The sequence below is a fragment of the Streptomyces sp. NPDC057428 genome (assembly GCF_042803195.1).
Taxonomy (GTDB): domain Bacteria; phylum Actinomycetota; class Actinomycetes; order Streptomycetales; family Streptomycetaceae; genus Streptomyces.
In genome coordinates this window covers 1-56371 of the sequence record NZ_JBHVCT010000014.1, presented here as the reverse complement: position 1 = coordinate 56371, position 56371 = coordinate 1, and the positions used below count along the sequence as shown (strand labels likewise).

The following is a 56371-nucleotide window of genomic DNA, read 5'->3' as shown; positions in this document are numbered from 1 at the left end:
CCTGCGCGTCGAGCCAGTCGACGAACTGCCGGAAGGAGACGAGGCGCACGTCCGGCTTGCCCGCGATGTGCTTGAGCGCCGCCTCGACGGCGTCCATATAGATGCCGCCGTTCCACTCCTCGAAGTGGTTGCCGATGTAGAAGGGCGCGCGATTCGTCTCGTAGGCGCGGTCGAACCCGGCGATGTACGCCTCGGTGGCCTGGGTACGCCAGCCCGGATAGCGCGAGGGCATGCCGTTGGTCGAATTCACCGACTGGTTGGCGAGGATGTTGTAGTCCATGGACAGGACTTCGAAGGTGTGGCCGGGGAAAGGGATGCCCTGCAGCGGGAGGTCCCAGACTCCCTGGCGCTTCTCGGGCCACTTCTGGGTTCCGCCGGGCGAGCTCGCGTCGTAACGCCAGCCCAGCTGTTTCGCGGCGGGGAGCAGATTGTCCTGGCCGAGAAGGCAGGGCGTACGGCTGCCGACGAGTTCCTTGCGGTAGTCGAAAGGCAGCGGATCGAGGTCCGTCCACCCGGTGTTCGTACGCCATTCGGTGACGAACGAGACGGCCTGGTCGACCTCGCTCCGCCATTGCTCGGGGGTCCAGTTCCCGACGGATCCCGAGCCGCCGCAGAAATGCCCGTTGAAGTGGGTGCCGATCTCGTGCCCTTCGAGCCAGGCCTGGCGGACGTACTTCAGTGTCTGCTTCACGTGGTCGTCGGTGAGATAGCCGATGTCCGAGGCGCCCCTGGGATTGTTCGGCGGGCGGTAGAGGGACTTCTTCGACTCGGGCAGCGCATAGAGTCCGGAGAGGAAGAAGGTCATCGCCGCGTCGTGTTCCTCGGCGAGTTCGAGAAAGCGCGGGAAGAGCCCGTTGCCGACCTCGCCCGCTCCGTCCCAGGAAAAGATCACGAACTGCGGAGGCGTCTGTCCCGGTTCGAGGCGTACCGGGGCGGCGGGCTGCTTCGGCTGCTTTCCGGTGTCCGCCGTGGAACCGTCACCGATCAGCCTGATGCTCTTCTCGGGAGTGCCTCCGCCGTTACCGTGCGCCCCCTTGCCGCCCTTACCGCTCTTCTCGGGCTCCGGCCTGCCACTGTCCGACGACCCGAGGGCGCCGCAACCGGCCATCGAGAGTGCGGCTGCGGCTCCGAGTCCTGCGCCGAGCAGGCCCCTTCGGTTCATGTCACGCATAGCGTCCCCATCTACGGTCGTATTACCTCAAGGCCATACAAACTGGCAATAGCTTAGATGAGGAGACCAACACGGCGGTTCCGCTGATAATCACAAAAGTTATTTCGTGAACAAACCTGCACATGTGCTGCACACGATCACCGGATCGGGCCGCGCACCACCCCGGTGCGCGGCCCGTCGGAGCACTACGCCCCGAATGCCTTGGACTTGCCCTTGACCGGCTTCGCACCCGCGAGCAGGTGCGCCGGAACCAGGTCCCGGGCCGGCTCGGTGTACCCGACCGACACGATCTTGTCGCCCTGGTACGTGAAGCTCGTCAGCGAGGCCAGCGTGCACTGCCGCTTGCGCGGGTCGTGCCACAGCCGTCGGCCCTCCACGAAGCTCCGGACGATCCAGATGGGCAGCTGGTGGCTGACGCAGACCGCCTCGTGCCCCCGCGCGGCGTCGCGCGCGGCGTCGAGCGCGCCCATCATCCGTACGACCTGCTCGATGTACGGCTCACCCCAGGACGGCTTGAAGGGGTTGGTGAGGTGCTTCCAGTTCTCGGGCTTGCGCAGCGCGCCGTCGCCGACCCCGAAGGTCTTGCCCTCGAAGACGTTGGCGGCCTCGATGAGGCGCCCGTCCGTGGCGAGGTCCACGCTGTGCGACTTGGCGATCGGCGTGGCCGTCTCCTGGGCACGCTCCAGCGGGGAGGCCACGACGTACGTGATGTCGCGCTTCTCCAGGTGCTCGGCGACCCGGTCGGCCATCCGGCGGCCGAGGTCGGACAGGCTGTAGCCGGGACGGCGGCCGTAGAGCACCCCGTCCGGGTTGTGCACCTCACCGTGGCGCATCAGGTGGACGACGGTGATGTCCTGGTCCGGGTACTCGCTCATGCCGTGGCCTCCGATGCTGCGCGTGCGGCGGCCGGCAGGGCGGCGGCGACCCGCTCCAGGGCGCGCTCGTCGTGTGCGGTCGAGACGAACCAGGACTCGAAGGCCGACGGCGGCAGGTAGACGCCCTGTTCCAGCATCGAGTGGAAGAAGGCCGTGAAGCGGAAGGCCTCCTGCTTCTTCGCGCCTTCGTAGTCGCGGACGGGCTCGTCGGTGAAGAACACGGAGAACATGTTGCTCGCCGCCGACACCGTGTGCGCGACGCCCTCCTTCGTGAACGCCTCACCGACCAGGGAGCGCAGCTGCGCGGAGACCGCGTCGACCTTGGCGTACGCCGCGTCGTCGAGCAGCCGGAGCTGGGCGAGACCCGCCGCCGTGGCGACCGGGTTCCCGGAGAGCGTTCCGGCCTGGTAGACGGGACCGACGGGTGCCAGGTGCGCCATCACGTCGGCACGGCCGCCGAAGGCCGCGGCCGGGAAGCCGCCGCCCATGACCTTGCCGAAGGTCATCAGGTCCGGCCGCACCCCGTCGATGCCGTACCAGCCGGCCTTCGAGGTACGGAACCCCGTCATCACCTCGTCCGAGATGTACAGCGCGCCCTCGGCGGCACAGATCTCCTTCAGGCCGGCGTTGAAGCCGTCCAGGGGCGGCACCACGCCCATGTTGCCCGGCGACGCCTCGGTGATCACACAGGCGATCTCACCCGGCTGCGCGGCGAACGCGGCGCGCACGGCCTCCAGGTCGTTGTACGGCAGCACGATCGTGTCGCCGGCCTGCGCCCCGGTCACCCCGGGTGTGTCCGGGAGCCCGAAGGTGGCGACCCCGGAGCCGGCGGCGGCCAGCAGCGCGTCGACGTGACCGTGGTAGCACCCGGCGAACTTCACGACCTTGGCCCGGCCGGTGAAACCGCGGGCGAGCCGGATCGCCGACATGGTCGCCTCGGTGCCGGACGACACCAGCCGCACCTGCTCGACCGGCTCGACACGGGCGACGATCTCCTCGGCGAGCGCGACCTCGCCCTCGCCGGGCGTACCGAACGAGGTACCCCGGGCGACCGCCTCCTGGACGGCCGCGATGACCTCGGGGTGCGCGTGACCGAGGATCATCGGCCCCCACGAACACACGAGGTCGACGTACTCGCGGCCGTCGGCGTCGGTGAGGTACGGACCCGTGCCGGACACCATGAACCGGGGCGTACCGCCCACCGCGCGGAACGCGCGCACCGGAGAGTTCACGCCGCCGGGCGTCACGAGAGACGCACGGTCGAAAAGCGTCTGTGAAACTGGGGCTTCGTATGAATACGCCACTTTGGTCCTGATCTGCGATTCGGGGGATTCGGGGCCCGGCCGGATTTTCCCGGCCGCCGGTGAGCAGGGAGCACGCCCTCCCCGTATGAGGCTCGTACAACGAAAGGGCGTCAGTCTCCTCGCGTCTGCGAAACTGGGGCGTCATAGGGAAAGCTCACCCATGCCATGGTGTCAGAGGCGTGCACGGTCTTGCGGACAGGTGTTTCACCGCACGTCCGCGGGGGAGGTCACTGACGATGATCGGGTGCGCGGCGGGGCTGTGTCTCCTAAGAAGTAGTCGGGTGGATGAGATATGCATCGCGGTGGCGGAGTGGGCGAAGGGACCGACGGCCTGGGGCCCGAGCCTGCCCGGCGAGGGCGGCACCGACGCGAGGCCGAGCGGGTACGAGACGCTCAGACCGAGGGCGTACGGGACGCCCGGGCGGGTGGTACCGATGGTTCCGGGAGCAGGAGCAGTGGACGGGTGGGGGTGACCTACAAGTACTTCGGTGCCCCGGACGGGGCCACCGCGGCACGCGTGCCGATCTCGATGCGCCCCGAGGAACTGGGCGGCGACGAGCTGGGCATGGGCGGCATGTTCAGCAAGATCAAGCCGGAGACGGTGGCGGCCATGGTCCTCACCGGCATACAGGGCATACCCCTGCACAAGGTCCCACCGCTGGAGCTGGTGGTGCTCCACCCCGACTACGCGGTGGTCAAGCTGCCGATGACGGTGGTCGACCCGCTGCGCGACGTCGGCGAGGAATCCGTCGGCGCGGCGGCCTTCATCTGGTCCACCGTCCCGGACCGCGGCGGCCCGCGCGACGCGTTCAACGTCTACCAGCTGCTCCACGAGTGGCAGGACTTCTCGCACCGGCTGCACGACGCGGGGCACCAGGCCTACTGCCTGGTGTGGCCCTGATCCGAGGCTCCCTGGTGGCCGGCCCCCGCGGAGGCCGGCCACGGGTCTGTCGTGAACGGGTCCCTTCGCGTCAGTGGTAGCTGAAGTCGCCCACCGTCCAGGCGTCCACGTCCTCGATCGCGACGCGGTACATACCGCCGGTCTCCGGGATACCCACCGTGCCCTGGAGGATGCGGGCGACGTGGAAGTGGAGATGGGTCGGCGGCCCGTCCCCCCCGGCGCGTTCGGTGAAGATGGCCGAGAACTCGCCCAGGTGGGCCGAGTCCGTCAGGACCTCGGAGACACGGCGGCTCCACACCGCCTCGGGGGCCAGCCGGCCGGTGATGACGGCACCGTTGGTGACCACGGTGAGGGACATCTGATTACTGCGCCCGGACTCCACCAGTGCGGCGATGTCAACGAGCAGCTCGTCAGGCTTCGACATGGGAGCGGATTCTATGCACCCTCGCGGCGGCGCTCCCCTCCGGGACGCCCACTGCGCCCCCTTCCCGGTGGGAGGCGCGGGTGCCCGCCGGACGATATAGGAGGATGAGACCCATGACGGGAGACGAGAAGCGGGTGGTCGTCGAGACCGCACCCGGCGGGGCCGTACTGATCCGGGTCCGCGGCAGTCTGGACGGATGGTCGGGTTCCACGGAGCTGGCCGACGCGCTGACGGGCGCGGCCGACGGCGGCGGAAGCCGCACGGTGGTGGACCTCTCCGGGGTCGAGTTCGCCGACTCGGCGTGGCTGCATGCCCTTCTGGACGGCCGCCGGCAGCACGGCGCGGCGGGCATACCCCTGGTGCTGGCGGGGCCGATGACCGCGACCGTGCACCGGCTCCTGGAGGTCACGGGCACGCTCGGGGCCTTCCAGGTCGCCGACACGGTGGATTCGGCGTTCACGTGGTGACCGGTCGCGCTTACCGCGGCCGTATCGCGGGCGGCTGGTGTGACCGGAGGCCAGCCGGGCAGGCGGAGAGTGCACGGACGGGGAACAGGAAGAGCCAGTGGACGGCATGAACCCGGGGAACGGCCCGGATGACGCCGCCGGAAGCGCTGGGCCGCCCGAGGCGGTCGGGCGCGAGACGGTTCTCGTGCCCCGGAACGCCGCGTCCGCCCGCGACACCGTCACGCGTCTCCTCGCGTCCCGGCCCGCCGGGCACCGCCTGGCGGAGGTCGTCGTGGCCGACGCGCTCCTGGTGACCTCCGAACTGGTCACCAACGCGTTCCGGCACGGGGGCGGACTCACCGGTTTCACGGCCGAACTCACCGACGAGGGGCTGCTGCTGGCCGTGGCGGACGCCAGCCCCCACGCGCCGGTCACGTCCGCCCACTCGCCCAGGACGGCCCATGTCGGCGGCTACGGCTGGCCCCTGGTGTGCCGGCTGGCCGAGCGGGTGTCCATCACCTTCCACCCCGGTGGCAAACGCATCGTCGCTCTGATCGCCCTGTCCTGACGACCGGAGGGAGGTCACCGTCCCGGGTCTTCGTCCGGGACCGGCGGTCACCCACCGCCCTGTCGATCGGGCCGGGCACTGTTGGCATACTCGGTGGCATGTCCAGCGTGCCCTCTCCCCGTCCCGGATCCGTGCCGCCGCACACCCCCGTGACAGCCGCGTTCGAGCACGACGGGTGCTGGGTCGTCCAGGCACGCGGCGACCTCGACAGCGACACCGTCGACCCGCTGTTCATCGCCATGTGGGAGGCCGCGGCCGGCTACGACGTGGTCGTCCTCGACGCCACCGCCGTCACGTTCGCGGACTCCTCGTTCCTGAGCCTGCTCATCCAGGCGCACCAGCAGACGAGGCTGCGCATAGCCGCGCCGGGACCCGCACTGCGGCGACTGCTCAGCACAGCCGGCGTCGACCACCTCCTGGAGCGCTACGTCACCCTTGAGGAAGCTCTGGCCGCTCCCCACTGAACGGCCGGGCCGGCCGGGCCGTTCAGCGCGAGGGTGTCTGGGGCGGAGCCGGCCTGGCCGCTTCGTCCGCAGCCTGTTCGGGCTGCTCGCCCGTCTCGCGTGTCTCGAAGATGGCCCTGATGCCGGTGACGGTCAGGATCCGTTCGAGGAACGGCGGCGGGCCGTCCAGGTGGAGACGCACGCCCCGTGCGCTGGTGCTCCGGTGGATCTGGAGCAGGGTGGACACGCCCATCGAATCGCACATCAGCAGCTTCGAGCAGTCCAGATGAAGGGCGTCCGGACCATGGGTGTCCAGGCAGGCCTCCGCCTGCGCGGCGAGTTCGCCACTGGTGTCGTAGTCCAGGTCGCCGCCGATGCGCAGACGTACGGTGCCCGGTCCGGTCTCGGCGGTCACCGTGAAGAGTGGATGGGGCAGGGCCGTCATGCGGTGACTCCGGAGGTGTGACCGGCCGCCAGGGTGGCGTCCAGCGGGAGACGGGCGTGGTCGAGCAGCCGTACGCAGCGGGGGAAGTCCTGGAGTTCGGCCGCGAGGACGTCCAGGGCGGGCCTCAGGGACCTGGCCGGGACGTCGCGGGCGGTGAGGATGCCCGCCGTCCAGGTCAGGAAGGTCGTGAGCAGGTCGTCGTCGTCCGTGTAGAGGCCGATCGCGAGATGGTCCACGATGTGGGCGATGTCCTCCGCCGTGTGCTCCCGCTGCCGGTCCGTGTAGGACTTCATCGCCGGGAAGCGGCTCTCCATCTGGGCCATGACCTCGCGGACGAGCAGTCCCTGGTTGCGGGCGACGTAGGTGTACTCCTGGTCGGCCAGGTGGGGCAGGTCGTCCACCTGCGTACGACCGACGGCCATGTCCGGGGCGGGGATGCCGTCCGCGAGCCGCAGGGCGGCGGTGCGCGCGTCAGGGGCCCAGGCGTTGGCGCCCAGCAGGCGTGCGTAGCGCCCGTCCCGCCCGAAGGCCGCTCCGCCGGCGAGGACGGGGACCCCGACCGCCTGGCAGGCGGTGATCGCCGCGTGCGCGGTGGGCAGCCGGGTGGGCAGGGACGAGGAGAGCGCGACGATCGCCGCGCCGCTGGTGTGCAGATGGGCGATCAGGTGCGTGGTGGGGACCTGGGCCCCGAGGAAGTCGACCCGCCAGCCGCGCAGCGAGAGGACCTCCGCGAGCAGCCGGGCCGGGAGTACGTGCCATTCCCTGTCGACGCAGGCCACCGTGATCCTGCCGAGCCGGGGGACGGGGCGGGTGGACGGATGGTGGGCGAGTGCCGCGATGACCCGTTCGGCTATCGCGCTCGCGGCATGCTCCTCCGCGACGGTGAGCCGGTTCGCCGCCCACTCGGTGCCCACCTTCCTCTGGATCGGGGCGATCACGTCCAGCAAGGCGGACTCGGCGTCCAGACCGCCGTCCAGTGCGGTGAGGACGATGCCCGCGGCGGCGTGCTCGTCGCGTTCGGTCACGGCGGTCCACAGCTGGTCCCGCAGCCCCTGGAAGTCGTCCGTACCGGTGGTCACACACGTGTTCATCCGGTGTACCTGCCCCGCGTGTGGCCGTTCACCGCGCTCAGGTGCGTCGTGCGCGGCGCGGTGATCGCCACGAGGGCCATGTCGTCGTGCCTGCCGTCGCGCAGCCACTGGGACGCGAGCATCTGGATGCGCTCCACCACGGCTTCGCCGGGCAGGCCGGCGCACCCCGACAGGGCCCGCGCCAGGCGCTCCTCGCCGAAGAGCTCGTCGCCCATCGGACCGCCACGGGCCTCGGTGACCCCGTCGGTGTAGAGCAGGCAGGTCTCGCCCGGCTGCAGTTGGACCTCCACGCTGCCGGCCTCGATATGCGGCAGGGCCCCGACCAGGGTGCCGTGCGTGGTGACCTCCTCGACCGTGCCGTCGTTGCGCACCACCAGAGGGGCCGGGTGGCCCGCCGAGGTGAGGCGCAGCCGCACCTGGTTCTCCGTGCGCATGACGGAGGCGAGCACCAGGGTGGCGAAGCGGGTGTGGTGCGAGTTCAGCAGCGCTCCGTTGAGGAGCTGGAGCATCTTCACGTGGTCGTCGGCCATCGGTGTCAGCGCCTGCAGCGTGTTACGGATCTTGCCCGTGAGTACGGCGGCGTCCAGCCCCTTGCCGCAGACGTCACCCAGGACCACGAGCGACGGCTCGGCGCCCGTGCCGCCAGGGTGTACGTCGTAGAAGTCTCCGCCCACCCGCTCCCTCGCCCCGGCAGGCTGGTAGCCGCCCGCGAACTCGACGCCGTTCACCCGGTGGAGGCGGGGCGGCAGCAGATCCCGCATCAGGGTCCGGGTGATGTCGCTCTGCTCGGCGTAGAGACGGGCCGCGGAGAGCGCGGCGCCGGCACGGGCCGCGAACTGCCGGGCGAAGAGCTCCTCGCTCTCGCTGAACTCCGCCCGCCCGTCGCTGCGCAGCAGGATCAGGGCGCCCGCGGGCACCCCGTGACCGGGCAGCGGGGTGATGGCCACCGATCCGATCGTCCCGGTGAAGCCTTCGGGAAGCATCCACGCGGGCAGGGCGGCAGGGTCGATCCAGCGCGAAGGCACGGGCGGGAAGCCCTGGAGCGCCTCGCCCAGCCCGGGCACGAGGGCCGGATCGTCCGCGACCAGGACCCGGGAGGCGTCCCCGCCCGCGACGGCGTGCGCGACGGGCATCGTCCGCCCGGAGGCGGGTGTGACGACGACCGCCGCGTCGGCGAGGTACTGGGCGGCGAGGCGTGCGGTGGCCAGCATGCACCGCTCGCTGTTCAGGGAGGCCATCAGCACGTTGGACGCCTCGGCGAGGAACGTGGCCCGCTCGCGCTCCGTGGTGAGGGCCGCCTCCGCCAGCCGCTGGTCGGTGTCATCGACCAGCCACCACACGACACGTCCGTCGACACCCCACGAGGGATGGGCCTCGAAGCTCTGGCTCCCGATGCGGCCGCGGACGAAGGTGGCGGCGGCGCCCTCCCCGTCCTTCCCTCCCGGAACAGCCCCGGCCGCGGCGAAGTCGGCGTGTGCCTGTGCCAGCCAGGAAGGTGCCTTCTCCGCCATACCGGATCCGGGCGCCAGGGCATCCATCAGTGACGCGGCGGACGCGTTCACCTCGATGACGGTGCCACGCCGGTCGGCCACGACGACGGGGTAGGGGGCATTGGCCCACACACCCCTCGCGGGCTGCTCTTGAGTGATCGTGGCGGATTCCTTCGGAGGAGCCATGAGGGGGGGCCCGCCGAGGGCGAGCCGCACCACCTTCCAACTGGACGAATATTACTTTCCCTTCGGCAACCATTGCCCAGACGGGCGCCGAATGGCAACCCGCCCTCGGCTCCAGTCCCCCTCCTGGGGGGTCCCACCGGCACCTTGTCCACGGCGTGGATCCGAAACCTTCACGGCGCGCACACGAATCCGGCCCCGGGGCGCTCCGGGGCCGGACGGCGATCAGGTGACCGGTGGCGTGCGCCACAGGCGGCGTCCGGGGTGACCGGTGGTCCGGGTCCCCTCAGGCGGAGGCCTGGCGCCCGTGCCAGTCCAGGCACAGCACCAGCGCGTCGTCCACGGTCGGCCCCGAGCCGCGGTGGCCCAGCACCTTCTCAAGCAGCACCCTCGGCACCTGCGTCGCGGGCAGCAGGCGGGTTTCGCCCATCACCCTGGCCAGCGCGTGCAGGCTGTACTTCTCGCCCGCGGGTGACAAGGCGTCATACACACCGTCACTGACGAAGAACAGCCGGTCGCCGGGCTCCACGGTGAAGTGCTGGGGCGCGTAGACCGTGTCCTCGAACATCCCGAGCGGCATCTGGGCGTCCAGTTCGACCGCCTCCACCGCCCCCTTGCGCATGCGCCAGATGCGCGGCGACCCAGCGTCGATGATCTCCACGTTCCCGGTCGGGAGATGGAACCGGAGCAGCAGCGTGGCCAGGAACTGGCTCCCCTGGTACTGGCCGTAGATGGCCTGATCGGCCAGGTACGCCTGGTCCGCCAGGCTCAGGCCCGCGCGGCGGGCGTTACGCAGTGCGTTGACCGCGAGGTTGGTGAGCAGCGCGGCCTCGATGCCCTCGCCCATTCCGTTGTTGACGGTCAGGGTGAGCTCGTCGGCGGACGCCGACCAGTCGAAGTTGTCACCGTGGATGGCGTAGGCCGGCTCCAGCTGGGCGCCGATGCTGTACTCGGGACGGGTGCACGACCTGCCCGGCAGCAGCTGCCACTGCATCTCGGCAGCGAGGGTCAGTCGCTCGGCCCGCCGGGCCTGGAGGAACAGGTCGGTGTCCCGCTCCGCGACGACGATCTCGTGCGCCAGCGCGTCGGCGCATGCCTGGAGGTCCTCCACCACTGCCGCGTCGGGGCCCGTTCCGTCATCGGGCAGTGTGACGCTCAGCACGCCCTGCCTGTCGCCCCGGACACTGACCGGTACATGCACGGCTACAGTGGACGTATCGGAGTCGTGCACACAGTGCGGCTCCTGTGCACCGAAGGCTCTGCCGGGGTCACTGCTGTGGACCGGCACCGGCTTGCGGGTGTGAGGCAGTACACCGACCGGCTGGAGCTTCGTCATCGCGTAGTCGGCGACGAGCAGTTCCACCTGCGAGGCGCCGTGACGGCTCCGGATCGAGACTTGGAGCGCGTCGAAGATCTGGTGCGGGGCGGCCTCGCGGAGTACACGTTCGATGCCGCTGGGTCTGTCCACCTGTACCAGCCCTTCATTCGTTGACATATTTTCATCACGCGACTGTTCACATCGACCAGCCGGAACGGGCATATGCCCCACACGGGAGTGTCACATGCGCGAGGAGCCCTTCCAGCAGCTCGACCGGTACGCCCCGGACGAGGCGCCGGAGGTAAGACAGGTCCTCGAACTTCTCGAGGTCGCCTGGGAGCGAGGCCGCCACACGCTCACGACCGCGCCGGTCTCCGCGGCGCAGATCCGTGTGATGTACATCATCGAGCGCGAGCCCGGCATCAACCTGCGGACGCTCGGCCGGCACCTGGACGCGGCCGCCCCCTCCGTCAGCCGGTTGTGCGACCGGCTGCAGGCGGCGGGGTTCGTCCGCAGGACCCCGCGCCCCGACGACCGCCGCGAAATGCTGCTGGAGCTCACCGACGCGGGCACGGCACACCTGCGCGAAGTACGACGCCGTCGCGAACAGGGCCTGCACCAGGCGATGAAGCGCATGACCCCTGCCGCCCGTGAGGCACTCACCACCGGACTGGCGGCGTTCTGCGAGGCCGCCGCGGAGCCCTTCCTGCCGGCTGCCTGATCGCCGCAGCGCCGGCAGGCGGTCTGAGACTTCCGCCTGGACCGGAGCAGCTCCACGGGGCCGATACGCCGGATTGATCACGTTTCAGCGGGTATGGAGATCATTCTTCGGCCATTCATTGGCCGAAGAATGATCTCCAGCCGCACGGTCGGGGCTGCCGATGCAAGGAGCAGCGACTCCCGAGGAGGCACCCCGGCATGGATGACCTGCTGTTGACCCTGGCCGTCCCGGCCGTGGTCCTCGCCAGTGGGGTGTACGCGGTGTGCGACTGCCGACGGAAGCGCCGCAACCCGCCTCCGCCGTACTCCCGCCGGGCCGCCCTCACTTCCGCGCGTGAGGTGCTGAGCAGGGCCGAGGCAGTCGTCGGCGCCGCGTACGACGTCCTCGGCGAGCTCTACACCGACCCGGCCACCCCGTACCCGGCGGAGGACGCCCCGGTCGTCACCGGCCGGCGGGCCGCCGGCCGGGATCGCGGCCCGCCACGGCCGGCACCCGCTCGAAGGCGGTAGCACCAGGGCCGACCGGGAACGGCTCCCCGAACACCTTCATCTCGCGGGCCTTCGGCGCCAGCACGTTCAGGGCGGGTACCACCGGCACTCTGGGCCGCAACGCCCTGAAATCCGTCGCCGCCCCAGCCGCGCGATGACATCCTGAGCAGGTGAACGGACCAGAGATCACCCTCGAAGTAGCCACGGAACTCCGGCTCTTCGTCGCCCACGACCGCCGCCACGGACGCACGTCCGTCACCACCGACGGCTCGTCGACCCTGGGACACGTCGTGGAGTCGCTCGGCGTGCCGCTCACCGAGGCCGGACAGCTCCTCGTCGACGGCCGTCCCGTGCCCACGTCACACATCCCGGGCGCCGGCGAGCTGGTCGAAGTACGTGCGGTCCAGCGCCCCCAACAGGTCCCGGGCGCACCCCTGCGCTTCCTGCTCGACGTACATCTGGGCACGCTCGCACGCCGGATGCGACTGCTGGGCGTGGATGCCGCATACGAGAACGAGGACATCGGCGACCCCGCTCTGGCCGCCCTCTCCGCTGCCGAACAGCGGGTTCTCCTCTCCCGCGACCGGGGACTGCTCCGGCGCAGGGAGATCTGGGCGGGGGCGTACGTCTACAGCGACAGGCCCGAGGAACAACTGCGTGACGTCCTGGGCCGCTTCGCCCCGTCACTCGCGCCCTGGACCCGCTGCACCGCCTGCAACGGGGAACTCGTGCGGGCCGACAAGGACTCGGTGAGCTCCCTGCTGGAGCGGGGCACCCAGGCGTCCTACGACGTGTTCGCGCAGTGCAAGGCCTGCGACCGGGTCTACTGGCGCGGTGCCCACCACTCGCGCCTGGAGGCCGTCGTGGCGGATGCGGTACGCGAGTTCGGCGGCGCGGATAGCCAGGCCCCGACCGGCTGAGCCGGGCAGCGGCCTGTCGGGCCGGTCCCTGCTCAGAAGACGTACGCGTCGCCGGTCGACGGAGCCAGTACCTCATGGGTGCTGTTCTGCGGATTGCGGTCGCTCGCACCGCCGTTCCACACCGTGTCCACCCGCACCACGACCTCCGCCGGCTGCCCGGCGAGACCCAGCACCACCGTGGTGCGCCGCGCCTTGCCGGCCACGGGCAGCGCCCCCGTCCCGCACAGCACGGTCCGGCTGCCGCTGCGGAGGCAACCCTGGGGAAGCCGCTGACCCGCGGCCAGGGGCTCGGAGAAGCGCAGTCGCACAGTCACGTCCTCCAGGGCCGACGGCCCTCGGTTACCGGTCCGCAGCAGGACCCCGAGCCGCCGGCCCTCAAGAGACACGTGACCGTGGTGGGACACGTCCGCCTCCGGTGCGATCCCCTTCGGCGCGATCCCCTCCGGTGCGGATGCGACCTCCCTCGGCGCGGGCTCGGCCACGGCGGACAGCCCCGGGCCCAGCACGACAGCCACGGTCATCGCCGCCGCGGCGGACTTCGTCAGCACAGCACTGCGCGTCACTCGCATGGGAGGAAGATACCGATTTACCACATTCGCCCGTATTGAAGGACCGTTTAGACGCTCCTGCCCACCCGCACGGCCCACGGCTGCACCCGCACTTCCGCCGTACCGGGCACCGTGCGCCCGGGGGCCAGGCGCCGCTACCCCCGCATGACACGCTGGCCGCATGCTCATCGCTCGTTCCGTCGCTCTCTTCGTAGTGGCCGCGCTCTTCGAGATCGGAGGCGCCTGGCTCGTGTGGCAGGGCGTGCGTGAGCACCGCGGCTGGATCTGGATCGGTGCGGGCGTCATCGCCCTCGGCACATACGGCTTCGTGGCGACACTCCAGCCGGACGGCGAGTTCGGCCGCATCCTGGCCGCGTACGGAGGGGTGTTCGTCGCGGGATCGATCGCCTGGGGCGTGGTGGCCGACGGCTACCGCCCGGACCGCTGGGACGTGACCGGCGCGCTGGTCTGCCTGGCCGGCATGGCGTTGATCATCTACGCCCCGCGTGACCACTGACCTGCGCGACCGCCGCCGGCGGGCCGCCACGCGGCCCCCGCAGAAGCTCGCCCGCCTATCCTTTCCCCCGTACCGACAGCTTCCGAGGAGTTCGCATGGCCGCCACCCCCATCGCCGTCATCACCGGCGCGAGCAGCGGCATCGGCGCCGCGACCGCCAGGCAGCTGGCCGCCGCCGGATACCGCGTGGTGCTCACCGCCCGCCGCAAGGACCGCATCGAGGCGCTCGCCGCCGAGCTCACCGAAGCGGGCCACCAGGCGACCGCCTACTCCCTCGACGTCACGGACCGCGCCGCGGTGGACGAGTTCGCCACCGCGTTCCGCTCCCTGGCGGTCCTGGTCAACAACGCGGGCGGCGCGCTCGGCGCCGACCCCGTGGCGACCGGCGACCCGGCCGACTGGCGGCAGATGTACGAGACGAACGTCATCGGCACCCTCAACGTCACCCAGGCCCTGCTGCCCGCCCTCACCGCGAGCGGCGACGGCACGGTCGTGATCCTCTCCTCGACCGCCGGGCTCTCGACGTACGAGGGCGGTGGCGGTTACGTCGCCGCCAAGCACGGCGAACACGTCCTGGCCGAGACCCTCCGTCTGGAGATCGTGGGAACCCCGGTCCGCGTGATCGAGGTGGCACCTGGCATGGTCAAGACCGAGGAGTTCGCGACCACCCGCTTCCGCGGTGACGCCGAGAAGGCCGCCAAGGTCTACGCGGGCGTCGACGCGCCCCTCTCCGCCGACGACGTGGCCGACACGATCACCTGGGCCATCACACGCCCCAGCCACGTCAACATCGACCTCCTGGTGGTGCGCCCCCGGGCGCAGGCCTCCAACTCCAAGGTCCACCGGACGCTCTGACGCTCCGCCTCCTGCACCTCTGCCCCCATGCCCCTCTGCTGCAAGGGTCCGCAGGCACCGGCGGACGACCGATCGGCGAAGGCTCGCAGGCCCCTGACCGGTGCGCCGGAACGGAAGAGCCCCGGACCACGCATGTCGCGGGTTCCGGGGCTTAACGCCGGTGCCGGTCCGGGCCTCAGCCCTTCACACACACGACCTGCTTCAGCTTCGCGACGACCTCGACCAGGTCGCGCTGCTGCTCGATGACCTGCTCGATCGGCTTGTAGGCGGCCGGGATCTCGTCCACCACCCCGGAGTCCTTGCGGCACTCCACGCCCCGAGTCTGGTCCTCCAGGTCCTTCGTCGAGAACTTCCTCTTCGCGGCGTTCCTGCTCATCCGCCGGCCGGCACCGTGCGAGGCCGAGTTGAAGGCGGCGCTGTTGCCGAGACCTTTGACGATGTACGTACCCGTTGCCATCGAGCCAGGGATGATTCCGAGCTCTCCGGAGCCCGCACGAATCGCACCCTTTCGGGTCACCAGCAGGTCCATTCCGTCGTACCGCTCCTCGGCAACGTAGTTGTGGTGGCAGCTGATTTCCCGCTCGAAGGTAACGCGGGCCTTCTTGAACTCCTTGATGAGCACGCTCTTGAGCAATGCCATCATGATCTCCCGGTTGTGCTTCGCGTACTCCTGAGCCCAGAAGAGGTCGTTACGGTAGGCCGCCATCTGCGGTGTGTCCGAGACGAATACGGCCAGGTCGCGATCGACCAGCCCTTGGTTGTGCGAGAGCTTCTGCGCGACGCCGATGTGGTACTCAGCCAGCTCCTTGCCGATGTTCCGCGAACCGGAGTGCAGCGTCAGCCACACCGAGCCCTGCGAATCGAGACTGACTTCGATGTGGTGATTCCCACTTCCGAGCGTTCCCATCTGCTTCGTTGCCCGCTCCTGACGGAATTTGATCGCTTCGGCGATCCCGTCGAATCGCGACCAGAAGTCGTCCCATCCGGCTGTCGGGAAGCCGTGCAGCTTTCCGGGGTCGACGATGCCGTCGTGCATCCCCCGGCCCACCGGAATGGCCTGCTCGATCTTCGACCGGAGTCGCGAGAGGTCACCCGGCAGGTCGTTGGCGGTGAGCGACGTCTTGACCGCCGACATTCCGCAGCCGATGTCCACGCCCACCGCGGCCGGGCAGACCGCCCCGTGCATCGCGATCACCGAGCCGACGGTCGCGCCCTTGCCGAAGTGGACGTCCGGCATGACAGCGAGTCCCTTGATCCAGGGCAGGGTGGACACGTTCCGCAGCTGCCGCATCGCGACGTCCTCCACCGACGCCGGATCCGCCCACATCCGGATCGGAACCTGCGCACCCGGTACCTCTACATACGACATAACCCCTCGATTCCCCCGAAAAAACTGAAAGCGCAAAACCGGTGCCAAGATCGGCATAGTGGTCGGCCGACCGGCATTCACAGCGGCGCGTGCGATACACATTGTGTCCATCGGCCGCTATCGAGCGGCAACCCGTTTTCGTACCGAAGGGAGCCTGGGACCGTGCGACACATGGCGTACGTACCCGGCGTCGCGCTCCTCGCAGCGCTCGTCGCCGGCTGCAGCGTCGGCTCCGGCGCCGACGACCCCGCCGCCGACAGCGAGCCGGGCAACCCGACGGTCTCGGCCGCGCCTCCGGGTAAGTACCGCACACTGCCGGAGTCCTGCCGCGCCGTACCGCGCTCCACCCTCAAGGACCTGCTGCCCGGCGCCGCCGGACTGCCCGAGGTCCAGCAGGAGAAGATCTACGAGGGCACGGCCGTCGTCACCTACGACACCGACCGCCAGGTCGGCTGCCGCTGGAAGGCGGACGCCCCGGACGCGTCCCGGAACCTGTCCATCGACTTCGAGCGCGTCGTCTCGTACGACCCCGCGGTCAGCGACGACGACCGCGCCCGTGAGGTGTACGCGAAGAGGGAGGACGACGCCGAGCTTCCCGCCCCCGGCGGCGTCACGCCCAGCGCGTCCGCGACCGGATCGCCCAGCGGAACCCCGTCCGCCTCCGGCGGCACACCCTCAGCCTCCCCCGACGCCGATGCCGCCGATCCTGACGCCGACGCGCCCGCTCCCGGGGGAACCGGCGGCGGCGCGGATCTCAGGCCCAGGCTGCTCGGCGGGCTCGGGGACGCGGCGTTCCTCGACGACGCGCTCACCCGGGCGGGGTCCACCGCCCAGCGCCGCACCGTGAGCGTGGTATTCCGCACATCGAACGTCATCGTGACCGTCCAGTACACCGAGCAGCCGGCCCTCGTGACCGAGGTCCCCGACAGCCGGGAACTGCAGGAGAAGACCCAGGCCCTGGCGCAGAAACTGGCCGAGACCCTGAGCGACTGACCCGACGCCGACGGGCCCCGGCCGTGGCACCTTCCACGCTCCGGGGCTGCTGGCCGGAGGCGGCATCCGGTCGCGGTCCGTCGTACCGTGGCCCCCGGCCCGCGTACGACCGCGGCCGCCTCCGGCCACCGGCCGCGCGGTGACCCTGACCACGCGACCGGCCCACCGACTCGACCGCCGTACCGACGCAACCGCCCGCACGACCGAGACCGCCGTGCCGTCCGAGTGAAGGAACCATGCACCGATCAGCTCCGCGACTGTCCCGCATACTCGCCTGCGCCGCCGTTCCGGTGATGCTCGTCGTCGCCGGCTGCTCGTCGGACTCCGGCGACACGAAGGACTCCGCCTCGTCGAACTCTCCCAGCGCGGAGAAGTCGGGGCCGTCCGTCGAGCCCGCGAAGTTCGCCTCGCTGCCGGACGCCTGCGGGTCGATCAGCAGGAAGACGATCGAGGACCTGGTTCCGAAGTCCAAGAACAAGGGCGGCGACCCGGACAAGTCCAGCGACACCGCGACCCGCGGCGGCTGCGCGTGGAACGGCCTGGACGACAACGGTGTGAAGGGCTCGCAGTACCGCTGGCTCGCCGTCGGCTTCACCCGCTTCGACTCGGACCAGTCGCTGGGCAGCGGCGCCAAGCGCGCGGGGGACGAGTACACCAAGCAGGTCGCCAAGGCGCAGGCCATCGAGGGCGCGAAGAAGGTCTCCGCCAACCCCGCCACGGGCATCGGCGAGCAGGCGACCGCCGTCGCGTACACCCTCACCAAGACCAGCGAGGAGTTCGAGTACGCGACGATCGTGGCCCGCACCGGGAACGTCGTCGTCAGCGTCACCTACAACGGGGCCGGATACGCGGGCGCGAAGAAGCCCGCCGCCGCCGACATCCTCAAGGGCGCGCAGACGGCCGTCAAGGAAGCCGTGGCCAAGGTCGGCACCGACGAGGACACCGACGAAGGCGCCGGGAAGGCCTCGGCATCGCCCTCCCCGAAGACATCGGGCAAGTCGACCGCGAAGGCGACGCCGTCCGCGAAGACGTCGGCGACCGCCAAGGCATCGGCCAAGACGTCGGCGACCGCCACGCACAAGTCGTGACCTGAGGCGCGCAGGAGCGCCAACTCCCCTGCACAGAGGCCGCTTTACGTAGCCCGGTATCCCTGTGGGTACCGGGCTTCGCGCCCTCCCCGCGCAGCACGCCGTGCCGGCATGTGCCAGGCTGTGCCCGCGCCGGGTGCCGAAGTGGAGCCGGTTTTCATCGAAGTCGGGAGGGGATCGCGGGTGGCCGCCATGCAGCTGACACGCACACACCGCGTGCTCATCGGGGTCGTCGTCGCCGGCGCCGTGCTCATCGCCGCGATCGGTTTCGCCGGCTCGTACGCCGCCGTACGCGAACTCGCGGAGGAGAAGGGCTTCGGCCAGTTCTCCCTGGTCTTCCCCATCGGCATCGACGCGGGCATCTGCGTCCTGCTCGCGCTCGACCTCCTGCTGACGTGGATGCGCATCCCGTTCCCGCTGCTGCGCCAGACAGCCTGGCTGCTCACCGCCGCGACGATCGCCTTCAACGGCGCGGCCGCATGGCCCGACCCGCTGGGCACGGGCATGCACGCGGTGATCCCGATCCTCTTCGTCGTCTCCGTCGAGGCCGCACGGCACGCCGTGGGCCGGATCGCGGACATCACCGCCGACAAGCACATGGAGGGCGTCCGGCTCACCCGCTGGCTGCTGTCCCCCGTCCCCACCTTCAAGCTGTGGCGCCGCATGAAGCTGTGGGAGCTGCGCAGTTACGAGCAGGTCATCAAGCTCGAACAGGACCGGCTGATCTACCAGGCCCGCCTCCAGGCCCGCTTCGGCCGCAACTGGCGCCGCAAGGCACCCATCGAGTCGATGATGCCGCTGCGCCTGGCGAAGTACGGAGTCCCGCTCGCCGACACCGCCCCGGCCGGGCTCGCCGCCGCCGGCATCGAGCCCGCACTGCTGCCCCCCGTCGCGCCGGCCGTGGCCACCGAGCAGCACCCCCAACTGCCCTACTCCCCCCACGAGCAGGACGCCCCCGGGCTCCAGGGACAGAACCCCCGGGAGCACGCGGCGCCTGAGCGGCAGGAACAGCACGACCAGCCGCAGCAGCACCCCCAGGAGGGCCCCGGCTCGCACGACAGCCCCTGGTTCGCGGCCCCCCAGGTGCCCGAGGACGCGTACGAGAGCGCATACAACCCGACATACGTCGAGGGCCTCGAACCCACCCCGGTGATGATCCCCTCGGGCCCCGGCGGCCGTACGCGCCCGCTGGGCAACGTCGGCACCATCGGAGCCGTCCCGCACCCCCGCTCGGCCGAACCGCAGCAGGTCGTGCCCCAGGCGCAGCAGGAAGGCCCTCCGGGTCAGCAGGGCCCGCAGGCCGAGGGGCAGCAGGAAGCCGACACGGCTGAATGGGCCGAGATCGAAGCCGAGTTCAGCGCGATCGCGTACGACGTGTTCACCGCGTACACGAACCAGCACCAGGACTACCCGAGCGCCGAGGTGCTCGACATACACCTCTCGGACGGCCACAACGTCCGCCACCCGCGCAGCGCCGCAATGCTCCGCAAGCTGCTGCCCGGCTTCAAGCAGCGCTTCGACAACGAGATGGCCGCGGACCACATCGCGTAGGACGGGCCCGGCCGCAGCAGAACGGGCGGGCCGCTGAGCGGCCCGCCCGTCCTCACGTCGCGAAGTGTTACGCGCCGAGCAGCTTCCGCACCCGGTCCGCCCCGACCGCGAGCAGCAGCGTGGGCAGACGCGGGCCGGTGTCACGGCTCACCAGCAGCCGGTACAGCAGCGCGAAGAACGACCGCTGGGCCACCTTGAGTTCGGGCGTCGGCTTGGCATCCGGTCCCAGCCCCTCCAGCACCTTCGGTACGCCGTAGACGAGCGTGGTCAGCCCGTCCAGCGACCAGTGCGAGTCCAGCCCCTCCAGCAGCAGCCGCAGCGACTCCCGGCCCCGCTCGTCGAGGGAACCGAGGAGCTCCTTGTCCGGCTCGTCACGGACGACCGTGCGGGCCTCGGCCGGGACCTGGGTCGTGATCCAGCTCTCGGCGCGGTCGAGACGGGGACGCGCGTCGTCGAGCGTCGCCAGCGGGTTCGCCGGGTCGAGCTCGCTGAGGATCCGCAGCGTCTGGTCCTCGGCACCGGCGGTGATGTCGGCGACCGAGGCCAGCGTCCGGTAGGGCAGCGGGCGCGGCGTGGCGGGGAGCTCACCGGCGGCCGTGCCGATCGCCCGGGCGTAGGCGGCCGCGTCGGCGGGCAGCACGGTCCCCTCCGCGACCTTGCGGGCCAGCGAGTCCCACTCGTCGTAGAGCCGCTGGATCTCCTGGTCGAAGGCGATCTTGAAGGACTGGTTCGGCCTGCGGCGCGCGTAAAGCCAGCGCAGCAGCGGCGCCTCCATGATCTTCAGCGCGTCGGCCGGGGTCGGCACCCCGCCCTTGCTGGAGGACATCTTGGCCATGCCGGAGATCCCGACGAACGCGTACATCGGTCCGATCGGCTGGACGCCGTCGAAGATCTCGCGCACGATCTGGCCACCCACGACGAACGAGGAGCCCGGCGACGAATGGTCCACGCCGCTGGGCTCGAAGATCACGCCCTCGTAGGCCCAGCGCATCGGCCAGTCGACCTTCCAGACCAGCTTGCCGCGGTTGAACTCGTTCAGCCGGACCGTCTCGGCGAAGCCGCACTCCGAGCAGGTGTAGTTCAGCTCGGTGGTGTCGTCGTCGTACGAGGTGACGACCGTGAGGTCCTTCCCGCAGTTGCCGCAGTAGGGCTTGTACGGGAAGTAACCGGCGGAGCCCGAGCTGCCGTCGTCCTCGTCCGCCGCGCCGGAGCCCTCGGCAGCCTCCAGCTCGGCCTCGTCGACCTTCTTCTGCTGCGGCTTCTTCCCGCCCTTCGCGACCGCCGCGCCGTCCTTCTTGGTGCGGTAGCGGTCGAGGACGGCGTCGATGTCGGCGCGGTGCCTCATCGCGTGCAGGATCTGCTCGCGATACGTACCCGCCAGGTACTGCTCTGTCTGGCTGATGCCGTCGTACTCGACACCCAGCTCGTCCAGGGCCGCCGTCATCGCGGCCTTGAAGTGCTCGGCCCAGTTCGGGTAGGCCGACCCGGCCGGCGCGGGCACCGAGGTCAGCGGCTTGCCGATGTGCGCCTGCCAGGACGCGTCGACGCCCTCGACACCGTTCGGGACCTTGCGGTAGCGGTCGTAGTCGTCCCAGGAGATCAGGTGGCGCACGGTGTAGCCGCGCCGGCGGATCTCGTCGGCGACGAGGTGCGGGGTCATGACCTCGCGGAGGTTGCCCAGGTGGATCGGGCCCGACGGGGACAGGCCGGACGCGACGACGACCGGTTTGCCAGGCGCACGTCGCTCCGATTCGGCGATGACATCGTCCGCGAAGCGGGAGACCCAGTCGGTCTCGGTGCTGCTCTGACTCGAAGCCACGGTCGGCACGTCCTTCTCTCGTGTAGGAGTCGTAGGGGCGACCCCCATCAGGGGCACACCCATTCTCCCAGGTACCGCCCGCAGCGCGAAAACGGCTTTACACCCCGTGGGATACTGGGGTGATCCTCGTCCTCTACCGAAACGGCAGCCGTCTCATGGCTTCGGTCCCCTCCCTCGCTTCCACGCTCCAGCAGCAGCTGGCGGACGCCCTGACGGCAGCCCTGCCGGAGGCCGGCACCGCGGACCCGCTGCTGCGCCGAAGCGACCGGGCCGACTTCCAGGCCAACGGGATCCTCGCGCTCGCCAAGAAGGCCAAGGGCAACCCCCGCGAGCTGGCCGACAAGGTCACGGCCGCCCTGCCGTCGGGTGAGCTGATCAAGGACGTCGAGGTCTCCGGCCCCGGCTTCCTCAACATCACACTCACCGACCGGGCCATCATCGAGACGCTCGCAGCGCGCGCCGCAGACACCGACCGCCTCGGCGTCCCGGTGAACCCCGCCGCGGGCAAGACCGTGATCGACTACGCCCAGCCGAACGTGGCCAAGGAGATGCACGTCGGCCACCTCCGGTCCGCCGTCATCGGTGACGCCATGGTCCAGATCCTCGAGTTCACCGGCGAGGAGGTCGTCCGGCGCCACCACATCGGCGACTGGGGCACCCAGTTCGGCATGCTCATCCAGTACCTCTTCGAGCACCCGGGCGAGCTGGGGCACGAGGGCGGCGGGGCCGACGGCGAGGCGGCCATGTCCTCGCTGAACCGTGTCTACAAGGCGTCGCGGGTCCTGTTCGACTCCGACGAGGAGTTCAAGGCGCGCTCCCGCGACCGGGTCGTGGCGCTCCAGGCCGGCGACCCCGAGACGCTGGCCCTGTGGCAGGGCTTCGTCGACGAGTCGAAGATCTACTTCTACTCCGTCTTCAACAAGCTCGACATGGTGATCGCCGACCCCGACATCGTCGGTGAGTCCGGTTACAACGACATGCTCGAGGACACCTGCCGCATCCTTGAGGAGACCGGCGTCGCCGTCCGCTCCGAGGGCGCTCTCTGCGTGTTCTTCGACGACGTCAAGGGCCCGGACGGCAACCCGGTCCCCCTCATCGTCAAGAAGTCGAACGGCGGCTACGGCTACGCGGCGACCGACCTGTCCGCGATCCGCGACCGGGTGCAGAACCTCAAGGCCGACACCCTGGTCTACGTCGTGGACGCCCGGCAGTCCCTGCACTTCAAAATGGTCTTCGAGACCGCCCGCCGCGCCGGCTGGCTGAACGACGACGTGAAGGCGCACCAGCTGGCCTTCGGCACCGTCCTCGGCAAGGACGGCAAGCCGTTCAAGACCCGCGAGGGCACCACCGTCCGGCTGGAGGACCTCCTGGACGAGGCGGTCGCGCGGGCCACGGCGGTCGTCCGGGAGAAGGCGGCGAACGTCGGCCTCTCCGAGGAGGAGATCGTCGAGAACGGCCGGTACGTCGGGATCGGCGCCGTGAAGTACGCCGACCTGTCGACCTCCGCCGTGCGGGACTACAAGTTCGACCTGGACCAGATGGTCTCGCTGAACGGCGACACGTCCGTCTACCTCCAGTACGCCTACGCCCGTATCCGCTCCATCATGCGCAAGAAGGGCGACGCGAATCCGGCCGCGCATCCCGAGCTGGAGCTCGCCCCGGCGGAGCGCACGCTGGGCCTGCACCTGGACCAGTTCGGCGAGGTCCTGGCCGAGGTGGCCGAGGGATACGAGCCGCACAAGCTGGCCGCGTACCTCTACCAGCTCGCTTCGCACCTGACGACGTTCTACGCCCAGTGCCAGGTGCTCAGCCCCGACAACGCGCCCGAGGTCGTCGAGAACCGGCTGTTCCTCGTCGAGCTCACCGCCCGCACCCTGCACCAGGGCATGAAGCTGCTCGGTATCCGGACGCCCGAGCGGCTCTGAGCATCCGGTGACGCCGATGGCCCCGGACACCTCACCTCACGGTGTCCGGGGCCATCGGCGCGTCCGGGTCACCTCACAGCCAGCGCCGGATCGGCTGGACCGCCACCTCACGCATCCGCTGAGCCGTTGAGCGGCGCCGCCACCGGGCCCCGTCGATCAGCACACTGTTGTCCCGGTCCTCATCGAAGTGCTCGTCCAGGGTCGCGGTGAACGCCGGATCCAGGACGGCGAGCATCACTTCCTCGTCGTGGTCGAGGGAACGGCGGTTGAAGTTCGTCGACCCGATCAGCGAGGCGACGCCGTCCACCGTGAGCGCCTTCGTGTGCATCATCGTCGGCTGGTACTCGTAGATCTTCACGCCACAGCCGGTGAGGTCCTCGTAGTGGTGCTGTCCGGCCAGCTGGCACACCCGCTTGTCGGTGTGCGGGCCGGGCAGCAGGATCTCGACGGTCACCCCCCGCCGGGCGGTGGCGCAGAGCAGCTCGATGAAATACGTGTCCGGGGCGAAGTACGCCGTCGTCAGGCGCACCCGCTCCTCGGCGGACTCCAGCACGACGCGGAGCAGGGTCTGCATGTCCTGCCAGCCGAAACTGGCCGAACCACGCACCACCTGCACGATCGATCCGCCCTGGGGCTCGATCTCGACGAACCGGTCGCGCTCGTCGAACAACTCTGCGTGGCACTCCGACCAGTTCTGGGCGAACGCGGCGGCCAGACCGTCCACGGCGGGCCCCCGCACCTGGACATGGGTGTCCCGCCACTCACGCTCGTTGCGCGCGTCGCCGCACCACTCCTCGGCGATGCCCACGCCACCGGTGAACGCCACCTCCTCGTCGGTGATGAGGACCTTGCGGTGGCAGCGGTGGTTCTGCTTGAGCGGCGAAAGGTACAGCGGCTTGCGGAACCACGCCACCTCCACCCCGGCGTCCTCCATCATCGCCAGCTGGTCCTTCTCGATCAGCCGACTGCCGAACCCGTCGAGCAGCAGCCGCACCCGCACACCCGCACGCGCCCGCTCCGACAACGCCTGCGCGAAGTCCCGCGCTATGTCGCCACGCCAGTACACGAACGTCATCATGTCCACGGTGTGCTCGGCAGCACGGATGGCACCCAGCATCGCGGCGAAGATCTGGTTCCCGTTGCGGAGCGGGACGACCTCGTTGCCCTCGGTGGCCGCGATCCCGATGAGGCGCTCCAGCCGTCGGCGCAGGCGCACGGTGCGCTCGGCGACCTGCCCGTCGGGTCTGTCGCCCACGGGTTTCTCCTCTGTGCGAGTGGACATCTTTCACCTGCTCGTCAGTGGCTGCGGGCAGGCGACACCGCCGCCGGCCCCTCGTACTCCCGGGACTCCGCCTACCCCGGAGAACGCCGCTCACAGCTGGGTGAGCTCCCACTGTGCGATATCAGGCCGGTAGAGGTACTCGGGCCTGGCCGTGATGCCTCCACCGAAAGGAGCGGCACGGGCAGCGGAGCCGTCTCGCCGCGCGAAAACGCACCACACGACCTTGCCGGGATCCCGTTCTCCCACGCCCCACCGATCTGCGAGCGCGTCGACGAGCAGCAGCCCACGCCCGGTCTCCCCGTCGGGACGCCGCACCGCAGGCACCCCGCCTCCGCTGTCGTGCACCTCCACGGACAGCACGCATCCCCCCGACTCCAGTCGCAGCCGGACCAGATACCCGCGCCCCGGCGGCACACCGTGCAGCAGCGCGTTGGTCGCCAACTCACTCACGCACACCAGCACGTCGTCGAGCCGCGCCCCGAACCCCCAGTCGGACACGGCCTCCCGCACGAACTCCCGCACCGCAGCGACCGAGCGGCGTTCACGTCGGCAGAAGCGCTCGCGCAGCAGCGGGAGTTGCATCGTCTCGTTCATGAGACAACCGTGACTCTCTGTGCCTATCGTTCAGCAGTAGGTGAACACGTACAGATCTCTTGTACGGGCCGCCGACGCGTGAAGTACGCACCAGGGCGGGGAGGCCGAACCGTATGCACCCCAGGAAACGGCAGCGCAGGAACGCGTCGGCCATGAAGCTCGTCGGCAAGCTGGTAGGCCTGTTCCGCGTCGCGGCGGACCTGACCCAGGCCCAGCTCGCGGACCGGGCAGCCGTACAGCTGGAGACGATCGCCTCCATCGAACAGGGCCGCCGCGCCCTCCTCCCCGACCTGGCCCGGCGCCTGGACGCGCTGCTGGACACGAAGGGGGCGCTGGAGACGGCGGTGGAGAACATGCCTGAGGTTGACCTGATCCCGGCGTGGGCGGAGCAGTACATGGACCTGGAGCGGGAGGCTTTGGCGCTGTCCTGGTTCGAGAACCAGGTGCTGCCAGGGTTGCTCCAGACGGAGAGCTACGCGCGGGCGGTGTTCCGTACCGACGTTCCGGCCCTCAATGACGAGGAGGTCGACAGACGGGCCTCGGCGAGAATGGGACGTCTGGAAATCCTGCACCAGCAAGAGCCGCCTACCGCAAGTTTTGTCATCTCAGAGGCGATCTTGAGGGACCGCCTCGGCGGGAACGACGTGTACGCGGACACCCTCCGGCACGTGCGTGATTGCACTGAAATCCCAGGAGTCACCATCCAGATCATGCCTCTGGGCCGACGCACGCACGCGGGCCTCTCAGGTCCTTTCATCCTTCTGGAGACCCCTGAACACCAGCGCCTCGCCTACACCGAGACCCAGCGCGGCAGCCAGTTGATCTCGGCCCCAGATGACGTAAGCATCCTGGAACGCAAATATGCGATGCTGCGAACACAGGCCCTCAACACCGAAGAATCTCGGGGCTTGCTGGAACGGCTTCTAGGAGAGCGATGAGCACCGCACTTGAGTGGTTCAAGTCGAGCTACAGCAGTGAACAGGGCGGTGCCTGCCTCGAAATCGCCGCGCACCCCTCCGCCATCCACGTCCGCGACTCCAAGACCCCCGAAGGCCCCACCTTCACCGTCGCCCCCGCCACCTGGTCGGCCTTCGCCGCGTTCGCCGCCCGGAGCTGACCGGACCAGCGGGCGATCAGGGCGCCTTGAGCAGATCGCGAAGCCTGGAGACGTAGGCACGCACGTCCCGTTCGGCGGGCAGTTCGGCGGTGGCGGCCTCCGGCGCACCCTGACCGGGCTCCCGACAGGCACGGCAGAGGCCATCGGGAAGGGCCTCCGCGCGGCCGGGCACACCGCACTTGGTGCACTCCATCATCACCCGCCGGACGGGCGTGCCTGGCGCGGGCGGCAGCGGGACGGCGGACACCAGGGGCGGGATCTTGTCCCTGAGGCGGCGGCGGACGAACCCGACCGGAGAGTCGACCCCGGCGGGAAGCCCGGCAACGAGAGCCTGCACAAGGTAGTCGGCGTCCACTCCACGCATGAACCACTCGGCGGCCAGCGGCTCCAGGATCGCGCAGTCGGCGGCGGAGAGCGCCAGCCGGGCATCAACGCGGCCGAGTCGCGCCAGGGCGGCGTACGCGGACGAGTCACGCTCCAGCACGGGCGGAACCGGCTCCGGCGTCCGCTGTTGCGGTACGGCGGGGGCCTCCGGCCGGACGGCGACGGGCTCGGCGACCTTCGGCTGCTCACGCTCGGCGCCTACGAGCGCGCCCCACCACTCGTTGTCGCGGGCGGTGCGGGACCAGAACGTGCGGAAGACCCAGCGCACTTGCCCACCCTCGCCGGTCACCAGGCACCGCACGCGTCGCAGGTACCCGGCGACGGACAGGGCTTTGAGGGCCGAACCGACCGCCTGCTGCCCGTAGAGCGGCAGCTGCTTGGCCAGGCCCTTGACGTCCATGGCCGCGCCGTCGGGGAGCTGGTCGATGAACCCGGCGATGTGCCGCTCCCGCAGCGGCAGCAGCATGAAGTCATCGCCGCAGCGAGGCTGTTGGTCCGGGACGGATCGCTTGCCGTAACCGGGATTGGCCATCGGGTACGGGCGCGAGGAGGCGGGGGCGCGCAGGGCGGAGCTAGGCTGCTGGATAGCCACGGGATCGGTCCTTCGATCTTGCGGTGAGACCCCGGCCTGGTGTTGCTAGCACCGCGTCGGGGTCGCTCTGTTTCCGCACCGTAAGCAGTCGCCACCCTCCGCTGCAACTCGGTCACGATTAGTCATACTTGCTGACCGTGACAGGTCCGGGAGGTCGGGGAGGTTTACCCAAACCCTCTTCTACCTACCGAGGTAAAGAAGGCGCTCGAATCCCGAAGTCCGCATCCCGGCCCTCGAATCCCGAAGCTCAAGCATCGGCCCCGCGCTCCGCGGGCGTCCCCCGGAAGAGTGACCGCGCACCTCCCGAAGCTCGCCCCTCGGACCCCGGCGCCCGAAGCCCGAGCTTCGAGCGCCGGTTCATGCCATGGCCTCCGCCAGGTCCTCTGCCTGCTTCAGCACTCGCTCGATCGCTGCCGGCTGCTTGTCCGGCGGATACCCGTGCTTGCGCAGGAGCCGGAGCACCCGGGCCATGATCCGGTCCCTGGCCTGCTCCTTCAGCTTCCAGTCGACGGTGACGTCCTTGCGGATCTGCTCGTACAGCTCGTGCGCGATCCGCGCGAGGACCGAGTCCTCCATCTGCTCGACCGCGGAAGGATCGGCGGCCAGGGCGTCATAGAAGGCCAGCTCGTCCTCCGTCAGCCCGAGCGTCTCGGCCCGGCCCCGGTCGGCGGACACCTCCCGGGCCAGCTCGATGAGGAACTTCATGAACTCGGCCGCCGTCAGCAGCCCGTTCGTGTACCGGTTCATCGCGGCCCGCACCCGGCTCGTGAAGCTCTCCTGCCGTGTCAGGTTGCGCGGATGGGCGTCCCTGATCTCCTTGAGCAACGCCCTTCGTAGCGCCTCGATGGCCAGGTTCGGATGCTTGGACGCCTGGAGCTTCCGCAGGAGTGATTCGTCCAGATGGGACAGGTCCGGCTTGGCCAGGCCGGCCGCGTCGTAGATGTCCACGACACCGTCGGCTGCGATGACCGAGGCGTGGAGCTGCGCGATGAGCGGCTCCACGTCCGCCGCTGTGGCCGTGTCCTGTTCCTTCCGCTCGTCGGCCGTGTACTTCTCCCGCGACTTCCGCACGGACTCGAAGAACCGGATGTCGGGCAGCAGATCCTGGACGCGCTGATCGGTCGGGCAGAGCGAGAAGGCCTGCCGGAGCAGACCTGAGTGATACATGAACCGCTGCTTTCGAGTGGCCTGTTCGAACTCCAGCCCCGGCTCCGGCGTGATCAGGAACTCCAGGACCTCGACCAGGGCCTCCCGGTAGGAGCGGGGGCCACCGACGGCGAGCGTCTGCTTCCACCGGCACCCGTGCAGGATGTCCACGATCTGCTGGTGACTCTCCCGGACGAGCTGAACCGCGCCCGCGAGGTCGGCACCCAGCATGGGATCCGCCTGATCCTGCTCGGAGTACTCGGCGAGGGCTTCCTTGATCTCCCGTATGACCCCCTGGAAGTCGACGACCAGCCCGGAGGGCTTGCCGGGCCAGGTGCGGTTGACACGGGCGATGGCCTGCATGAGCGCGGCCCCGCGCATGCGCTTGTCCAGGTAGAGGGTGTGCAGAGGCGGCGCGTCGAAGCCGGTCAGCCACAGGGACTGGACGATCACCAGCTCCAGTTCGTCCTCCGGGTCGGTCACCCGCTCCTGGATCTTCTTCAGCTGGGCGGGCGTGCGGACGTAGTCGGCAACCTCTTCGTCCGAAGCGGCGTTCCCGGTGAAGACGACTCGGATACGCCCGGTGGTGTCGGTGAGCAGCTGCGACTTCGGGTCGCGCTCCCCCTTCCAGTCCGGCCTGCGTCGGATCACTTCCTCGAACAGCCGCGCGGCAATGGCTCGGGAGGCGCAGACGACCATGCCCTTGCCCTTCCAGCCCGTCAGTTTCTCCATCTCCGTGCTGCGGGCGTCCCAGTGCTCCAGCAGTCCCCCGGCCAGCTCACGGATGCGGGCGGGCGACCCGATCAGCTCCTCGTACCGCCCGAACCGCTGCCGGGCGGCCCGCTTCTCGTCCTCGCCGAGTCCTTCGATCAGGCCTTCCGCGCGGGCGTCCAGATCATCGAGGTCCGCGTCCTTGATGAGGTCTACCTGGACGAGGTGGGGCTCGTAGAAGACGGGTACGGTCGCCCCGTCGTCCACGGCCTGAGTGAGGTCGTAGGTGTGGATGTTCCCACCGAACACGCCCTGCGTGCTGCCCGTGTGGTTGTTGATGGGGGTGCCGGTGAAGGCGATGAACGTGGCGTTCGGGAGGGCGTCGCGCAGGTTGCGGGCGTAGCCGTCGATGAAGTCGTAGTGGCTGCGGTGCGCCTCGTCGACGACGACGATCACGTCCCGGCGCGGCGAGATCTGCGGATGCCGGACGCCGGCCTTGCGCTCGGCCTCGGTGAGCCGGAACTTCTGCAGGGTGGCGAAGACGACCCCGCCGTTGCTCTTCGGCCTGTCCAGCAGCTCACGCAGTCGCCCCGCGTCATCGGCTGTTTCCAGCTCTTCCTTGATCCTCTTACGCAAGGTGTCACTGGCGACGAACGTCCGGTACAGCTGGTCGTCGAGGTCGATCCGGTCCGTCAGCATGACGAAGGTCGGACTGGACAGCTCGGGCGTCGAGGCCGCCTTCCCCACGTAGAAGAGCATCTCCTCACTCTTCCCCGCCCCCTGCGTATGCCAGACGACCCCCGCCCGGCCGTCGGTCGCAAGAGCTGACTCGGTCGCCCGGACAGCCTTGTTCACGGCGATGTACTGGTGCGCCTTGGCCAGCTTGACCGTGTTGACGTCACCGGACTTCTCGGCGGAGTACGAGAGGAAGTGACCGATCAGGTCCAGAAGTCGGCCCGGCTCGAACGCCCCGTACAGCATGCGCTCCAGAGCCCGCCCGTCCTCGCGCTGGTGCTTGCGCAGCATGCGGTCGTTGTCGTCGGCGTGCCAGGGGGCCATGTGCTGCCAGGGCGTGAACGGCGTGCCCATGCGGGCGGTGATCCCGTCGGATGCGAGCATGACGAGGAACGTGGCGAAGGTGCCGGTCTGCTTCAGTTCGCGCCGGTAGCCCTGGAGCTGGTCGTAGGCGGTGCGCGCGCTGTCGTTGCTGTCGGCCTTCTTCAGCTCGACAACGGCGAGAGGCAGCCCGTTCACGTACAGGACGATGTCGAATATGAACGTCCGGTCCTTGACGCTCTTGACTCGTACCTGGCTGACAGCGAGGAGTTCGTTGGCGTGCGGATCGCCGAAGTCGACGGGGCGAATCCTCGCGTGCCGCGTGTCGCCGGTGGCCGGATCCTCGTACGGGACGGGGACGCCACCGGTCAGCCGGTCGTAGAACCGGTGGTTCTCGCGCAGGTCGTGCTGCGTGAGCTGGGCGAGTAACAGGGGTATGGCGTCGTCGGCCACGCTCTCGGGCAGCTGCGGGTAGCGGCGCCGGATCGCCTTGCGCAGATTCGGGTACAGGACGAGGTCCCCCCACCCTTTCCGCACCCCGTACGCGGGCCCCACATCGGCCCCGTCCACGTGCTGCCACCCGATCTCGCCGAGCACACCGAGGGCGTGCAGTTCCAGCTCCTTCTCGGTGAGGCGGTCGACGGGGGGCTCGCCGGCGGGGTGGGTGCTTCTCATACGGCCTCCTCTACGACGCGAGTCGCGTCCTTGACGCGGAGCTTTCCGGTGATGAGCTGGGGGAGGAGGGTGTCGCGGAGGTCGGCGAGGGTGCGGTTCTCGGCAGACGTCTGCATCACGGTCGCATGCAGCGCGTCCAGTTCGGCCGACAACCGCGCCCGCTCACCGGCAGCGGGGAGGTAAATGCGCCAGCCGGGCATTTCTTTGAGCGGCAGCCGGTCAACAGTAGCGCCGTGGATAGTGCGACGCTTGATCTCCTCCTGAAACGAGGATGCCAAGTACGCGTGGAGAAGCAGCGCTCCACTGACCGAGTCAGATTTGCTTCGCAGCAGCGCCATGCGACGCCCCAGGCTTCCCTGAATTCCGGCTGGCATGAGGGCGGCGTCACCGAGGCGCGTCTCGTAGGAGAAGAGCACATCTCCTGCTTGTGGCTGCACGCGACGCGTCCATCGAGGGAAGTCCTCCTCGGAGAGATGGGCCGACTCGGCCAGGTCCAGGTAACCGCTCTTGAGACTGCTGATGCTGAGGAACCAGGCGCCTTCCCGCGTCTTCTGGGGTGTTGCGTGCGGGCCATCAAAGAGGGCAGCCAGGTCGCCGATGGTCTCTGGCTGACTGCTCTTTGCGGCCGATTCATAGCAGGCGCTGGCGAGGTCCAGAGCGGTGCTGCGGATCCGCTCGTTGAGCGTGATCTTGTCGTCCAGCGCACCGAGCACCTCAGCAACAGCATGCTGGTCCTTCAATTTGGGTGGCACCAGGATTTTCAGATTCTTGGCGGATCCCACATTGAAATGCTGCTGAACTGCCCCTACCGAATGAGCGGATACAAACGCACCTGAGGTTACATTGATTGAGTAGCACAAAAATCTCGGGTCCACCGCATTCCCTGGACGTGCGATGATCATATCGGAGCAGTTCGCAGGACCGAACCCGGCAGGAACAAGCGCCGCCACACCTGGCACCCCTGTCCTAACAATGACGACATCATTTTCACGCAGCCTCGACTTCGTCAGACGCTCGTGAAATTCGACACCAATGTAGACAATGCCGGAAAGATCGATACGCCCAGGTCGAATATTCTTCGAACGCAGGAAGGGAATCCCTTTCGGCACATACTCCCCTGCCATCGAGCCCACATGGCCAACTGTGATCTCGGAACAGAGACTTTCAAGGGTGGCGTGCTTCCATTCCCCCATCACACCCTCCCCAGCTGCTCATCCACAACCTTCGCCAACCGCTCCGACTCCGCGAACTGCTCCCGCAGCAAAGCCGTCAGCCGCGCGATCTTCGCCGCCACCGGCTCCGCGTCCGGGTCGACCTCCACCTCTGTCGTGCCCACGTACCGCCCCGGGGTCAGCACGTAGTCGTGCTCCGCAACCGTCTCCAGGCCCACGCTCGCGCAGAACCCGGGAACATCCGCGTACGCCGCCGCCCCCTCCGCACCGCGCCACGCCCGCACCACGTCCCCGATGCGCCCGACGATCTCCTCCGGGGTCAGCTCCCGCAGCGTCCGGTTCTTCATCACGCCGAACTCACGCGCGTCGATGAACAGGACCTCGCCCTTGCGCCCCCGCACCCACCCCGAGTGACGGCCCTTCCCCTCCGCGAGGAACCACAGGCACGCCGGGATCTGGGTCGACCGGAACAGCTGCCCGGGCAGCGCGATCATGCACATCACCAGGTCGTCCTCGACCATGCCCCGGCGGATGTCGCCCTCACCGGACTGCTTGCTGCTCATCGAGCCGTTGGCCAGGACCACGCCCGCCCGGCCGCTCGGTGCGAGCTTGCTGATCATGTGCTGGAGCCACGCGTAGTTCGCGTTGCCGACGGGCGGCGCCCCGTACACCCACCGCTTGTCCATGCCGAGCATCTCCCCGCCCCAGTCGGAGATGTTGAACGGCGGGTTGGCCATCACCACGTCCGCCTTGAGCGCCGGGTGCTGGTCGTTGCGGAAGGTGTCGGCCGGCTCGTCGCCGAGGTTGGCCTCGACCCCGTGGATGGCCAGGTTCATATGGGCCAGCTGCCAGGTGGTCTGGTTCAGTTCCTGTCCGTACACCGCGACGTTCAGCGGGTTGCCGCCGTGCGACTCGATGAACTTCTCCGCCTGCACGAACATGCCGCCCGACCCGCACGCCGGGTCGTAGACCCGCTCGCCCGGCTGAGGCTCCAGGACCTCCACCAGGAGCTGCACCACGCTCTCCGGGGTGAAGTACTCCCCGCCCTTGCGGCCCTCCTTGAGCGCGAACTCGGCCAGGAAGTACTCGTACACCTCCCCCATGATGTCCCGCGCGCCCTTACGGCGGCCGTCGTCGCCCAGTTGCTCCTGGAAGGCCAGCCGGTCCAGCAGCCTGATCAGCCCGACGAGGCGTTCCTCGTCGACCCGGCCGCTGGCGTAGATCTTGGGCAGGGTCTTCTTCAGCGCCGGGTTCTGCGCCTCGATCGCCAGCATCGCCGCGTCGATCGCCTCACCGACGGTCTGGCCCTCCACGGTCGTGCCGGCCCGTTCGAGGACGGCCTCCCAGCGGGCGGCCGGGGGCACGTAGAAGATGCCGGCGCCGGTGTACTCGCGTCGCTCCTCGAGCGTGACGAGGATGTCCTCCTCGCTCCAGCCGCCCTCCTCCCGCAGCTCGGCCTCGAGCTGTGCGCGCTTCTCACTCATCGCGGCGGAGACGTACTTGAGGAAGACGAGACCCAGCACGAAGTGCTTGTACGCGGCAGCGTCCAGGCTGCCGCGCAGTTTGTCCGCGGCCTGCCACAGGATCTGCTTCATGTCGGCGGGTTCGGTCTTCTTCTTACGGGGTGGCACGGGGAACTCGTTTCTCTCGTGGTCCAAAAAAAGGGGTGCGTCAGGCCCGGGGGCCCGGATCGGGACGCTTGCGCAGTCGCAGGTCTCCGTCCGCGACACCCGCCGCCAGCCGCTCGGCCAGTGTGTCCAGCGCTGCCAACTGGCGTCGTACATCCGCACGGTGACGTTCCGCCTCGGCCAACACCGCATCCAGATCGGCGATCTCCTCCACCGGCAGTTGCGGCAAGTCCATGTCCCTCACGCTCACCCGTCGCACGAGCGACCCACTGCCACGTTGCTGGTTTCGAGGTGCGGCCAGCAGGCGAGCCAGCGCATGAGGGCGCATCCACAGACTCTCCGGACGGACCGTCTTTCCCTCTGCCAGGTCCATCAAGTACTTCCGGTACGCGGCGATCCGCAGTCCCTGCACCGGCGCCAGCAGGACGCAGCCGCCCGCCTCATCCACCTGCGTGCGGACACCGTGTTCCGTGAACAGGAAGACATCGCCCTGCTCGGTCATCAGGCTCTGCGGATAGGCGGCGAGGTCCTCCAGCATGATGCGCCGCTCCCCGATCGGCAGAGCGCCCAGCATCTCTTCCCGGCCGATCACCGGAACACCCGCGTCCCCGATGTCGCTCTCCCTGATGCGGTGGCCGGGCAGGAGCCTGAGCTGTCCTGCCCTCAGCTGCCCACCGACCTTGAAGTGCCCGGCCCGGTCCTCCTTCCTGCCGACGCCGAGATCACCGATCCACTGCTTCAGATGGGGCAGGGCCACATACGCGTTCTGACGCGCCTCCACCGTCGCCGCGAAATGATCGAGTCCCTTCTCCGGTGCTGCGAGCCGGTGTGCAGGCAGAAGGGACCGCCCGTCCAGCAGGTACGAACTGCCGGGCCCGGCAGCGGCCACCGGCGCACGCTGGGCCTCCTGCGGCACAGGTGTACCGGCATTGCTCAGCAACGCCACGACGGTCCGCTGCCATGCGTCCCCCACCCGGCGTGCCAGACGGTCCGCGTCGATCAGCAGCACCCGGGAGTCCGCCAACGGCGGCTGGGTTCCCCTCAGCACCAACAAGGCGTGCTCGGCGCCGGTGCGGAAGGTGTGAATACGACGAGGCAACTGGACGATCGCTTCCACAGCGCCGGATTTCAGTAGGTCTTCCCGCATGCGGGTATTGGCCGTACCCGTCGCGCCACGGGGCCGCGAGAGCGTCCAGGAAGGAACGACGACCAACCCCTTGCCCCCTTCCCTGAGGCGCCCAAGCGTCTCCACCGCCCACCGCAGCGGGCCTTCCTCGTCCCGTTCGCGCTCCCCGGAGGCGTAGGGCGGATCGGCCACCACCAGGTCGGCCTGTGGAAATCCCTGTGGCACCGGTTCCCGGTCCGGCTCCGTGAACGGATCGAAGGGCAGCCGGTACTCGTCGAGCTCCTCGGGATCCGAACACACGAAAGTCTCCCCGGCTGCCCAGTGCGCGAGCAGCCGGTATCTCAGCACCGTGCGCCGCAACGCATCCGGCTCCACGGCCGCGACGCGGTTCTCTCCGTCCTCGGCGGCGAGCTCCAGCAGCACATCCCCTGTACCGGCGCACAGGTTGAGCATCGTCACAGGCCCTGCCGTCGACAGGACGGGCTGGGCCAAGGCATCGATCAGTTCGACGACGGGCCGGGGGGTCATGTCCATCGTGAGATCGGACTCCAGGCGCCCGGCCAGTCGAAGCACGGCCTCGGCAGCAGCCCCCGCGCCTCCCAAATCCGCGATCAATCCGTGCACGGTACGGAGCAACTCCGCATCGGCGGCGTCGAAGTCAGCCAGCAGGCCGGCAGGCAGGCTGTCTTCGCCACTGCCTCCGCCTTCCCCCTCCATAGCAGCGACGGCCAGCGCCCGGACGATCAGCTCGTCCGCGCCCAGCGTCCCGTGCCCGAGCGTCACCAACCGCCGCAGCCGGAGTCCCTCACGGAAGCGTTCGCCGTACGTCGGCAGAGTGCCGTCCGGGTGCCGCTCGCCGTCGGGCACGGGCCGCTCGTCCAGCCAGCCCGCGATCTCCTCCGCGTCGAACAAGGGCTTGCTCTCGGAGCCGCCGATCGCCTCGGGAAAGGAGGCGTGCCGACGCCGCCAGTTACTGACCGTGGGCCGGCCGACCTCGGCGAGCTCCTTGATCTCGCCGAGGGTCACCGGCTCGTACCGCCGCTCCGTCACAGCACAATCTCCTCCTCGCCCGAAAGAATCCGGGCCCTGCGGGCCAGGACCGCAGGGACTTGGCTGTACTTCTCGTGGCGGGCAGCCAGAGCGGGAGCGACGAGGGCCGTGAGCTCGATGGCCGTACGGAAGTCTTCCTCCAGGTGGCGGTGCGAGACGCGCTCGTGGTGAGCGATGCGGTTCCGCAGTGTCCGCATGATCTCCAGCCGGTCGTGCAGGTCCTGGCGCCGCACCCCCTTGAAGCAGTGCCGGAGGGCCGGGTTCCAGTACTTCATGTCGTAGTTGCCATGACCGCCCCTGCTGAGCAGGCCCACCCAAAAGCCGAACGACAGCGTGGCGACGACATCGCACGGAGCGGTGCTGTTCCCCTTCCGCACCAACCGCGCCTCGGCGTCACGGATGTCCTCCATCGCCCAGCGGTTCGGCTGCGCGCGCGGCAGGTTCCACCAGTCACTCCGGCCGAACTTTCCGGTGAGCTGCCGGTGGATCCTGTTGCGCAGGCTCACCTCCAGGTCACGCAGAGGGCTGTGCAGCGCCCTGGCCGCCTCCGCGTCCCAGGCGTACAGCCGCAGTGCCACCACCACGTCGCCGCGGCACTCCTCCAGGAACGGCTGGAACCGCTCCGGGGAGATGGCCTCGACTAACTGCTCCTCGCCACTGTTCGCCATCGTCCGCACTTCCTTCCGACCGGTCACCGTGTTACGGTTCCCGAGTACGCCTTGGAGTCCTGTCACCGCTTGCTTCGCCGCATAGCACACAGCCCAGGGCAGAGCCTGGTGATTCGCCCTGTACTGCCCACCGCAATTAGGCAGTGCAGGGCGTCACTGTTCCTGCCGTGAGAGTCGAGCTGACGCCCCCTCACCGCGCTGAGTTAAACCTAGCGTCTCTCCCACCAGATGGGAAGCTTCATTTGCACCCTACTTGTGAGAAGTGGGGTTCTCACTAACCATGCTAGAGATTTTTATGTCATGAAAAGCGGGCCACGACCTGTCGTGACCCGCCTCCAGAACCCTTTCAGGACCCCACGCCGCCCCGGCCTCAGCGCCCCAGCTTCTGCGCGACCTCCGTCGCCCAGTACGTCAGGATCATCCGCGCACCCGCCCGCCGGATGCCCGTCAGGCTCTCCAGGATCGCGGCGTCCCGGTCGATCCAGCCCTTCTCCGCGGCGGCCTCGATCATCGCGTACTCACCGCTGATCTGGTACGCCGCGACCGGCACGTCCACCGCGTCGGCGACCTTGGCCAGGACGTCCAGGTACGGTCCGGCGGGCTTGACCATGACCATGTCGGCGCCCTCCTCCAGGTCGAGCGCCAGCTCGCGCAGCGACTCGCGGAGGTTCGCCGGGTCCTGCTGGTACGTCTTGCGGTCGCCCCGGAGCGAGGAGCCCACGGCCTCGCGGAAGGGGCCGTAGAAGGCCGAGGAGTACTTCGCGGTGTAGGCGAGGATCGACACGTCCTCGTGGCCCGTCTGGTCCAGCGCGTCGCGGACGACACCGACCTGGCCGTCCATCATGCCGCTGGGGCCCACCACATGGGCTCCCGCGTCGGCCTGCACCTGGGCCATCTCGGCGTACCGCTCCAGTGTGGCGTCGTTGTCGACGCGGCCGTCCTCGGTCAGCACCCCGCAGTGGCCGTGGTCGGTGTACTCGTCCAGACAGAGGTCGGACATGATCACGAGGTCGTCGCCGACCTCCTGCCGCACCGCGCGCAGGGCGACCTGGAGGATGCCGTCCGGGTCCGTCCCCGCCGTGCCCCGGCCGTCCTTCTTCTCGTCCATCGGGACGCCGAAGATCATGATCCCGGAAACACCGGCCGCGACCGCGTCGACGGCGGCCTTCCGCAGCGTGTCCAGGGTGTGCTGCTGGACACCCGGCATGGCCGAGATGGCGACGGGGGTGTCGATGCCCTCGCGCACGAACGCGGGCAGGATCAGGTTCGCCGGGTCGAGCCGGGTCTCGGCGACCATGCGCCGCATGACGGGGGTCGTCCGCAGCCGGCGGGGCCGCGAGCCGGGGAAGTTTCCGTAATCGGTCATCCTTCGAGACTAGACCCGCGCACCTCACCGTTTTACCGACAGCCGAGCCGGAAAAACGCGGCCCCGGCCCGGGTGCGTGACGGTCTCAGCCACCGGCCCGGGGGCGGCGTTCCTCCTCGGCATCGCCGCGCCCCGCGCCCGTCAGGATCGCGCCCGCGACAACCCCGAAGAGCCGATCGGCGCGTGACGCCAGTGCGGGCTGGTCACCGAGCCAGGCGAGCATGGCCACCAGCCCGAACAGATCGGCCCCGTCGATATCGCTCCGCGCCACGCCCTCGGCCTGGGCACGGGTGAGGAGCCGCGCACCGGCCGCGCGCAGGGTGACGCAGGAAGCGTGCAGCGCAGACTCGGTGTCCTCGATGGCGGCTGCCATCAGAACCGTCGCGCCCCGGTACTCGGTCGTCCACTCCACGCAGTCGCGCAGCCACGAGACGAGAGCGTCTCCGGACGAATGCGAGGTCCCGAGTTCGACTGCCCGTGCCGCAAGCTCTTCGAAGCTCGTGCGCAGCAGGGCCTCGAGAAGCGCCTCGCGCGTAGGAAAGTGACGCAGCAGCGTCGCGAGCCCGACGTCGGCCCTGCGCGCGATGTCGCGCAGCGACACCTCGACACCTTGCTCGGCGATGGCGGCACCCGCGACTGCGAGCAGGTGGTCGCGGTTCTTCCTGGCGTCGGCCCGCATCGGTCCCTCTTGACTATCCGGATCAGTGGTCCATATATTCGGATCAGTGATCCGTTTACGTGGATCACTGATCCGAATCAGCGTATCCCTTAGCGCGAGCAGGAGACAGACGATGCCGGCACACACGATGAGGGCGATCCGGCTCCATGAGCACGGCGGCCCTGAGGTTCTGCGTCACGAGGAGGTGCCGATTCCCCGGCCGGGGCCGGGCGAGGTGCTCGTCCGCGTACACGCGGTCGGCGTCAACCCTCCCGACTGGTACCTGCGCGACGGGATGTCCGGCCTGCCTCCGGAGACGAGGCCGAAGTTCACCCTGCCCGTGATTCCGGGGACCGACCTGTCGGGCGTCGTCGAGGCCGTCGCCGCGGACGTGGACGGCTTCTCCGTCGGTGACGAGGTCTTCGGCCTCCTCCGCTTCCCCAGCTTCGACGGCAGCACGTACGCCGAGTACGTGGCCGCGCCCGCGTCGGACCTGGCACTCAAGCCCGCCGGCGTCGATCACGTGCACGCCGCCGGGGCACCCATGGCCGGGCTCACCGCCTGGCAGTTCCTCATCGAGCTCGGCCACGACCACCCCTCTCCCTTCCAGGCGGCGAGGCACCGTCCGGTGCCGCTCCACGCCGGCGTGACGGTGCTCATCAACGGCGCCGCAGGCGGTGTGGGGCACCTCGCGCTCCAACTGGCGAAAGAGAGGGACGCACGCGTCATCGCCGTGGCATCGGGCGCGCACGAGACGTTCCTGCGCGAGCTCGGCGCCGACGAGTTCATCGACTACACCAAGGGCCGTCCCGAGGAACTCGTGCGCGACGTCGACCTCGTCCTCGACGCCGTAGGCGGCCCCCACAGCAGGCGCCTCCTGCGAACGCTCAAGCGGGGTGGTTCCCATTTCCCCGTGTTCTTCGGCGAGTTCGACGAGGAGGAGAACACGAAGCTGGGCGTCACCGTCACAGGCACCCAGGTCCGCTCGAACGGCGCGCAGCTCGCCGAACTGGGGCGCCTGCTCGACGCGGGCGCGGTCCGCGTCGCGATCGACAGCACGTTCGCGCTCGCGGATGCCCGAGCAGCGCACGAACGAGCCGCCCGAGGGCACATCCAGGGCAAGATCGTGCTCACGGTCGCCTGACTAAGGGCTGTCCCGTAGAAACGACACCAGCCGCATACGCGGAAGAGCGGCCGAGCGCGCCGCGGCAGGCGCACGCGTCGCCGCGGCAGCCGCGCTCGGACCCGGCCAGGGAGCCGGAGCGCCCCGGTTGCTGGTGCCGGAACTGCGCGTGATCGCCGACGGCCGACGGCTCCGCATCCACCACCAGGGGCAGGAGGCCGGGACGATGCTGCTGGGGGGAAACAGCCCGGCGCGGCCCAGGCGGTCCACCTGACCGCCCGACGCCACGGCGTCACCCGACGGCAGGCAGCACCCGCGAAAGCAGACGGGCCCGGCCGCTCCGAGAAGGAGCGGCCGGGCCCGTACATCCGTCGTCGACCCTCAGGTCGTCGTCCGGCGCCGTCTCGCACCCGGACGCCGCTCGCTCGGCCGGGTCACCGGGTCACCGGCCTCCTTGGCCGCGTCCCGGCGCTGCGCGCCGTAGTCCGCCAGCGCCTGAGCCAGCTTGTGCACCGACGGCTCCGGGGACAGCACGTCGACCCGCAGGCCGTGCTCCTCGGCGGTCTTCGCCGTGGCGGGCCCGATGCACGCGATGACGGTCACGTTGTGCGGCTTGCCCGCGATACCGACCAGGTTGCGGACGGTCGAGGACGAGGTGAAGAGCACCGCGTCGAAACCGCCCCCCTTGATCGCCTCGCGGGTGTCGGCCGGCGGCGGCGAAGCGCGGACCGTGCGGTACGCGGTGACGTCGTCGACCTCCCAGCCGAGCTCGATGAGCCCGGCCACCAGGGTCTCGGTGGCGATGTCCGCGCGCGGCAGGAACACCCGGTCGATCGGGTCGAAGACCGGATCGTACGGCGGCCAGTCCTCCAGCAGACCCGCCGCCGACTGCTCGCCGGACGGCATCAGGTCGGGCTTCACACCGAAGTCGACGAGCGCGGCACCGGTCTGCTCACCGACGGCCGCTACCTTGATCCCGGCGAAGGCACGGGCGTCCAGCCCGTACTCCTCGAACTTCTCCCGCACGGCCTTCACCGCGTTGACCGAGGTGAAGGCGATCCACTCGTACCGGCCCGTGACCAGGCCCTTGACCGCACGCTCCATCTGCTGGGGCGTACGCGGAGGCTCGACGGCGATCGTCGGGACCTCGTGCGGCACGGCACCGTAGGAGCGCAGTTGGTCGGAGAGCGAGGCCGCCTGCTCCTTCGTGCGCGGCACGAGCACCTTCCAGCCGAACAGCGGCTTCGACTCGAACCAGGCGAGCTGGTCGCGCTGGGCGGCTGAACTGCGTTCTCCGACCACGGCTATGACCGGCAGGTGCCCGTCCGGCGACGGGAGGACCTTGGCCTGCTTCAGGACCTGGGCGATCGTCCCGAGGGTCGCCGTCCAGGTGCGCTGGCGCGTCGTGGTCCCCGCGATCGTGACGGTGAGCGGGGTGTCGGGCTTGCGGCCCGCCGAGACCAGCTCACCGGCGGCCGCGGCCACCGAGTCCAGCGACGCCGAAACAACCGCGGTCGCGTCGCTTGCCCCGAGCTCGGACCAGCAGCGGTCCGAGGCGGTACGCGCGTCGACGAAGCGCACGTCGGCACCCTGCGCGTCACGCAGCGGCACACCGGCGTACGCCGGCACACCGACGGCGTTCGCGATGCCGGGCACGACCTCGAAGGGCACGCCCGCGGCAGCGCAGGCGAGCATCTCCGCACCCGTGTTGCCGTCCAGGCCGGGGTCGCCCGTGACGGCACGAACGACCCGCCTGCCGCCCTTCGCTGCCTCCATGACAAGATTGGCCGCATCCCTGAGAACGGGCACTCCGGCGGGTGTTGACGCCATGTCAACAACCGTCAGCTCAGGCGTGCTTACCCCTGCCCGCGCATGGCAGCGGACGACGTCGAGAACCTCCGGTTCGGCGACAAGGACGTCCGCGCTCGCAAGCGCCTCGACGGCGCGCAGAGTCAGCAGTCCCGGGTCGCCGGGACCGGCGCCGAGGAAGGTGACATGCCCTGAAGACAAGACAGGGAAGTCGGATACGACAGGGCCGGTGGGGCTCAAAGTGCTCGCTCCCCCATAAGACCGGCCGCACCCTTGGCGAGCATCTCGGCCGCGAGCTCGCGACCGAGGGCCGCCGCGTCGTCGTGCGACGTGGGGACGGGACCGGTGATGGACAGCTGCACCAGGGAAGTGCCGTCGGTGGAACCGACGACACCGCGCAGGCGCAGTTCGTTGACAACCTGCCCGTCGGCCAAGAGGTCGGCCAGCGCACCCACAGGTGCGGAGCATCCGGCCTCCAGGGCGTTGAGCAGGGCACGCTCGGCGGTCACGGCGATCCGGGTGTACGGGTCGTCGAGCTCGGCGAGCGCGGCGGCGAGGTCCGCGCTGGTCGCAGCGCATTCGATCGCCAGTGCTCCCTGGCCGGGAGCGGGCAGGACGGTGTCGACCGGCAGGAAGTCGGTGACCTCGTCCGTGCGTCCGAGGCGGCTGAGCCCGGCGGCGGCCAGAACCACCGCGTCCAGCTCCCCGCTCCGTACGAAACCGATGCGCGTATCGACGTTGCCGCGGATCGCGACGGCCTCTATCTCGAGGCCGTGCGAGCGAGCGTACGCGTTGAGCTGCGCCATGCGACGCGGCGAACCGGTGCCGATGCGGGCGCCGGGCGGCAGCTGCTCGAAGGTCAGCCCGTCCCGCGCCACCAGGGCGTCGCGCGGATCCTCGCGCGGCGGCACGGCGGCCAGGAGGAGGCCATCGGGCTGCGTGGTCGGAAGGTCCTTGAGCGAGTGGACGGCGAAGTCGACCTCGCCGCGCAGCAGCGCCTCGCGCAGGGCCGCGACGAACACACCGGTCCCGCCGATCTGCGCGAGCTGCTCCCGGGAGACGTCTCCGTACGTGGTGATCTCGACCAGCTCGACCGGACGCCCGGTCACTTCACGGACCGCGTCGGCGACCATGCCGGACTGCGCCATCGCGAGCTTGCTGCGCCGGGTGCCTAGCCGGAGCGGTGTGCTGGTGTCGGTCTCCCCGCCCAGGGGTGGGTTGTCGGTCATGACCGCCCTCTATTCGGGTCGTTCAGGTCTGCCCGGGAGACGGCGGCCACCGTCTGCGGGTCAAGGTCGAAGAGTTCACGCAACGCGTCGGCGTACCCGGCACCGCCGGGCTCGCTGGCGAGCTGCTTGACCCGCACGGTGGGCGCGTGCAGGAGCTTGTCGACGACGCGGCGCACGGTCTGCGTGATCTCGGCGCGCTGCTTCTCGTCCAGGTCGGGGAGGCGTCCGTCGAGCCGCGCGATCTCGCCGGCCACCACATCGGCGGCCATGGTGCGCAGGGCGACGACGGTCGGGGTGATGTGGGCGGCACGCTGGGCGGCTCCGAAGGCGGCGACCTCATCGGCGACGATGGTGCGCACCTGGTCCACATCGGCGGCCATCGGGGCGTCCGCGGACGCCTCGGCGAGCGACTCGATGTCGACGAGGCGCACACCGGGGACGCGGTGGGCCGCGCCGTCGATGTCGCGCGGCATCGCGAGGTCCAGCAGGTGGAGCCGGACGGGGCCGTCCACGGGGAGACGCACCGGCACACTTCGCACGGCCCGGTCCTGCGCGGCGGCCGCGGCGGAACCGTTCTCCACCCATGCCGCGTGCTGGTCCAGCTCGTCTGGCGCGGTCGCGACGGGGGCCTCGGGCGGCTCCACCGCCGAGTCGAAGTCGACGCCGAGCGCACCGGCCACGGCCTCGGCGGTCAGCACGAGACCCGTCGCACCGGTACAGGAGACGACGACGTCCGCGCGTGTCAGTTCGTGCCCGACCTCGGCCATCTCGACGGCGCGTGCCGTCGGCACGCCCGCCTGGGCCAGGATCTCGACGAGCCGGTCCGCACGCGTCCTGGTCCGGTTGGCGACGACGATCTCCTCGACACCGGCGCGGGCCAGAGTGGCCGCGGCCAGGGAGGACATCGACCCGGCGCCGATCACCAGGGCCTTCCTGCCGGCCGCCCACGCCGAAACGTCTCGGTCGGCCAGCTGCTCCAGACCGAACGTGACGAGCGACTGCCCGGCCCGGTCGATCCCGGTCTCGCTGTGGGCGCGCTTGCCGACCCGCAGGGCCTGCTGGAAGAGGTCGTTCAGCAGGCGTCCCGCCGTGTGGAGTTCCTGCCCCAGCGCGAGCGCGTCCTTGATCTGGCCGAGAATCTGCCCCTCGCCGACGACCATCGAGTCCAGCCCGCAGGCCACCGAGAAGAGGTGGTGGACCGCACGGTCCTCGTAGTGCACGTACAGATACGGAGTGAGCTCGTCGAGGCCGACGCCGCTGTGCTGTGCCAGCAGTGTGGACAGCTCGGCCACACCGGCGTGGAACTTGTCCACGTCGGCGTACAGCTCGATGCGGTTGCAGGTGGCCAGGACGGCCGCCTCGGTGGCGGGCTCCGCGGCGAGCGTGTCCTGCAGCAGCTTCGTCTGTTCCTCGACCGCCAGCGATGCCCGCTCCAGTACGGAGACGGGTGCGCTGCGGTGGCTCAGCCCGACGACCAGGAGACTCATGCCGGCATCACGGCGGGCATGTCCCCGTCGGGTCCCTTCCGGCCGGTGGGGGTGGCGCGCATCGGCGGCGCCTCGTCGTCGTCCACGTCGTTGCCCGCCCCCCTGCCTTCGGCAACGGCCTCCTCGCCGGCCTTGCGCTGCTCGTGGAAGGCGAGGATCTGCAGCTCGATCGAGAGGTCGACCTTGCGCACGTCGACGCCGTCCGGCACGGAGAGCACCGTCGGCGCGAAGTTCAGGATGGACGTCACACCGGCGGCGACGAGCCGGTCGCAGACCTGCTGGGCCGCGCCGGGCGGAGTGGTGATGACACCGATGGACACACCGTTGTCGCTGATGATCCGGTCCAGCTCGTCGGTGTGCTGGACGGCGATCCCGGCCACGGGCGTACCCGCCATGGCGGGGTCGGCGTCGATCAGGGCGGCGACACGGAATCCGCGGGAGGCGAAGCCTCCGTAGTTGGCGAGCGCGGCGCCGAGGTTACCGATGCCGACGATCGCGACCGGCCAGTCCTGGGTGAGCCCGAGCTCGCGGGAGATCTGGTAGACGAGGTACTCGACGTCGTACCCGACACCGCGTGTGCCGTAGGAGCCCAGGTAGCTGAAGTCCTTTCGCAGCTTCGCGGAGTTGACCCCCGCCGCCGCGGCGAGCTCCTCGGAGGAGACCGTCGGGACCGAGCGCTCGGAGAGCGCGGTCAGCGCGCGGAGATACAGCGGAAGCCGGGCGACGGTGGCCTCGGGAATTCCTCGGCTACGGGTCGCCGGTCGGTGAGTTCGGCCAGTTGCCACGGTGCTCCTGCGGGATGAGCGGGGCTGCAGGCGGCCGTATGTCCTATGACCGCCCCGTCCACAGCAGGCTATGTCTTTGTGAACGCGTGCACAAAGATAGTGTCCGTTTTGTCCGGTCAAAGTGACCGGGGTCACGCATATTCCCTGCGTACCGCCGGAACCAGGGACGACATCCGTCCGTTGAAGACCCGAAGGGGGCAAGACGGTACACACTCCTCATGTCCACGCCCCCGAGACCACTCAAAACGCCCATGATGTTATCCGGGTTTCACCGGGGATTCCCCCTTCACGCACCCAGAGCCGTGCGTAGCCTCGCCGGATCGACCCGCCAGAAGGTGTGCTGCTCGCCGTCGATCAGCACCACCGGAATCTGCTCCCAGTACTCCTTGTGCAGCGCCTCGTCCCGCGTGATGTCCTGCTCCACCCAGGACGCGCCGGTCTCCTCGCAGACGGAGCTCACCACCGCCCGCGCGTCGTCACACAGGTGACAGCCGGGCTTCCCCACCAGGGTCACCACCCGGTCGGCGGGCCTCTTCTTCGCACGACGCAGCAGAGCACTCATACCTTCATTCTGCGCCCTCACGGGCAGGGCCCCGGACCGCGGAATCACCCGTTTAACGCCCCGGTCCCGGAGAGTTCACAACGCCGCATCCCGCCGGGTCGGGATCGGCCGAACAGAATGGCTATGCTCACGACATGGCCGCACTTGGATGGCTCACCCCCCGCAGGCGCCCCGCCACGGCACGCAGCGTGCTCGCAGGCGAGGCAGCAGCCGAGGCAGCACGGAAGTCCGCGCTCAGCGCCGGCACAGAGGTGCTGCCGGCCCCTTCCGAGGAAAACGAACCCATGTTCCCCGTGGCAGGGGACGACCGGGCCGCCGCCTTCTTCGACCTCGACAACACCGTGATGCAGGGCGCCGCGATCTTCCACTTCGGCCGCGGCCTGTACAAGCGCAAGTTCTTCCAGCGCCGCGAACTCACCCGCTTCGCCTGGCAGCAGGCCTGGTTCAGGCTGGCCGGCGTCGAGGACCCCGAGCACATGCAGGACGCCCGCGACAGCGCCCTGTCCATCGTCAAGGGCCACCGGGTCTCCGAGCTGATGTCCATCGGCGAGGAGATCTACGACGAGTACATGGCCGACCGCATCTGGCCCGGGACCCGCGCCCTCGCCCAGGCCCACCTCGACGCCGGCCAGAAGGTCTGGCTCGTCACGGCCGCGCCCGTGGAGACCGCGACGATCATCGCCCGCCGCCTGGGCCTGACGGGCGCGCTGGGCACGGTCGCCGAGTCGGTGGACGGCGTCTACACGGGCCGACTCGTCGGCGAGCCCCTGCACGGTCCGGCGAAGGCCGAGGCGGTACGCGCCCTGGCGTCGGCCGAAGGCCTCGACCTGGCGCGCTGCGCCGCGTACAGCGACTCGCACAACGACATCCCGATGCTGTCGCTGGTCGGCCACCCGTACGCGATCAACCCGGACACCAAGCTCCGCAAGCACGCCCGTGCCCTGGACTGGCGGCTGCGGGACTACCGCACGGGCCGCAAGGCGGCCAAGGTCGGGATTCCCGCCGCGGCAGGCGTCGGCGCCCTCGCCGGCGGCACCGCGGCGGCCATGGCGCTCCACCGCCGCCGCCGCTGACCCCCTTCCCCCTCTCGTTCGTATACCCCCGGACAGCGCGTCCGGGGGTATACGGCGTTCCCGCAGCGGCACGCCCGGGTGCGTACGGCCAATCGGGAGCGGAACGCCGGGCACGGACACCGGTCGCTCCGGCCAGTCGCGTTGCGTCCCGACGACCACAACCCGTCGTCCCCGCATGCACTTCTCGAAGAAATTCGATCAATAAACGGTCACCACATGCTACTCAAACCGTCACTTAGAGGTTACGGAAGCGACGTAACCGATGATTTGAGCAACTGGGTGTAGCACTGCCTGTACGAAGCGTTATTCTCCTCAGACGCACAAGGAGCCCGCCACCCGCTACCACGAGTGACGGTTTTCGAACTGCACGTGATGGAAGCTCTGCCTCTGGGAGTCCCGTGTACCCACACGTCGGGGTTGACACCTCGGGCCTGGCTACGCTCCGCGCAACGGTCCTCGACCACTTGCGCGGCTTCGTCCCCACCGCGTACGCCGTCCCCCAATTTGCCACCCCTGCACCTGCCGGTCCTTGCTATGCCCTGGCCGAACGCAGCGCGGCGGTCGGACGACGCGGCAACCGCGGCGCCGCGACTGCCGCGTCGTCGGCTCCCGTCCGCCGGCCCACAGCCGACAGCGACAGCGCGCGCATGATGGATCTCGTCGAGCGCGCGCAGGCCGGTGAGGCCGAGGCCTTCGGCCGCCTGTACGACCAGTACAGCGACACCGTGTACCGGTATATCTACTACCGCGTGGGAGGCAAGGCGACGGCGGAGGACCTCACCAGTGAGACGTTCCTGCGCGCGCTCCGCCGCATCTCCACCTTCACCTGGCAGGGCCGTGACTTCGGCGCCTGGCTGGTCACGATCGCCAGGAACCTGGTCGCCGACCACTTCAAGTCCAGTCGTTTCCGACTGGAAGTGACCACCGGCGAAATGCTCGACGCCAACGAGGTCGCGCGGAGCCCGGAGGACTCCGTCCTGGAGTCCCTCTCCAACGCCGCGCTGCTGCAAGCCGTACGCCGGCTCAACCCTCAGCAGCAGGAGTGCGTCACGCTGAGATTCCTGCAGGGCCTCTCGGTCGCCGAGACCGCCCGGGTCATGGGCAAGAACGAGGGCGCGATCAAAACCTTGCAGTACCGGGCCGTTCGTACACTCGCACGACTCCTGCCGGACGACGCCCGCTGATGTCACCGTTCGTGACGTGTGCGTGACAAACTGATCGGATCATCTTTCGTCCGTAACCCAACTGCCGCGCCACTCGTTGTGCCGGATGCAGGCCCCCTGTCGCCGCACCAGACCGTTTCCACCCGCTCGATCGTGTGGAAACGTCTCGGGTGGGCAACCTTCCGGACCCTCAGGGGAGTCGACCGTCATGACGAGAGGAGGTGCCGCCAGTGATCGCAAACGTTTCGGCACACCGGCGGGCGAACGCCTTCGCCCAGGCCCTGGAGGACCAGTCCCCCCAGGGTGCGGCGGCCGTACAGCCCGAGGAACCGGCCCAACCGGCCGACCACGGATCGCTGTTGGCCCTGGCGAACGGCCTCGGCGCACTACCGGAGCCGGAATTCGATCCCGAGGTCAAAGTGGTGCAGCGGGCGCAGCTCGTCGCGGCCATGGAGACCATGTTCGCCGAAGGCGGTGCGTCCACGGGCCCTACGGTGCCCGAACAGCGGGCCAAGGGAGCCCATCGGGCCTCCCCGATCCGAAGGCTGCGTCCCCGCTCCCGCTGGGCGAAGGGCCTCACCGCGGGCGGGCTCACGGTCGGTGTGGCCGCGGGCGCGTTCGGCGGAGTGGCCGCTGCCAGTTCCGACGCACTGCCCGGTGATTCCCTCTATCCGCTCAAGCGCGGCATGGAGGACCTCAGCCTCGGCATGGCGAACACCGACGCCGACCGGGGCGAGGTCTATCTCGACCAGGCCTCCACCCGGCTCGGAGAAGCCCGTCGGCTGATGGAGCGCGGCCGCGCGGGCTCCATGGACCACGAATCGATCGGCGAGGTCAGGCGCGCCCTCGACGGCATGACGCACGACGCCACCGAGGGACACCGCCTGCTCCACTCCGCGTATCAGCGCGACGGCGCCATCGGCCCCATCCAGACGCTGGACACCTTCTCCCGTTCGCACCGCGCGAGCTGGAGCAGTCTGCGTGACCGCCTGCCCGTCCAGCTGAACGACGTCGGGGAGAGGGTCAGCTCGGTCTTCGACGCGATGGACGAGGAGGTCGCTCCACTGAAGTCCCTGCTGCCCCGCACACCGGACACCGGCCGGGACGCGCCCACGGCCGGCTCCCCCCGGGAGAAGGAGGGGTCGTCGGATCCCGACCGCAGGGCGCCCGCGTCGTCCGCCGCCCCGGACGACAGTGCGTCCACGAGCACGTCGCCGAAGCCCTCCGGCTCCGGCAGCGGCTCGGCCGACGGCCTGCTCGACGGAGGTACGGACGGCCTGCTGGACGAGCTCCCGACGGACGACACCACCCCGTCGTCCCCGGGCGGCACATCCGGCTCCTCCCCCGCACCGGACGTCACCCTGCCCCCGCTGCTCCCCGGGCTCCTGCCCGGCCTGGGCATCGAGGACGAGGACGTCGAGCCGTAGGGTCCACCCATGGGTGAGGGGCCGTCCGGACCGGGCGGCCCCTCTTCCGTGTACGCGCCCCGGGCGCCGGCCTCAGAAGAAGACGGAACGCCGCTGCACCAGCAGCTTGTACAGCGTGTGCTGGATCTGCTCCCGCACCTGGTCGGTCAGGTTGAACATCAGCATCGGGTCCTCGGCGGCCTCGGGCGGATAACCGTCCGTGGGGATCGGCTCCCCGAACTGGATCGTCCACTTCGTCGGCAGCGGCATCATCCCGAGCGGCCCGAGCCAGGGAAACGTGGGCGTGATCGGGAAGTACGGGATGCCCAGCACCCGCGCCAGCGTCCTGGAGTTGCCGATCATCGGGTAGATCTCCTCCGCGCCCACGATCGAGCACGGCACGATCGGCACACCCGCACGCAACGCCGTCGAGACGAACCCGCCCCGCCCGAAGCGCTGCAGCTTGTAGCGCTCGCCGAACGGCTTGCCCAGGCCCTTGAAACCCTCGGGCATCACCCCGACGACCTCACCTCGCTGGAGCAGCCGCTCCGCGTCCTCGGCACACGCCAGCGTGTGCCCGGCCTTCCTGGCGAGCTCGTTGACCACCGGGAGCATGAACACGAGATCCGCCGCCAGAAGCCGCAGATGACGCTGCGCCGGGTGGTTGTCGTGCACCGCGACCTGCAGCATCAGCCCGTCCAGGGGCAGCGTCCCGGAGTGGTTGGCCACGATGAGCGCCCCGCCGTCGGACGGGATGTTCTCGATGCCCTTCACCTCGACCCGGAAGTACTTGTCCGCCAGCGGACGCAGCACCGACATGAGGACCTGGTCGGTCAGCTCCTCGTCGTAGCCGAACTCGTCGACGTCGTAGTCGCCCGTGAGCCGCCTCCGCAGAAACGCGAGTCCGCCCGCGACCCTCCGGTCCCAGCCGCCCTCAGGAGCCCCGCTGCCGCTCCAGGAGGCCGCACCGGAGGCCTCAACGGCGTCGGGCACCTGCCCGCCCGGAAGCGCACTCACAGGCGTGGGGACGGCCGTCGCCGGCGGCTGCACCCGGCCGCCCGGCAGCACACCTCTGCGCCGTCCCGCACCGGAGCGCGATCGGTCGTCGTCGAACGGAATGACCTTGGCGTCCGCCATCGTCGGTCGCGCTCCTCTACCTGGCGCCGTGAGTCGAATGTGTCGTACCGGCCTGTCCACCGGCGAGCGGCAGTTCGGCCAGTCTGGCGACCGCCCTGCCCACCCGGTCGGGGGGCAACAGCCCCGGCCCCCGGCTCCGCGCGAACTCCGCGAACGTCTCGGCGGTGGTGAACTTCGGGCGGAAGCCGAGCGTCTCGCGCATCTGCACGGTCGAGACGACCCGGCCGTGGGTGAGCAGACGGATCTGCTCCGGGGAGAAGTCGGTCATGCCGATCGTACGCAGCGCCGATCCCACCCAGGTGACGGCCGGCAGCAGCAGCGGCACGGTCGGCCGCCCCAGCCGCCGGGAACACTGCGAGAGCAGCAGCACCCCGTCGCCCGCGATGTTGAAGGTGCCGCTGTTCAGCGTCCCGCGCCGGGGTTCACGGGAAGCGATCTCCAGCACGTCGACGACATCGTCCTCATGGACGAACTGGAGCCGGGGGTCGTACCCGAAGACCGTCGGCAGGACCGGCAGCGTCAGGTAGTCGGCGAGCGGCGAATCCGGTTCGGGCCCAAGGATGTTGGCGAAGCGCAGCACGCACACGGCCACGTCGGGCCTGCGCCGCGCGAAGCCTCGCACGTAGCCCTCGACCTCCACGGCGTCCTTGGCGAACCCGCCGCTGGGCAGGGACTTGGGCGGGGTCGTCTCGGTGAAGACCGCGGGATCACGGGGCGCGGAGCCGTACACGTTCGTACTGGACTTCACCACGAGGCGCTGGACCGTCGGGGACTTCTGGCAGGCGCCGAGCAACTGCATCGTGCCGATGACGTTGGTCTCCTTGACCGTCGTCCGGCCCGCCGCGCCGGGCGCCTTCGCGGAAACATCCAGATGCACGACCGTGTCGACGGAGTGCTCGGCGAGCACCCTGGCGATCGCGGACTGCCTGATGTCCGCCGTGACGAATTCGGCGTCACCCAACTGGTGCGCGGGCGCGACCGCGTCCACGGCGATGACCCGGTCCACACCGGGATCACGCTGTATGCGCCGCACGAAACGGCCCCCGAGCTGCCGGGCCGCACCTGTGACGAGCACGATCTTCCCCAAGATCAGCGCCTTCCGTCGTTCGATCACCGAGCGGGGTCTTCCCCTGTCCGTCACCGTAGTCGGTGGACGTTGCCCTGTGACGACCCCAGGCTGGCTTTGCCGAACCGATGACCGGAATACCACCGGAACCGCACAACGCCGCCGCCTCGTACACAGTCCCTGAACACCCGCCCCGGAACGCGCCGAGGCCCTCCCGCCAGGACGGCGGGAGGGCCTCGGACTCACGAACCGCGTTCGCTTACTTCTTGTTGCGACGCTGAACGCGCGTGCGCTTGAGCAGCTTGCGGTGCTTCTTCTTGGCCATCCGCTTACGCCGCTTCTTGATAACAGAGCCCACGACTACCCTCGCTCACTTCTTCTTCACTGGTGCGGGGCGTCTGGGCCCACACGACCTACGTCGGCCTAGCCTACCTGCCACGGCGTGAGGGGCGTAATCCGAGGGCGACGGTCAGGCCGACTCCACCCCCACGAAGGAATCGCGGAGATACTCGTGAACCGCTTGCTCCGGGACCCGGAAGGACCTTCCCACCCTGATCGCGGGCAGATGACCACTGTGCACCAAGCGGTACACCGTCATCTTCGACACCCTCATGACCGAGGCGACTTCCGCCACGGTCAGAAACTTGACCTCGTTGAGAGGCCTCTCGCTGCCAGCAGCCATGACCCACCTGTACCTTCCGCACGAGACGCGCACCGGCTTCCCCTCCGGTGACTCTTCGTCGTTGTGCGCTCACTCCCCAGATTAGGGGCGGGTGATGCGAGTGGGGAAGAGGTGAGACGATCGGCCGCCTACTGGGACAGACAGGCCCTATCGAGCACATACCGTGTGAGAGGCCGGTAGTAGTCCGACCGCACGGCGTCATCAAGCGGAACGGCGACGGACACCCGCCCCTCCGCCTCACCCACGAACAACGCCGGGTCGTCCGTATCCGCCAGACCGATGGCCTCGATACCCAGCTGACCTGCACCGCAGACCCATCCGTGGTCCCCGACCACGAGTTCCGGCAGCACCCCGCCGACCTCCACGGCCTCCTCCAGGACGGCCCGAACCGGCAGCGGGGAATGGCTGTGTGCGCCGGTCGCACTTCCGGGGACCCGCACGCCCGGTTCGCGCACCAGCGCGACGCCCCGTACGTAGTCGAGGTTGTACGTGCGTACGCCGAACCGGGTCGTTATGTCGACACATCGGCCCTGCGCGGAGGTGAGCACCAGGCACCCCGCCGCCGACATGGCGTCTGCCAGACCGGCGTAGAACCCGAGCAGCCGGTGCGGGTGTCCCGTGCCGAACAGCACGGGTGCCCGCCTCTCCGCCGCACCGGACAGCCGCTCCGCGAACGCGTCCAGCGCGGCCAGCGTCCGCTCCGGATCGATCACGTCCGGACCCGACACATGGCCGGGATCGTCAGAGACCCCGCACTTCTCCGCCATCAGCCCCAGCAGGTCACGCTCCCCCCAGGACCGGTCGGGATCGAGCCCGAGCAGGACCCGGGGATCCCGCGCCGCGAAAAGCCGGTAACTCCGAAGACTGGTCTCCCGCGGCGTCGCCACGGGCCCGGCGAGCCGGGCCGCCAGCAGATGAGCGCGTAACGCTCCGGTGCTCAACACCCTGCCGATGCTCCCGCACCCACGCCGCCCCCGGGCCGGAACCCCGCTCACGCCCCACAGTTGGCGTAACCCGCACTCAGGTCAGCAGTCCCCGCAACGGGAACACCGCCCGCCTCGTCGCCAGCACCGCCTGGTCCAGCCGGTCCGCCGGGTCGTAGCCGTCCTCCCACGGCTGCCACACCGGCTTCCGGCCGTCCGTCATCCGCCAGGGGCCCAACTGCCGCGTCCTGGCGTACACCTCGTCCCGCCACGACGACGGGATCACCGCCTCCGGGTCCACCGGCGCGTGCGCGGCGATACCCACCAGGTGGGTCCAGGACCTAGGCACGACATCCACCACCGCGTAGCCACCCCCGCCGAGTGCCACCCACCGGCCGTCCTGCACACAGGAGTGCGCCAGATCATGACAGGCCGTCATGATCTCCCGCTGCGCGTCCAAGGACACCGCGAGATGGGCCAGCGGATCCTCGAAATGCGTATCGGCGCCGTGCTGCGTCACCAGCACCTGCGGCCGGAAGTCCGCCAGGAGTTCGGGCACCACCGCGTGGAAAGCCCGAAGCCACCCCGCGTCGCCCGTACCCGCCGGCAGCGCCACGTTCACCGCGCCGCCCTCACCCGCGGCCCCGCCGGTCTCCTCCGGCCACCCCGTCTGTGGGAACAGCGTGCGCGGATGCTCGTGCAGCGACACGGTCAGGACCCGGGGGTCATCCCAGAACGCCGACTGCACCCCGTCACCGTGGTGGACGTCCACATCGACGTACGCCACGCGCTCCGCCCCCAGTTCGAGCAGCCGGGCGATGGCGAGCGCGGGGTCGTTGTAGACACAGAAACCCGATGCGCTCCCCGGCATCGCGTGGTGCAGCCCGCCGGTGAAGTTCACGGCATGGGCGCTCTCCCCTCGCCACACGGCCTCCGCGGCACCCACCGAAAGCCCCGAGATGAGCGCCGACGCCTCGTGCATCCCCGCGAATGCGGGATCGTCGACCGTCCCCAGCCCGTACCCCTGGTCGGCCGCCCCGGGCTCCACCGACGCCGCCCGGACGGCCTCCACGTAATCCTCGCGGTGCACCAGCCGCAGCGTCGAGTCCCCGGCCGCCTTGGCCGACCGGACGTCCACCGCCCCGTCCAGGCCGAAGGCCCGCACCAGCCCCATCGTGAGGGCGAGTCTGACCGGATCCATGGGGTGGCCCGCCCCGAAGTCGTAACCCGTTACTGCCTCATCCCACATCAGCCGCGCGCGCCCGCTCATGCCCGCCACCGTATCGGGCGGGCTCCGCGCCGAACGACCGGGCATACACGAGCGTCGCCAGCACCAGCACCATGGGGACGAGCATCGCGCCCCGGTAGCTCCACGCGTCCCCGAGAGCCCCCACGAGCGGCGACCCGACGAGGAAACCCACGTAGTTGAAGACGTTCAGCCGGGCCACGGCCACATCGCTCGACCCCGGGAACATCCGCCCGGCCGCCGCGAACGTCTGCGGGACGATCACACAGAGTCCCAGCCCCAGCAGCGTGAATCCGAGCATCCCCCACCAGGCGCCCGGCGCGACCGCGACCACCGCGAACCCCAAGGCGGCCAGCACGCTCCCGCCCCGCACCACGGCCACCGCCCCGAACCGACGCACACCGAGGTCACCGACGGCACGACCCAGCAGCGTCGTCACCATGTAGACGTTGTACGGAACGGTAGCCAGCTGCTCCGAGCCGCCCAGCACGTCCTGCAGATACTTCGCGCTCCAGTTGGAGACCGTCGAGTCACCGATGTACGCGAACGCCATCACCAGGCAGAGCGGCATCAGCAGTCCGAACGGCACGGACGCACCCCTGCCACCAGGCTCCCCGGCCGGCGCTTCCCCTCCGGCCCGGCCCTCGGCGTACCACCGGCTCCCGATCAGAGCCGCGGGCAGCAGGACGAGGACGGCGGGCAGGTAGGACACCAGCAGCGAAAGGTCCCAGTGGGCCCCGGCCCAGGCCAGCGAGGCACCGCCGATGCCACCAAGGCTGTACGCGGCGTGGAACCCCAGCATGATGCTCCGCCCGTACGCCCGTTGCAGGCTGACGCCCATCATGTTCATCGAGGCGTCCAGCGCCCCCACGGCCAGCCCGAAGACACCGAGCGCCAAGGCGGCCTGCCACACCTCGCTGCCGGCGCCCACACCCAGCAGAGCCAGCATCACGACCGGCTGAGCCCACCTCAGTACGACCCCGGGCCGGACCCGCGCGACCAGCTTCTCGGTCGCCACACTTGCGGCCCCCGCCAGGACGGGGACCGCGGCCAGGAACACCGGCAGCAGTCCGTCGGATATCCCGTAGCGGTCCTGTATGGCGGGGATGCGCGTCACGAGTAGTGCGAAGGTCACCCCTTGCGCCAGGAAGCTCAGGGCGAGAGAAGCTCTGCCGTACCGCAACCGCGCATCCGTCATGGCCGCGAGCGTAGAGCCAGGAACTACTCCTGGGTAGATCGATCAGGCGAGCAGTTTGGGGAGCTGTGACATGTCGGAGAAGTGCCCCGTGACCCCGACCAGCCGGTCCGCCGGCATCATCGAGGTGAACCCGTAGACGTCCATCCCGGCCGCCCGTGCCGCCTCGACGCCGAGCGGGCTGTCCTCGATGACGACACACCTCTCGGGTGCGACGCCCATCCGCTCGGCGGCGTGGAGGAACAGGTCCGGGGCGGGCTTTCCCTGCCCCACGTCCTCGGCGCTGAAGATCCACTCCTCCTCGAACCACTGGTCGAGGCCGGTGTTCCGGTGTCCGGCCGCGATCTTCTGGTGGCTCCCGGACGAGGCCACGCAGTACGCGATCCCCTCGGCGACGAGCTCGCCCAGCAGCTCGTCGACCCCGTTCACCGGTGCCAGCCGCTCCTGCTGGAACACGGTGAGGGTCCGCCGGTGGAGCTCCTCGTCGAAGTCCGAGGGCAGCTTCTGGCCGGTCCGCTCCTCCACGAGGTCGTGGACCCGGTGGATGGCGGCCCCCATGTAGTCGCGGAGGGACTCCTCGTACGAGGTGGGGTGGCCGAGCTCGGTGAGGTAGTCGGCCAGGACGGTGTTGGAGATCGGCTCACTGTCGACGAGCACGCCGTCGTTGTCGAAGATGACCAGTTCGTAGCGCATGGTTCGACCCTAGACGCTCCGAACGCAGAAAAGCCCCGTGCCACAAGGGCACGGGGCTTTCCCGGAATAATTGTTCGGCGGCGTCCTACTCTCCCACAGGGTCCCCCCTGCAGTA

General features: G+C 69.7%; 52 protein-coding genes and 2 pseudogenes (1 of these 54 cut by a window edge). 19 read left to right on the top strand and 35 right to left on the bottom strand.

The genetic code is table 11. The features are described 5' to 3' along the window. From ACFU5K_RS08375 to hemL, 3 genes are all read right to left on the bottom strand, one after another. Positions 1 to 1171, bottom strand: the 5' portion of a protein-coding gene (locus ACFU5K_RS08375) for a hypothetical protein (protein WP_384058202.1). Its footprint begins 86 nt before the window's first position; only the first 1171 of its 1257 coding nucleotides appear in the window; it begins with the start codon at positions 1169 to 1171; its stop codon lies off the left edge, out of view. A gap of 185 nt (positions 1172 to 1356) precedes the next feature. After that, positions 1357 to 2046, bottom strand: a complete 690-nt coding sequence (locus ACFU5K_RS08370; protein WP_384058200.1) for a histidine phosphatase family protein — start codon at positions 2044 to 2046, stop codon at positions 1357 to 1359. Continuing rightward, positions 2043 to 3350, bottom strand: coding sequence for a glutamate-1-semialdehyde 2,1-aminomutase (hemL, locus tag ACFU5K_RS08365; protein WP_384058198.1), 1308 nt, complete (start codon positions 3348 to 3350; stop codon positions 2043 to 2045). Before hemL ends, ACFU5K_RS08370 begins: the two co-directional genes overlap by 4 nt. Before the next feature lie 292 nt (positions 3351 to 3642). On the opposite strand from hemL, the gene ACFU5K_RS08360 reads away from it, so the two are divergent. Then, complete coding sequence (locus ACFU5K_RS08360) at positions 3643 to 4251, top strand: hypothetical protein (protein WP_384058196.1); 609 nt, start codon at positions 3643 to 3645, stop codon at positions 4249 to 4251. A gap of 70 nt (positions 4252 to 4321) precedes the next feature. On the opposite strand, the gene ACFU5K_RS08355 is transcribed toward ACFU5K_RS08360, so the two are convergent. Next, positions 4322 to 4675 carry a hypothetical protein gene (locus ACFU5K_RS08355; protein WP_384058194.1) on the bottom strand — a complete coding sequence of 118 codons (354 nt, stop codon included), beginning with the start codon at positions 4673 to 4675 and terminating at the stop codon, positions 4322 to 4324. 113 nt (positions 4676 to 4788) lie between these two features. On the opposite strand from ACFU5K_RS08355, the gene ACFU5K_RS08350 reads away from it, so the two are divergent. The 3 genes from ACFU5K_RS08350 to ACFU5K_RS08340 all read left to right on the top strand — a co-directional run bounded on the left by ACFU5K_RS08350 (position 4789) and on the right by ACFU5K_RS08340 (position 6153). Continuing rightward, on the top strand, positions 4789 to 5142 hold the full coding sequence (locus ACFU5K_RS08350; RefSeq protein WP_384058192.1) for an STAS domain-containing protein: 354 nt from the start codon (positions 4789 to 4791) through the stop codon (positions 5140 to 5142). A 106-nt stretch (positions 5143 to 5248) separates the two neighbouring features. Further along, on the top strand, positions 5249 to 5689 hold the full coding sequence (locus ACFU5K_RS08345; protein WP_384058277.1) for an ATP-binding protein: 441 nt from the start codon (positions 5249 to 5251) through the stop codon (positions 5687 to 5689). Positions 5690 to 5787: 98 nt separating this feature from the next. Continuing rightward, entirely contained in the window at positions 5788 to 6153 is a 366-nt protein-coding gene (locus ACFU5K_RS08340; protein WP_384058190.1) for an STAS domain-containing protein, read from the top strand. A 22-nt stretch (positions 6154 to 6175) separates the two neighbouring features. Here ACFU5K_RS08340 and ACFU5K_RS08335 read toward each other — a convergent pair whose 3' ends face one another. The 4 genes from ACFU5K_RS08335 to ACFU5K_RS08320 all read right to left on the bottom strand — a co-directional run bounded on the left by ACFU5K_RS08335 (position 6176) and on the right by ACFU5K_RS08320 (position 10809). After that, positions 6176 to 6577 (bottom strand): STAS domain-containing protein, encoded by a 402-nt coding sequence (locus ACFU5K_RS08335; RefSeq protein WP_384058188.1) that lies wholly within the window; start codon positions 6575 to 6577, stop codon positions 6176 to 6178. After that, a complete protein-coding gene (locus ACFU5K_RS08330; RefSeq protein ID WP_384058186.1) occupies positions 6574 to 7668 on the bottom strand; it encodes a B12-binding domain-containing protein in 1095 nt (364 codons plus the stop codon). The genes ACFU5K_RS08335 and ACFU5K_RS08330 overlap by 4 nt, the downstream gene beginning before the upstream one ends. Then, positions 7665 to 9344 carry a PP2C family protein-serine/threonine phosphatase gene (locus ACFU5K_RS08325; RefSeq protein ID WP_384058184.1) on the bottom strand — a complete coding sequence of 560 codons (1680 nt, stop codon included), beginning with the start codon at positions 9342 to 9344 and terminating at the stop codon, positions 7665 to 7667. The genes ACFU5K_RS08330 and ACFU5K_RS08325 overlap by 4 nt, the downstream gene beginning before the upstream one ends. Positions 9345 to 9627: 283 nt before the next feature. Continuing rightward, positions 9628 to 10809, bottom strand: coding sequence for a PP2C family protein-serine/threonine phosphatase (locus ACFU5K_RS08320; protein ID WP_384058182.1), 1182 nt, complete (start codon positions 10807 to 10809; stop codon positions 9628 to 9630). A 94-nt stretch (positions 10810 to 10903) separates the two neighbouring features. Here ACFU5K_RS08320 and ACFU5K_RS08315 point away from each other — a divergent pair, with 94 nt between their 5' ends. Next, positions 10904 to 11380 carry a MarR family winged helix-turn-helix transcriptional regulator gene (locus ACFU5K_RS08315; protein ID WP_384058180.1) on the top strand — a complete coding sequence of 159 codons (477 nt, stop codon included), beginning with the start codon at positions 10904 to 10906 and terminating at the stop codon, positions 11378 to 11380. 197 nt (positions 11381 to 11577) lie between these two features. Then, on the top strand, positions 11578 to 11889 hold the full coding sequence (locus ACFU5K_RS08310; protein WP_384058178.1) for a hypothetical protein: 312 nt from the start codon (positions 11578 to 11580) through the stop codon (positions 11887 to 11889). Here the strand turns inward: ACFU5K_RS08310 and ACFU5K_RS08305 are convergent. Continuing rightward, positions 11822 to 11965 (bottom strand): annotated as a pseudogene (locus ACFU5K_RS08305) (TIGR03086 family protein); the annotation flags it as partial. The gene ACFU5K_RS08310 and the pseudogene ACFU5K_RS08305 sit on opposite strands and share 68 nt — an antisense overlap. A 73-nt stretch (positions 11966 to 12038) precedes the next feature. Between ACFU5K_RS08305 and ACFU5K_RS08300 the strand changes: the two are divergent. Beyond that, a complete protein-coding gene (locus ACFU5K_RS08300) occupies positions 12039 to 12788 on the top strand; it encodes a Mut7-C RNAse domain-containing protein (RefSeq protein WP_384058177.1) in 750 nt (249 codons plus the stop codon). A gap of 32 nt (positions 12789 to 12820) precedes the next feature. On the opposite strand, the gene ACFU5K_RS08295 is transcribed toward ACFU5K_RS08300, so the two are convergent. Next, positions 12821 to 13357: a hypothetical protein gene (locus ACFU5K_RS08295; RefSeq protein WP_384058175.1), complete on the bottom strand. Its 537-nt coding sequence runs from the start codon at positions 13355 to 13357 to the stop codon at positions 12821 to 12823. 160 nt (positions 13358 to 13517) lie between these two features. Here ACFU5K_RS08295 and ACFU5K_RS08290 point away from each other — a divergent pair, with 160 nt between their 5' ends. Next, positions 13518 to 13853 (top strand): YnfA family protein, encoded by a 336-nt coding sequence (locus ACFU5K_RS08290; RefSeq protein WP_384058173.1) that lies wholly within the window; start codon positions 13518 to 13520, stop codon positions 13851 to 13853. 95 nt (positions 13854 to 13948) lie between these two features. Next, entirely contained in the window at positions 13949 to 14707 is a 759-nt protein-coding gene (locus ACFU5K_RS08285; RefSeq protein WP_384058171.1) for an SDR family NAD(P)-dependent oxidoreductase, read from the top strand. 175 nt (positions 14708 to 14882) lie between these two features. Here the strand turns inward: ACFU5K_RS08285 and ACFU5K_RS08280 are convergent, their stop codons facing one another. After that, positions 14883 to 16076: an RtcB family protein gene (locus ACFU5K_RS08280; protein WP_384058169.1), complete on the bottom strand. Its 1194-nt coding sequence runs from the start codon at positions 16074 to 16076 to the stop codon at positions 14883 to 14885. Between the two features lie 171 nt (positions 16077 to 16247). Here ACFU5K_RS08280 and ACFU5K_RS08275 point away from each other — a divergent pair, with 171 nt between their 5' ends. From ACFU5K_RS08275 to ACFU5K_RS08265, 3 genes are all read left to right on the top strand, one after another. Then, the gene (locus ACFU5K_RS08275; protein WP_384058167.1) at positions 16248 to 17069 is read left to right on the top strand and encodes a DUF3558 domain-containing protein; all 822 of its coding nucleotides are present in this window, start codon (positions 16248 to 16250) and stop codon (positions 17067 to 17069) included. A gap of 236 nt (positions 17070 to 17305) precedes the next feature. Then, the gene (locus ACFU5K_RS08270) at positions 17306 to 18157 is read left to right on the top strand and encodes a DUF3558 family protein (RefSeq protein WP_384058166.1); all 852 of its coding nucleotides are present in this window, start codon (positions 17306 to 17308) and stop codon (positions 18155 to 18157) included. 183 nt (positions 18158 to 18340) lie between these two features. After that, the gene (locus ACFU5K_RS08265; protein ID WP_384058164.1) at positions 18341 to 19708 is read left to right on the top strand and encodes a DUF2637 domain-containing protein; all 1368 of its coding nucleotides are present in this window, start codon (positions 18341 to 18343) and stop codon (positions 19706 to 19708) included. Between the two features lie 67 nt (positions 19709 to 19775). Here the strand turns inward: ACFU5K_RS08265 and lysS are convergent, their stop codons facing one another. Further along, complete coding sequence (lysS, locus tag ACFU5K_RS08260; RefSeq protein ID WP_384058162.1) at positions 19776 to 21536, bottom strand: lysine--tRNA ligase; 1761 nt, start codon at positions 21534 to 21536, stop codon at positions 19776 to 19778. 146 nt (positions 21537 to 21682) lie between these two features. Between lysS and argS the strand changes: the two genes are divergently transcribed. Further along, a complete protein-coding gene (gene argS, locus ACFU5K_RS08255) occupies positions 21683 to 23452 on the top strand; it encodes an arginine--tRNA ligase (protein WP_384058160.1) in 1770 nt (589 codons plus the stop codon). A gap of 73 nt (positions 23453 to 23525) precedes the next feature. Here argS and ACFU5K_RS08250 read toward each other — a convergent pair whose 3' ends face one another. Both ACFU5K_RS08250 and ACFU5K_RS08245 read right to left on the bottom strand, forming a co-directional pair. Further along, a complete protein-coding gene (locus ACFU5K_RS08250; RefSeq protein WP_384058158.1) occupies positions 23526 to 24734 on the bottom strand; it encodes a phosphatidylserine/phosphatidylglycerophosphate/cardiolipin synthase family protein in 1209 nt (402 codons plus the stop codon). 198 nt (positions 24735 to 24932) lie between these two features. Further along, positions 24933 to 25328 (bottom strand): annotated as a pseudogene (locus ACFU5K_RS08245) (ATP-binding protein); the annotation flags it as partial. Positions 25329 to 25480: 152 nt separating this feature from the next. Here ACFU5K_RS08245 and ACFU5K_RS08240 point away from each other — a divergent pair. Both ACFU5K_RS08240 and ACFU5K_RS08235 read left to right on the top strand, forming a co-directional pair. After that, the gene (locus ACFU5K_RS08240; RefSeq protein ID WP_384058156.1) at positions 25481 to 26266 is read left to right on the top strand and encodes a Scr1 family TA system antitoxin-like transcriptional regulator; all 786 of its coding nucleotides are present in this window, start codon (positions 25481 to 25483) and stop codon (positions 26264 to 26266) included. Next, a complete protein-coding gene (locus tag ACFU5K_RS08235) occupies positions 26263 to 26445 on the top strand; it encodes a DUF397 domain-containing protein (protein ID WP_384058154.1) in 183 nt (60 codons plus the stop codon). Before ACFU5K_RS08240 ends, ACFU5K_RS08235 begins: the two co-directional genes overlap by 4 nt. 16 nt (positions 26446 to 26461) lie before the next feature. Here the strand turns inward: ACFU5K_RS08235 and ACFU5K_RS08230 are convergent, their stop codons facing one another. From ACFU5K_RS08230 to ACFU5K_RS08195, 8 genes are all read right to left on the bottom strand, one after another. Next, positions 26462 to 27421, bottom strand: coding sequence for a MarR family transcriptional regulator (locus tag ACFU5K_RS08230; RefSeq protein WP_384058152.1), 960 nt, complete (start codon positions 27419 to 27421; stop codon positions 26462 to 26464). A 357-nt stretch (positions 27422 to 27778) separates the two neighbouring features. Next, positions 27779 to 31009 carry a type I restriction endonuclease subunit R gene (locus tag ACFU5K_RS08225; protein WP_384058150.1) on the bottom strand — a complete coding sequence of 1077 codons (3231 nt, stop codon included), beginning with the start codon at positions 31007 to 31009 and terminating at the stop codon, positions 27779 to 27781. Then, the gene (locus tag ACFU5K_RS08220) at positions 31006 to 32202 is read right to left on the bottom strand and encodes a restriction endonuclease subunit S (protein WP_384058148.1); all 1197 of its coding nucleotides are present in this window, start codon (positions 32200 to 32202) and stop codon (positions 31006 to 31008) included. The genes ACFU5K_RS08225 and ACFU5K_RS08220 overlap by 4 nt, the downstream gene beginning before the upstream one ends. After that, entirely contained in the window at positions 32202 to 33812 is a 1611-nt protein-coding gene (locus tag ACFU5K_RS08215; protein WP_384058146.1) for a type I restriction-modification system subunit M, read from the bottom strand. Before ACFU5K_RS08215 ends, ACFU5K_RS08220 begins: the two co-directional genes overlap by 1 nt. Before the next feature lie 40 nt (positions 33813 to 33852). Continuing rightward, complete coding sequence (locus ACFU5K_RS08210; protein WP_384058144.1) at positions 33853 to 35985, bottom strand: N-6 DNA methylase; 2133 nt, start codon at positions 35983 to 35985, stop codon at positions 33853 to 33855. After that, positions 35982 to 36653 (bottom strand): hypothetical protein, encoded by a 672-nt coding sequence (locus ACFU5K_RS08205; RefSeq protein WP_384058142.1) that lies wholly within the window; start codon positions 36651 to 36653, stop codon positions 35982 to 35984. The genes ACFU5K_RS08210 and ACFU5K_RS08205 overlap by 4 nt, the downstream gene beginning before the upstream one ends. Before the next feature lie 370 nt (positions 36654 to 37023). Next, the gene (gene hemB, locus ACFU5K_RS08200) at positions 37024 to 38019 is read right to left on the bottom strand and encodes a porphobilinogen synthase (protein ID WP_384058139.1); all 996 of its coding nucleotides are present in this window, start codon (positions 38017 to 38019) and stop codon (positions 37024 to 37026) included. A gap of 85 nt (positions 38020 to 38104) precedes the next feature. Beyond that, positions 38105 to 38698 carry a TetR/AcrR family transcriptional regulator gene (locus ACFU5K_RS08195; RefSeq protein WP_384058137.1) on the bottom strand — a complete coding sequence of 198 codons (594 nt, stop codon included), beginning with the start codon at positions 38696 to 38698 and terminating at the stop codon, positions 38105 to 38107. Between the two features lie 112 nt (positions 38699 to 38810). Between ACFU5K_RS08195 and ACFU5K_RS08190 the strand changes: the two genes are divergently transcribed. After that, positions 38811 to 39821 (top strand): NADP-dependent oxidoreductase, encoded by a 1011-nt coding sequence (locus ACFU5K_RS08190; RefSeq protein ID WP_384058135.1) that lies wholly within the window; start codon positions 38811 to 38813, stop codon positions 39819 to 39821. A gap of 360 nt (positions 39822 to 40181) precedes the next feature. Here ACFU5K_RS08190 and ACFU5K_RS08185 read toward each other — a convergent pair whose 3' ends face one another. From ACFU5K_RS08185 to ACFU5K_RS08165, 5 genes are all read right to left on the bottom strand, one after another. Then, a complete protein-coding gene (locus ACFU5K_RS08185; protein ID WP_384058133.1) occupies positions 40182 to 41849 on the bottom strand; it encodes a uroporphyrinogen-III synthase in 1668 nt (555 codons plus the stop codon). Then, complete coding sequence (gene hemC, locus ACFU5K_RS08180; RefSeq protein WP_327117434.1) at positions 41846 to 42838, bottom strand: hydroxymethylbilane synthase; 993 nt, start codon at positions 42836 to 42838, stop codon at positions 41846 to 41848. Before hemC ends, ACFU5K_RS08185 begins: the two co-directional genes overlap by 4 nt. Beyond that, positions 42835 to 44325, bottom strand: coding sequence for a glutamyl-tRNA reductase (locus tag ACFU5K_RS08175; protein WP_384058131.1), 1491 nt, complete (start codon positions 44323 to 44325; stop codon positions 42835 to 42837). The genes hemC and ACFU5K_RS08175 overlap by 4 nt, the downstream gene beginning before the upstream one ends. Beyond that, complete coding sequence (locus tag ACFU5K_RS08170) at positions 44322 to 45110, bottom strand: redox-sensing transcriptional repressor Rex (protein ID WP_384058129.1); 789 nt, start codon at positions 45108 to 45110, stop codon at positions 44322 to 44324. The genes ACFU5K_RS08175 and ACFU5K_RS08170 overlap by 4 nt, the downstream gene beginning before the upstream one ends. Positions 45111 to 45396: 286 nt before the next feature. Beyond that, positions 45397 to 45672, bottom strand: coding sequence for a glutaredoxin family protein (locus ACFU5K_RS08165; protein ID WP_384058127.1), 276 nt, complete (start codon positions 45670 to 45672; stop codon positions 45397 to 45399). Positions 45673 to 45806: 134 nt separating this feature from the next. Between ACFU5K_RS08165 and ACFU5K_RS08160 the strand changes: the two genes are divergently transcribed. The 3 genes from ACFU5K_RS08160 (at position 45807) to ACFU5K_RS08150 (ending at position 49335) form a co-directional block, all read left to right on the top strand. Then, entirely contained in the window at positions 45807 to 46745 is a 939-nt protein-coding gene (locus ACFU5K_RS08160; protein ID WP_384058125.1) for an HAD family hydrolase, read from the top strand. A gap of 398 nt (positions 46746 to 47143) precedes the next feature. Then, entirely contained in the window at positions 47144 to 47929 is a 786-nt protein-coding gene (locus ACFU5K_RS08155; RefSeq protein ID WP_384058123.1) for an ECF subfamily RNA polymerase sigma factor, BldN family, read from the top strand. A 209-nt stretch (positions 47930 to 48138) separates the two neighbouring features. After that, positions 48139 to 49335 carry a DUF5667 domain-containing protein gene (locus tag ACFU5K_RS08150; RefSeq protein ID WP_384058121.1) on the top strand — a complete coding sequence of 399 codons (1197 nt, stop codon included), beginning with the start codon at positions 48139 to 48141 and terminating at the stop codon, positions 49333 to 49335. Between the two features lie 72 nt (positions 49336 to 49407). Here ACFU5K_RS08150 and ACFU5K_RS08145 read toward each other — a convergent pair whose 3' ends face one another. The 8 genes from ACFU5K_RS08145 to ACFU5K_RS08110 form a co-directional block, all read right to left on the bottom strand. Next, on the bottom strand, positions 49408 to 50451 hold the full coding sequence (locus tag ACFU5K_RS08145; protein ID WP_384058119.1) for a lysophospholipid acyltransferase family protein: 1044 nt from the start codon (positions 50449 to 50451) through the stop codon (positions 49408 to 49410). A 16-nt stretch (positions 50452 to 50467) separates the two neighbouring features. Continuing rightward, a complete protein-coding gene (locus ACFU5K_RS08140) occupies positions 50468 to 51538 on the bottom strand; it encodes an NAD-dependent epimerase/dehydratase family protein (RefSeq protein ID WP_384058275.1) in 1071 nt (356 codons plus the stop codon). 238 nt (positions 51539 to 51776) lie between these two features. Further along, positions 51777 to 51875, bottom strand: a complete 99-nt coding sequence (locus ACFU5K_RS08135) for a 30S ribosomal protein bS22 (protein ID WP_003948845.1) — start codon at positions 51873 to 51875, stop codon at positions 51777 to 51779. A 111-nt stretch (positions 51876 to 51986) separates the two neighbouring features. Continuing rightward, complete coding sequence (locus ACFU5K_RS08130) at positions 51987 to 52199, bottom strand: helix-turn-helix domain-containing protein (RefSeq protein ID WP_326698169.1); 213 nt, start codon at positions 52197 to 52199, stop codon at positions 51987 to 51989. A 128-nt stretch (positions 52200 to 52327) separates the two neighbouring features. Continuing rightward, complete coding sequence (locus tag ACFU5K_RS08125; RefSeq protein ID WP_384058117.1) at positions 52328 to 53143, bottom strand: phosphatase; 816 nt, start codon at positions 53141 to 53143, stop codon at positions 52328 to 52330. 76 nt (positions 53144 to 53219) lie between these two features. Next, complete coding sequence (locus tag ACFU5K_RS08120) at positions 53220 to 54392, bottom strand: acetoin utilization protein AcuC (RefSeq protein ID WP_384058115.1); 1173 nt, start codon at positions 54390 to 54392, stop codon at positions 53220 to 53222. Further along, positions 54361 to 55566, bottom strand: a complete 1206-nt coding sequence (locus ACFU5K_RS08115; RefSeq protein ID WP_384058113.1) for an MFS transporter — start codon at positions 55564 to 55566, stop codon at positions 54361 to 54363. The genes ACFU5K_RS08120 and ACFU5K_RS08115 overlap by 32 nt, the downstream gene beginning before the upstream one ends. A 42-nt stretch (positions 55567 to 55608) precedes the next feature. After that, complete coding sequence (locus ACFU5K_RS08110) at positions 55609 to 56256, bottom strand: HAD family hydrolase (protein ID WP_384058111.1); 648 nt, start codon at positions 56254 to 56256, stop codon at positions 55609 to 55611. Positions 56257 to 56371 lie beyond the last annotated feature (115 nt).

Bases quoted from the DNA above. Each gene is read 5' to 3' on its own strand.
- ACFU5K_RS08370 (WP_384058200.1), bottom strand. From the start codon at position 2,046: ATGAGCGAGTACCCGGACCAGGACATCACCGTCGTCCACCTGATGCGC.
- ACFU5K_RS08360 (WP_384058196.1), top strand. From the start codon at position 3,643: ATGCATCGCGGTGGCGGAGTGGGCGAAGGGACCGACGGCCTGGGGCCC.
- ACFU5K_RS08355 (WP_384058194.1), bottom strand. From the start codon at position 4,675: ATGTCGAAGCCTGACGAGCTGCTCGTTGACATCGCCGCACTGGTGGAG.
- ACFU5K_RS08350 (WP_384058192.1), top strand. From the start codon at position 4,789: ATGACGGGAGACGAGAAGCGGGTGGTCGTCGAGACCGCACCCGGCGGG.
- ACFU5K_RS08345 (WP_384058277.1), top strand. From the start codon at position 5,249: ATGAACCCGGGGAACGGCCCGGATGACGCCGCCGGAAGCGCTGGGCCG.
- ACFU5K_RS08340 (WP_384058190.1), top strand. From the start codon at position 5,788: ATGTCCAGCGTGCCCTCTCCCCGTCCCGGATCCGTGCCGCCGCACACC.
- ACFU5K_RS08335 (WP_384058188.1), bottom strand. From the start codon at position 6,577: ATGACGGCCCTGCCCCATCCACTCTTCACGGTGACCGCCGAGACCGGA.
- ACFU5K_RS08330 (WP_384058186.1), bottom strand. From the start codon at position 7,668: ATGAACACGTGTGTGACCACCGGTACGGACGACTTCCAGGGGCTGCGG.
- ACFU5K_RS08325 (WP_384058184.1), bottom strand. From the start codon at position 9,344: ATGGCTCCTCCGAAGGAATCCGCCACGATCACTCAAGAGCAGCCCGCG.
- ACFU5K_RS08315 (WP_384058180.1), top strand. From the start codon at position 10,904: ATGCGCGAGGAGCCCTTCCAGCAGCTCGACCGGTACGCCCCGGACGAG.
- ACFU5K_RS08310 (WP_384058178.1), top strand. From the start codon at position 11,578: ATGGATGACCTGCTGTTGACCCTGGCCGTCCCGGCCGTGGTCCTCGCC.
- ACFU5K_RS08295 (WP_384058175.1), bottom strand. From the start codon at position 13,357: ATGCGAGTGACGCGCAGTGCTGTGCTGACGAAGTCCGCCGCGGCGGCG.
- ACFU5K_RS08290 (WP_384058173.1), top strand. From the start codon at position 13,518: ATGCTCATCGCTCGTTCCGTCGCTCTCTTCGTAGTGGCCGCGCTCTTC.
- ACFU5K_RS08285 (WP_384058171.1), top strand. From the start codon at position 13,949: ATGGCCGCCACCCCCATCGCCGTCATCACCGGCGCGAGCAGCGGCATC.
- ACFU5K_RS08280 (WP_384058169.1), bottom strand. From the start codon at position 16,076: ATGTCGTATGTAGAGGTACCGGGTGCGCAGGTTCCGATCCGGATGTGG.
- ACFU5K_RS08275 (WP_384058167.1), top strand. From the start codon at position 16,248: ATGGCGTACGTACCCGGCGTCGCGCTCCTCGCAGCGCTCGTCGCCGGC.
- ACFU5K_RS08270 (WP_384058166.1), top strand. From the start codon at position 17,306: ATGCACCGATCAGCTCCGCGACTGTCCCGCATACTCGCCTGCGCCGCC.
- argS (WP_384058160.1), top strand. From the start codon at position 21,683: ATGGCTTCGGTCCCCTCCCTCGCTTCCACGCTCCAGCAGCAGCTGGCG.
- ACFU5K_RS08250 (WP_384058158.1), bottom strand. From the start codon at position 24,734: ATGTCCACTCGCACAGAGGAGAAACCCGTGGGCGACAGACCCGACGGG.
- ACFU5K_RS08240 (WP_384058156.1), top strand. From the start codon at position 25,481: ATGAAGCTCGTCGGCAAGCTGGTAGGCCTGTTCCGCGTCGCGGCGGAC.
- ACFU5K_RS08235 (WP_384058154.1), top strand. From the start codon at position 26,263: ATGAGCACCGCACTTGAGTGGTTCAAGTCGAGCTACAGCAGTGAACAG.
- ACFU5K_RS08225 (WP_384058150.1), bottom strand. From the start codon at position 31,009: ATGAGAAGCACCCACCCCGCCGGCGAGCCCCCCGTCGACCGCCTCACC.
- ACFU5K_RS08220 (WP_384058148.1), bottom strand. From the start codon at position 32,202: ATGGGGGAATGGAAGCACGCCACCCTTGAAAGTCTCTGTTCCGAGATC.
- ACFU5K_RS08205 (WP_384058142.1), bottom strand. From the start codon at position 36,653: ATGGCGAACAGTGGCGAGGAGCAGTTAGTCGAGGCCATCTCCCCGGAG.
- hemB (WP_384058139.1), bottom strand. From the start codon at position 38,019: ATGACCGATTACGGAAACTTCCCCGGCTCGCGGCCCCGCCGGCTGCGG.
- ACFU5K_RS08195 (WP_384058137.1), bottom strand. From the start codon at position 38,698: ATGCGGGCCGACGCCAGGAAGAACCGCGACCACCTGCTCGCAGTCGCG.
- ACFU5K_RS08190 (WP_384058135.1), top strand. From the start codon at position 38,811: ATGCCGGCACACACGATGAGGGCGATCCGGCTCCATGAGCACGGCGGC.
- hemC (WP_327117434.1), bottom strand. From the start codon at position 42,838: ATGACCGACAACCCACCCCTGGGCGGGGAGACCGACACCAGCACACCG.
- ACFU5K_RS08175 (WP_384058131.1), bottom strand. From the start codon at position 44,325: ATGAGTCTCCTGGTCGTCGGGCTGAGCCACCGCAGCGCACCCGTCTCC.
- ACFU5K_RS08165 (WP_384058127.1), bottom strand. From the start codon at position 45,672: ATGAGTGCTCTGCTGCGTCGTGCGAAGAAGAGGCCCGCCGACCGGGTG.
- ACFU5K_RS08160 (WP_384058125.1), top strand. From the start codon at position 45,807: ATGGCCGCACTTGGATGGCTCACCCCCCGCAGGCGCCCCGCCACGGCA.
- ACFU5K_RS08145 (WP_384058119.1), bottom strand. From the start codon at position 50,451: ATGGCGGACGCCAAGGTCATTCCGTTCGACGACGACCGATCGCGCTCC.
- ACFU5K_RS08130 (WP_326698169.1), bottom strand. From the start codon at position 52,199: ATGGCTGCTGGCAGCGAGAGGCCTCTCAACGAGGTCAAGTTTCTGACC.
- ACFU5K_RS08120 (WP_384058115.1), bottom strand. From the start codon at position 54,392: ATGAGCGGGCGCGCGCGGCTGATGTGGGATGAGGCAGTAACGGGTTAC.
- ACFU5K_RS08115 (WP_384058113.1), bottom strand. From the start codon at position 55,566: ATGACGGATGCGCGGTTGCGGTACGGCAGAGCTTCTCTCGCCCTGAGC.
- ACFU5K_RS08110 (WP_384058111.1), bottom strand. From the start codon at position 56,256: ATGCGCTACGAACTGGTCATCTTCGACAACGACGGCGTGCTCGTCGAC.